Source organism: Curtobacterium sp. SGAir0471 (assembly GCF_005490985.1).
Lineage (GTDB): Bacteria > Actinomycetota > Actinomycetes > Actinomycetales > Microbacteriaceae > Curtobacterium.
Genome location: NZ_CP027869.1, coordinates 2852552 through 2910222 on the forward strand (window position 1 = coordinate 2852552; position 57671 = coordinate 2910222).

Sequence of the window (57671 nt, forward strand, 5' to 3'; positions counted from 1 at the left end):
GCGCGGCGTGGTGCTCCGGCTGAACACCGGCGTCGCCGAGGTCAAGGAGGACGGTGTCGTCACCGCCTCGGGCGAGTTCATCCCCGCGTCCCAGGTCATCTGGGCCACCGGGGTCGCGGCGCACAAGGAGGTCTCGGGCTGGGGCATGCCGCAGACCCACGGCGGCCGCATCCAGGTGAACGACGACCTGAGCGTGAAGGGCGTCGAGCGGATCTTCTCGGCCGGCGACATCGCGGCGCAGGACGACGCCCTCGCGCAGCTCGCCCAGCCCGCGCTGCAGGGCGGCAAACACGTCGCCCGCCAGGTGAAGCGCCTGCTCGACGGGAAGCCGACCGAGCACTTCAAGTACTTCGACAAGGGCACGATGGCGACCATCGGGACGAACGCCGCGGTGGCGCAGCTGCGCGGCGGCATCACGATGGTCGGCCCCGTGGCGTGGCTGGCGTGGGTCGCGGTGCACATCGCCTCGCTGCTCGGCAACGGCAACCGGCTGTCGACGCTGTCGCACTTCTTCGTCCGCTACCTGTGGTTCATGAGGAAGCGCTCGATCCCGATCGTCGGGGACGTCCGGCCCGTGCGCCCGAACGGCGACCGCGAGCCGGAGCCCTGGCAGATGCAGAAGGCCGAGTAGCGCCGACACTGCTGCGGGCTCCGAGCCCGCAGCGGCTCAGCGCGCGGCGACGTGCGCGTACGCCCCCGCGGCGATGTCCTCGAGCAGGGTCGGGCCGGTCGGCTCCCACCCGAGCAGCTCCTGCGTCGCGGCCGACGACGCCGACATCTCCGCGCCGAAGAACCCGCCGATGAACCCGAAGTGCGCGGCGGCGTCCGCGGGGTCGACGCTCGTGACCGGCAGCCCGAGCGCGTCCCCGATCGCCGCCGCGACGTCCCGCGTGGGGATCCCCTGCTCGGCGACGGCGTGCAACCGGGAACCGGCCGGCGCCTGCTCGAGCCCGAGCCGCACCATCCGGGCGGCGTCCGTGACGTGCACGGCCGCCCATCGGTTGCTGCCGTCGCCGACGTAGCCGGACACCCCGCGCTCGAGTGCGACCCCCACCAGGTACGCGACGAAGCCGTGGTCCCCGACGCCGTGGGTGGTCGGGCTGAACCGCGCGGCGATCGAGCGGACCCCCTGGTCGACGAAGTCGAACGCCCGGTTCTCGCTGCCGCCGCGCGGGCTGTCCACGCCCGTGAACGGCGAGGGATCGTGCTCCTCCGCCGGACGACCCGGTGCCAGGGCGGCGACCCCGGAGGCCACGACGAACGGCCGGTCGGTGCCCACGAGCGCGGTCGCGAGGGCCTCGACGGCGGCACGCTCGGTGGCGTTCGTCGCCGCCTGGTCGGACCAGTCGTGCTTGTTCGCGAGGTGCAGGACGCCCTCGGCGTCCGCCGCACCCCGGGCGAGCACCGCGAGGTCGTCGAGGTCGCCGCGCACGACGGTGACGCCCTTGGCCGCGAGCGCCGTCGCCGATGCGTCGGAGCGGGCGAGACCGGTGACGTCGTGTCCGGCGGCGAGCAGGTCGTCGACGGTGTGGGAGCCGATCCAGCCGGATGCCCCGGTGACGAAGACGTGCATGTGCGTTCCTTCCGCAGGGCCCACGACCCGATGTCATGGACTGACATCACCGTAGCACTCGATGTCAGCGACTGTCATCAGTAGGATCGTCCCATGGCGCGATGGCGATCCGGCACCCGGGAACGACTGCAGGCGACCGCGCTGCAGCTCTTCGCCGAGCACGGGTACGACGAGACGACCGTCGCCGAGATCGCCGCGGCGGCCGAGGTCACCGAGCGCACCTTCTTCCGCCACTTCGCGGACAAGCGCGAGGTCCTGTTCGCCGGACAGGACGACTTCTCCGGCATGTTCACCGGCCCGATCGTCGACGCCCCGGAGGGCACGCCGGCGTTCTCGCTCGTCCGCCGGTCGCTCGACTCCGCGGCAGCGTTCTTCCCGAACGACCGGCGCGACTGGTCACGAGGACGGCAGCGGGTCATCGACGCCGTCCCGGCCCTGGGCGAGCGGGAGCTCGGCAAGCTCGCGACCCTGAAGGTCCACCTGGGTGACGCACTGCGGGCGCACGGGGTCGACGAGCCGGCGGCCACGATCGCCGCGGAGACGGCGGTCACGGTGTTCCACCTGTCCTTCACGCAGTGGATCGCGAACGGCGAGGACCGCGACTTCGCCGCGATCGTGCACGAGCGCCTCGACGCCCTGACGCGGGTCGTGCACCCCGGTTCTTGAGCGTCCTCTTACCCGCGCAGGGCAAGCTCGTCGTCAACCGTTCGACCGATCCTCGCAGGGAGGAACCGTGGCGACGCAGACCCTCGCGCCCGAGCACACCCGGACGACCGACCGCAGCACCTCGGTCGGCCGTCGGTCCGGCGCTGCCCCGACGGCGCCGCCGCCCCCGCTGACCCGCCGGGCCCCGGCCCTCGACGGGCTGCGCACGATCGCGATCGCCATGGTGATCCTGTACCACCTGCACGTGCCGCAGTTCGAGGGCGGCTTCGTCGGTGTGACCGTGTTCTTCGCCCTGTCCGGGTTCCTCATCACGACGCTGCTGCTCGGCGAGCACCGGAAGACCGGGCGCATCCGGCTCGGGAACTTCTGGCTGAAGCGCCTGCTCCGGCTCTACCCGGCACTCGTCGCACTCGTCGTGGTCGGCCTGCTCCTGTGGAACTGGGTTGGCGACTACAAGGGCGCCTCCTTCGGCCCCGGCGAAGCCGCGTTCATCGCGCTGACCTACACGGGCAACCTGTTCCGCTCCTTCTGGGACACCACGCAGGGCGTCTTCGCGCACACGTGGTCCCTGTCGATGGAGGAGCAGTTCTACCTGGTCTGGCCGCCCGTCCTGGTGCTGCTCTTCCTGGTCCGTGCCCGCCGCCGGTGGCTCATCGCCGGACTCGGGACGGTCGTCGTCGCATGCTCGGTCGTCGCCGGCCTCGTCTACGCGAAGCCGAACAGCGGCGCGACCCCCGACGTCTACTTCTCCCCCGTCCTCGGGGTCGTCCCGTTGGCGACGGGCTGCCTGCTCGCCCTGCTGCTCGACGACGAGCGCGTCCGCACCTGGGCCGCCGGTGTCGCCGGGCACGTCGCGACCTGGGCCGGCATCGTCCTGCTCGCCGGCATCATGCTCTGGATCGGCGACGACTGGGCCCAGCACGCGTGGACGTTCAGCGTGGTGCTGCCGCTCACGGGCGTCGTCTCCGCGGTGCTCATCGGCGGGCTCGTGTCCGTGCGGTCGCCGCTGTCGGTCGCGCTCGCCTGGTCGCCCGTGTCGTGGTTCGGTCGTCGCGTGTCGTACGCCGCGTACCTCTGGCACCCGCTCGTCATCGCGCTCCTCGACCCCTTCGCCGTCGGGCCGTGGGGCAAGGTGCTCATGATCGCCGTCGCCGTCATCGTGGCGATCGGCGCCGCCTACGCCGTCGAGGTCCCCGTCGAGAAGGCGCAGAAGCGCTTCCGCGAGGCACGTCGGGTCGCCGCGGAGGACCGCGCCGAGCGCGCTCGCGTCACCACCTGACGACCGCTGCCGTCGTCCCCTGACGCGACCCACCGTCGGACGGGAGGCGCACGGCGCGGCCGCCACGGGCCTCCCGTCCGACGTCGGCTGGGTGGAGGCGTCGGGACCGGTCCGTAGGCTCGCCTGCGTGACCACGGAACGCGTCGACGTGCTCGTCGTCGGCGGCGGACCCGTCGGCCTGTTCGCCGCCGCGCTCCTCGAGCGGGCGGGCGTCACGGTCGCGGTCTGGGAACGTCGCGACAGCGACCCGACCGGCTCGCGGGCGATCGGGATCCACCCGCCGTCGCTCAACGCCTTCGCCGCGATCGGCCTGGACACCGCGGTCCTCGCCGAGGCGACGCTCGTCCGCACGGGCGTGGCCAGGAGCCGCGGTCGGGTGCTGGGCACGCTGTCGTTCGCGCGGGCGTCGCCGACGCACCCCTACGTCGCCACCCTCGACCAGCACCGGACCGAGACCCTGCTGCGCGGCCGGCTCGCGCCCGGGGTCCTGCGGACGGGCACGACGGTGACCGGCCTCTCCCGCCGCGACGAGCACGTCGTGGCGCACGGCGTCGAGACCGACGGTCGCCCGGTGGTCGTCGAGGCGGCCTTCGTCGTCGGGGCGGACGGGGCGCGGAGCGCGGTGCGCGACCTGCTCGGCATCGCGACCTCGGGGCGGGACTACCGCGACCGGTACCTGATGGGTGACTTCGCTGACCCGGAGCCCTCATCGGCCCGGTCGTCGGCCTTGGTCGACGTCGGCCCGGACGGCGTCGTCGAGTCGTTCCCGCTCCCCGGTGGTCGACGGCGGTACGTCGCACTGGTGCCGGAGGACGTCGCGCCCGCGGCCGCCGGCAGCGCCCCGGATCCGGGGACCGCCGCGCGGCTGGCCGCGATCGTGGCGGGGCGGACGGGTGCGACCCCCGACCCAGCGACCTGCACGATGACGAGCGGGTTCCGGGTCCGCCGCCGTGCGGCCGCGCGGGTCGGCGTCGGCCGCGTGGTGCTCGTCGGCGACGCCGCCCACGAGATCAGCCCCATCGGTGGTCAGGGCATGAACCTCGGGTGGCTCGACGCCGCTGCGCTCGCACCGCTGCTCGCCGAGGCGGTCCGGTCGGGGACGTCGGGTCGGTGGCAGGAGTCGGCGATCGCCTACGCCGTCGGTCGGCAGGCTGCGGCGCGACGGGCCGCGCGACAGGCGGAGCTGAACATGGCCCTCGGGCGGCCGACCGTGTCGCTCGGGTCGCTGGGGTCGGTCGGGTCGGTCGGGCGCGAGGTGCTGCTCCGGACGGTGCTGGCGCTGCCCACGGCGCACGGTCTGGCGGGTGTCTACGCGATGCGGTGGGCCTGAGCGGACCCGACGCTCGTGCGGCGACTGGTGGCGGAGCCGCGGCCGGTGCCGGAGCCGGAGCTCGTGCTCGTGCTCGTGCTCGTGCTCGTGCTCGTCAGGCGACGAGGCGCGCGCCGGCGAGGCCGAGTTCGACGACGAGCACGAGCGACGAGGCGATGACGAGGCGGAACAGCGCCCGCGTCGGACGGCCGGCGAGGACGAGTCGGATGCCGATCCCCGCGAGCACCACCACCACGGCGGCACCGACGACCGCGAGCGCGATGCCGGTGCCTCCGGTGCCTCCGCCGTCGCCGTTGCCACCGCCGGCGAGCTGTCCGCCGAGCACCAGCGCCGCCGCGACGACGAGCGATCCGAACGCCAACGTCCCCGCACCCCGGAGCCCCAGGCGGTGCGGGAAGCCGCGGACCCCGGTGGCCGCGTCGTCGAGCAGGTCGGGCAGCACGTTGGCGCAGTGGATCGCGACGCCGAAGACGGCGCCGGTCGCGATCGCCCACCACGCCGGCCACGCACCGGCACCGCCGGCGGCGACCGACACGACGGGGAGCAGGCCGAACGCCACGACGAACGGCACGACGGACCAGACCGTGCGCTTCAGACCGGCGTCGTAGGCCCAGCCAGCCGTGACGAGGACGACGTGCGCGACCGCGGCGACGGGCCCGAGGGCGATCGACAGCAGCACGGCGACCACGGCCGTCGCGAACGCCGCGGTCCGGACCGTGCCGACGGCGATGAGTCCGCGTGCGACGGGCTTGTCGCTGCGGCCGACGGCGCGGTCGCGGTCGGCGTCGATCCAGTCGTTGGCCAGGCCGATCGACAGCTGCCCGGCCACGACGGCGAGCGCCACGAGCACGACGAGCCACCAGGGGTGCCCGACGGCGGCGGCGATCACCGCGGCGAGGATCGTCACCGTGACGGTCGGACCGGGGTGCGAGGACGCGAACAGCAGGCGGACGGTCGAGGGCCTGCGGGTGTCGCTCACACCGGCGAGCGTACGGATCGACGGCTGCACGGGTGCGAGGACGGCCGGGGCCCGCGGCGCCTCGGAGGCCGAGGCACCGCGGGCCGTGGCTCGCTGTGGTCAGGCCGCGGGGATGAGGCCGTTGGGGTTCAGGACGTACTTCGTCGCAGCGCCCTTGTCGAACTCCTCGTAGCCGCGCGGGGCCTCGTCGAGCCCGATCGGCTTCGCATTGACGTTCTTCGCGATGCTCGTGCGGTCGTGCAGGATCGCCATCATCAGCTGCCGGTTGTACTTCATCACCGGGCACTGGCCCGTGGTGAACGACAGCGACTTCGCCCAGCCGGTGCCGAGGCTGAGCGACAGGGCACCCTTCTTCGCGGCCTCGTCGACACCGCCCGGGTCACCCGTGACGTAGAGCCCGGGGATGCCCAGGGCTCCACCCGCGGCGGTGACGTCCATCAGCGAGTTGAGCACGGTCGCGGGCGCCTCGTGCCCGGACCCGGAGCCGTGGCCCTTCGCTTCGAAGCCCACGGCGTCGATGCCGCAGTCGACGAGGGGTTCGCCGAGGATCTGGTCGATCTGGTCGGCCGGGTCGCCCTTCGTCAGGTCGACGGTCTCGCACCCGAAGCTGCGCGCCTGCGCCAGACGGTCGGCGTTCATGTCGCCGACGATCACCACGCTCGCGCCGAGCAGGAACGCGCCGGTGGCGGCGGCGAGACCCACGGGCCCGGCGCCGGCGACGTACACGGTCGACCCGACCTCGACCCCGGCGGTCACGGCGCCGTGGAAGCCGGTGGGGAAGATGTCGGAGAGCATCGCGAGGTCGAGGATCTTCTCGAGGGCCTGGTCGCGGTCCGGGAACTTCAGCAGGTTCCAGTCGGCGTACGGGACGAGCACGTACTCGGCCTGCCCGCCGACCCAGCCGCCCATGTCGACGTAGCCGTACGCGCTGCCCGGGCGGTCCGGGTTCACGTTGAGGCAGATGCCGGTCTTCCGCTCCTTGCAGTTCCGGCAGCGCCCGCAGGCGATGTTGAACGGCACCGAGACGATGTCCCCCACCTTGATGAACTCGACGTCCGGGCCGACCTCGACGACCTCGCCGGTGATCTCGTGCCCGAGCACCAGGTCGGTGGGAGCCGTGGTGCGACCGCGGACCATGTGCTGGTCGCTGCCGCAGATGTTCGTCGCCACGGTGCGCAGGATCGCGCCGTGGTTCACCTTGCGCCCGACGTTCGCCGGGTTCACGCCGGGTCCGTCCTTGAGCTCGAACGTCGGGTAGTCGGTCTCGATGACCTCGACCTTCCCCGGTCCCTGGTACGCGACTGCGTGGTTGCTCGCCATGTGATCCTCCTCGATCGTCGGCGGCTGGACGCCCGCGGTCGCGGGCGCCAGGTGTGGGTGGCGGGTCGGCCGGTCGGCGGGCGGGATGGTGCCCGCCGAGCGGCCGCCGCTCAGAACGCCGCGGCTCCGGCCTCGGCGACTTCCTGATCCTGCTCGATGGTTCCGGTCGAGACGCCGATCGCGCCGACGACGCGGCCGTCGCGGACGAGGGGGATGCCCCCGGCGAAGACGACGAGCCGACCTCCGTGGGCGTCGCTCAAGCCGAACAGGTCACCGGTGGGACGGGTGACGTCGTTCAGGTCCTTCGTCTGCGTCTGGAACGCGATCGACGTGTACGCCTTGTTGATCGCGATGTGGATGCTGCCGATGTTCGCGGTGTCCATGCGCACGTGTGCCTTCAGGTTGCCGCCGGCGTCCACGACGGCGACGTCCTGCGGCTGACCGATCTCCTCGGCCTTCGCGACGGCGGCGTCGATGACGCGCCGGGCGTCGTCGAGGGTGAGGCTGTCCTGGATCTTCTCGTTCGCCACGGTGTCGTCTCCGGCTTCAGAAGGTGCGGATCGGGATCTCGGCGGGAGCGGCGAGGAGTTCCTCGACCTCGTCGTCGAGCTTGACGAGGGTGATGGAGGCTCCGGCCATGTCGAGCGAGGTGCAGTACTCGCCGACGTAGCTGCGGACGGGGGTGATCCCCTGGGCCACGAGCTTCTCGTGGGCGATGCCGTAGAGCAGGTAGAGCTCGCTGATCGGGGTACCGCCGAGGCCGTTCACCATGAGCGCGACCCGGTCGCCGTCCGCGAACGGCAGGTCCGAGACGATCGGGTCGAGGAGGATGTCGACGATCTCGTCGGCGGAGACGATCTTCTGCCGCGCTCGCCCGGGTTCGCCGTGGATGCCGACGCCGACCTCGATCTCGTCGTCGCCGAGCTCGAACAGCGGGGAGCCCTTCGCCGGCGGGGTGCAGGCGGTGAGCGCGACACCCATCGTCCGGGTGACGGAGTTCACCTTCTGGCCGATGCGGACGACCTCGTCCAGGTCGGCGCCCGCCTCGGACGCGGCTCCGACGGCCTTGATGACGAAGAAGTTGCCCGCGACCCCTCGGCGACCGATCGTGTACGTGGAGTCCTTCACGGCGACGTCGTCGTCGATGAACAGGGTCTTCACCTTGATGCCCTCGGCGTCGGCGAACTCCTCGGCCATCTCGAACGCCATCTTGTCGCCCGTGTAGTTGTTCACCAGGAGCAGCACGCCCTTCGGGCTGTTCACCCGGCGAGCGGCGGCGACGACGTAGTCGGTGGGCGGTGCGGCGAAGACGTCGCCGGGACAGGCGGCGTCGAGCATGCCCTTCCCGACCACCATGACGTGCGCGGGCTCGTGCCCCGAGCCGGAGCCCTGCACGATCGAGACCTTGTCGTCGCGCGGAGCGTCGGCGCGGGCGATGAGATTGGCTTCCGGGTCGTAGCTCAGGGTGTCCGGGTTGGCGAGGGCGAGGCCCTTGAGCATCTCCGGGACGAACTGCTTCGGGTCGTTGACGAACTTCTTCACTGCGGTTGCCTCACTTCATCGTGGTGGTCGGGTACTGCGGAAGGTCGTGCGGTGGTGGTTGTCGGGTCCTGCGGGAGGTCGTGCGGTGGTGTTGCGCGTCACCAGTCGTCAGCGACGCGCTCGGCGAGCACGGCCACGGCGACCGCGCCGGGATCGGGCCAGCCGATGCTGCGTTCGCCGGTGTACGAGGCCCGGCCGCGGCGTGCCTCCAGCGCCGAGGTCGCGTCGGCGGCCTGTCGTGCGACCTCGGCCGCGTGCCGTGCGATCGCCGTCGCGTCCGCACCGGCGGCGGCGTCGGCTTCGATGGCGTCGGTCATCGGCACGATCGCGTCGAGGAGGGTCTTGTCGCCGAGGTCTGCACCGCCGCGCTTCTTGATCCCCTCGACCGCGGCTCGGAGCATCGCGACGACGTCGTCGGCCCCCAGGTCCTCACGGCCCTTCACGACCCCGGCCGCCCGGAGGAACGCGGTCCCCCAGATCGGCCCCGACGTGCCGCCGATCCTGCTGCTCATCGTCATCGCGACCTGCTGGAGGAAGGTGCCGGGATCGGAACGGTCGTAGCCGTCGAACCCCTCGAGCACGTTCTCGAACCCGCGGGCGAGCGAGTACCCGAAGTCGCCGTCGCCGGCCACCGCGTCGAGGTCGCTGAAGTACGTCTCGTTCTCGACGCAGGTGGTGGCGATGAGCCGGACGGTCTGTTCGAGGTGCGTGGTGGCGGCGGTGGTCATCGTGGTCCTCCGGTCGGGTTCGGGAGCTGGGTGAGGGTGTCGAGCGTGACCTGGCCGTCCGGTTCGACGTGGGCCGGATCGGCGATGACGTGGGCGGGGGTCTCGGGCAGGTCGCCGAGTCGGTCGACGACGAGCGCGGCACCGGTGAAGTCCTCGCCGGCGGTGTAGCTGCTGACGGTGACGACGGTGGTCAGGCCGGCGCCCAGCGCTGCACGGAGCCCGTTGGCGCTGTCCTCGACGACGACCACGTCGGCCGGGTCGACGCCGAGCTCGCGGACGGTCAGCTCGTAGACGTCCGGCGCCGGCTTCTTGCGCGGTACGACGTCGCCGGCGAACACGCGGAACCAGGTCGCGGCGTCGTCGCCGACCGCGTGCTCGAGGACGGCGCGGACGGATGCCTCGGCCGAGGTGGACGCCACCGCGAGCAGCCACCCGGCGTCGTGGGCCTCGTGCACGATCCGGGCGATGCCCGGTCGAGCGGGCATCACGCCGTCGCGCACCATCGCCGTGTACCGCCGGGTCTTCTCGGCGTGCCACTCGGCGACGAGCGCGCGCTGTCCGTCGGGATCGGCGGGGAGCCCGGCACGGTCGACGAACTCCGGCGTCAGCAGGGACGCCAGCCGCTCCTTCCCGCCGCCGATGCGCAGCACCTCGGCGTAGTCCTCCTCGCTCCACCGGACGGGCAGGTCGAAGTGTGCGAAGGTCGCGTTGAACGCCGGCAGGTGCCCGTCGCGCTCCGTGTCGGCCAGGACCCCGTCGCAATCGAAGACCAGCGCGCGGGTCACGGCCGACCCGCCGTGCTGTCGTCGGCCTTGCCGTCCGCGCCGAACCACGCGACGTGCTCGGCGATGACATCGGTCACGGCGGACTCGATCGCGGCGACGAGCTTTGGCGGGTCCCAGGAGTCGGTATCACGGGCGTGCTCCAGGTGGGCGAGCGATGCCCGCATGTAGGCGTGCTTCACCGCCGTCGAGATGTTCACCTTCGAGACGCCGGCGTCGATGAACGCCCGGAAGTCCTGCTCGCCGAGACCCGTGCCGCCGTGCAGGACGATCGGGCGGTCGGTCAGTCGCGCGAGCTCGGCCGCGCGCTCGGGGAGCAGGACCGGATCCGCCTTGTACAGTCCGTGGCTCGTCCCCAACTGGGGCGCCAGGAGGTCGGCACCGGTCTGCTCGGCGACCTCGGCGAGCAGCTCGACCGAGTACGCGTGCCGCGACTCGTCGCTGCCGACCCCGTCCTCGACACCGAGGATGTTCTCGATCTCCGACTCCACGTCGACACCGGCGGCATGAGCGGCCGCCGTGACCTCGCCGGTCTCGCGCACCGCGTCGTCGAGGCCCCGGTCGGAGGCGTCGAACAGGACGCTCGACCACCCGGCGGCGATCACGTCGTCGAGCACCGCCCGGTCGGGACAGTGGTCGAGGTGCAGGGCGACCGGCACAGCGACGTCGCGGGTGAGCGCTCGGAAGAGGTCGGTCGTGAAGGCGGTCCCCGAGCTGCGGACGGTCTTCACGGAGATCTGCACGATCAGCGGAGCGCTCGTGCGGACCGCCGCGGCGACCACCGCCCGCATGCTCAGTTCGTCGAACACGTTCACGGCCGGTACCGCGTACCCGCCGTCCCGTGCGGTCCTGGTCAACGTCCTGGTGGACACGTCCATGCCTGGGTCCTCACTTGCGTCGTTGCGTCGTGGGATGTCGTCTCCGTCGACGACTGCTCGGACTGTACCTGTCTATACCGGACTCGACAAGTATCATGAGCGGCTACCGGATGTGCATCCGCGCAGGGAACGAGGTGGACCGTGCTCGACGAGGTGGACCGCGATTCCGCCGTGCCCATCTACCAGCAGCTCGAGGACATCTTCACCGCGAAGATCACCGGCGGCGAGTGGGCACCGAGCCAGCGGATCCCGTCCGAGAACGAGTTGAACCGGTACTACGGCACCAGCCGGATGACGGTGCGGGGTGTGCTCACCAAGCTCACCACCGACGGCCTGCTCACACGGGTCCCGGGCAAGGGGACGTTCGTCGCGCCGGAGAAGATCAACGCGGTGTCCCCCGCGTACCGCGGCATCCGCGAGCAACTCGAGGTCCTCGGGTACGACATCAGCACCGACCTCGTGTCGATCGACCGGGGCCCGGCGCCGGCCCGCGTGCGGGACCGTCTGGGACTCGGCCGCGACGACGACGTGTTCGCGATCGTCCGCCTGCGCTCGGTCGACGGCAAGCCGCTGAGCGTGCACAGGTCGTTCGTGCCGGCCGCCCTGGCGCCGACGCTCGACACGCTCGACGTGGTCGGCGAGCAGCTCTGCGTGGTCCTCGAGGACGCCTTCGACCTGGCGATGCACGAAGTCGCGGAGGGGCTCGAGGCCGTGGCGGTCGCGGATGCGGACGCATCGCTGCTCGGACTCCGACACGGCGATCCCGCACTGCAGCTCACCGACGTGATCTCGGACCGCGCCGGCACGACGTTCGAGTACTCGACGATCGTCTTCCGCGGCGACCGGATGCGCCTGCAGTTCGACTACACACGACCCTGACCCGACCACTCCGCAGCGCCCGCGAGCGCTACCGGTCCACCTGCTTCGCGTACCAGCGGTCGGAGTACGGCTCGGCGTTGAAGGGTCCGACCCCCCGGTAGCCGAGCCGCTCGTACAGGGCGCACGACTAGGCGAGCTCCCCGCGGGTGTCGAGACGGACCACGTCGATGCCCAGTTCCACGCACGCCCGCTCGACGGCCGAGACCAGCTGCCTGCCGACGCCCCGTCCTCGGGCCTCTCCGCGGGTGAACACCTTGGTCGGTTCTGCGACGTCCCCGAGGAAGCGTGCACCGGCGCACCCGACCGGCTCGCCGTCGTCGAGTGCGACCAGGAGCACGCTGGTCGTGCCCGTCAGGTCGTCGGACGGCTCATCGCGGAGGGCCTGGTCGACCTCGTCCTCGGACAGCGCCACCCTCGCCCGACGGCTCACCGCGGCCGGGCTCCCGCTCTCCACGGAGCCCGAGACGACCTGGTACGACGTCGGCGACGAGCAGGCGGGTCCACCAGCTCCTCGTGCAGGACCCGGACGGCTACCTGCTGCGCTTCCAGCCCTCGATCGGCCGGCGCTAGCCGACGATACGAGCGGACGACACGACCCGCCGCCGCCCGCGCAGCAGCCCCGACGCCAACGCGATCCCGAGCAGCACCACCACCCCGCCCACAGGCTCGTTCCACCGCAGCGGCTCCCCCAGCACGAGGACCCCGAGTGCGACCCCGACGACCGGCGTCAGGTAGGTCACCGTGGAGGCCCGGCCGGCGCCCCACGCCCCCACCAACCGTGTGTTCCACGCGTAGGCCAGCCCCGTGCCCACCGCACCGAGCGCGACCATCGCGGCCACGATCCTCCAGTCCAACTGCACCGGACCCGTGGCGATGACGGGCGCGACGAGCAGCATGAGCAGCGCGGCCAGGCTCAGCTGCACGGTCGCGACGGTGGTCGGGTCCTGCCCGCTCCCGACGCCGAAGCGGCGGAGCCACGCCAGGCCGATGCCGTACGAGGCGGTCATGCCGAGCAGCGCGAGCTGCCCGGGCACGGTGGCGAGCACGGCGGGGTCGCCGACCAGGTCCCAGGGTCCGACGAGCACGAGCACCCCGACGATCCCGAGGGCGATCCCGCCGAGCTGTCGGCGACTCAGCCGCTCGGACGGCACGAGCACGGCGAGTGCCAGCAGCGTCATGATCGGCGTCGTCGCGTTGTAGATGCTCGCCAGCCCCGACGGCACGGTCTGCTCCGCCCACGCCATGAGCGACGACGGCACCGCGTTCAGGAAGACCGCGACGACGAGCAGGTGCCCCCACACGCGCGGCTCCCGCGGCCACCGGCGACGGGTGACGAGCAGCACGATGACGAGCGTCACCGCGCCGAGCACGGTGCGCACGGTGGCGACCTGCTGCGGTGCGAGTCCCTCGAGGCCGATCTTCGCGAAGAAGAAGCTCGAGCCCCAGGTGAGGGCGACCAGGACGTAGAGGAGGGCGTTCACGAGCGCTAGCATCGACCACCACGCGGGCATGTGTCGAACGACTGCACCGCATGACGGCATGAAGGGAACGCATGAGCCTCTCGATCCAGCAGCTCCGCGCGTTCGTCGCGACCGTGGACGCCGGCTCCTTCACCGGCGGCGCCTCCGCACTTGGCGTCGGCCAGTCCGCCGTGTCGCACGCCGTCGCCGGGCTCGAGCGCGAGGTCGGCGGCCCCGTCGTCCGCCGGGGCGGCGCAGCGGTCGTGACCCCGCTCGGCGACCGCATGCTGGCCCACGCCCGCAGCGTGCTCGCCTCGGTCGACGCCCTGGAGGCCGTGGTGCGGCCCGCCACGGCCCGCGGCACCGTGCGCCTCGCCGCCGTGCCGACCGTCTGCCAGGGCCTGCTGCCGCGGCTCCGCGAGCTGTGGGCGGTGACGCTGCCCGACGTCGACGTGCAGGTCTACGAGGGCGACGACGACGAGATGCCCGAGTGGCTCGAGGGCGGCACCGTCGACGCGGCCGTGCTCGTCGACCCGGTGCCGGTGCCCGACGGCGGCGTGGTCGTCGCGCGCGACGAGATGGGTGCCGTCGTGCGGCGGGACCACCCGCTCGCGTCGAGTGCGGCGCTGACGCTCGACGACCTGCACGAGGACGGCCTCGTCGCCGGCGGCGGCGGGTGCGAGCACCAGATCCAGCGGATGCACGAGCTCGCCGGGCAGCCGTTCCGCTGGGCGCACCGCGTGCGGGAGATGAGCACGATGTTCGGCATGATCCAGCGCGGCGAGGGGGTGTCGATCGTGCCGACGCTCGGTCGCGTGATGCTGCCCGACGACCTGGTGATGCTGCCCGTGGAACCGCGGTACGTGCGGACGCTGGTGCTCAGCGGCCCGGCCTCGCGGCCGTGGCACCCGCTCGCGCATGCCCTCGTCGCTGCGGTGTGACGCGTCCCGCCGGCTGCTCCTCCGGCCCCCGGCCGACCCGCCGCGGAGTCTGAACGCCTGCACCGTGCCCTCGGCAGGATGGAACGCGTGCCCGACATCCACGTGAAGACCTTCCGCGACCCCGACGAGGCCACCGCCGAGGCAGCCGGCCTGGCCTGGCTCGCCGAGGCCGAGGACACCGGCGGCACCCGGATCGCCCGCGTGCTCGACCACCCGCAGCCGACCGTCCTGCACCTGGAGCGGATCGCCGACGGCTCCCCGACGCGGGCGCAGGCCGAGCGCTTCGGCCGGTCGCTCGCGCACACCCACGCTGCCGGTGCGTCGCACTGGGGCGCGCCCTCCCCCGGGTTCCCGACGAGCGGAGGGCTCCGGATGGGCCGTTCGCGCACACCGTTCACCACCGCGACCGACGCTCCGGCGAGCTGGGGCGTGTTCTTCGCCGAGTACCGCATCCGCGACTTCGTCCGCCGCATCGTCGACCGGGGCGGGTTCGACGCTGCCGAGGCCGCGGTGTTCGACCGCGTGGCCGACCGGCTCGAAGACGGCACGCTCGGCTCCCCGCAGCCCCGGCTCGTCGGCGACGCGCCCGCGCGGATCCACGGCGACCTCTGGGCCGGGAACGTGCTCTGGCCGACGGACGCCGCGGAGCCGACCGGGGCGGTGCTCATCGATGCCACACCGCACGGCGGGCACGCGGAGACGGACCTGGCGCTCCTGGCACTGTTCGGCCTCCCGCGGCTCGAGACCGTGCTCGCCGCGTACGACGCCGAGTCCCGCCTCGCCGACGGGTGGCAGGAGCGCGTCGAGCTGCACCAGCTCGCGCCCCTGCTGCTGCACGTGTTCCTGTTCGGCGGGTCGTACGCCGACCACGCGCTGCGCGCCGCCCGCCGCTACGCCTGATCCGACCGGCGGCGCTGCGGTCTTAGGAAGCGCCAAGGCCGGACATCGGATCGGACCAACCGGCACGGCGATGCTCGCTGCCATGACCACGTACCCGATCCCCGTGACCGACCGTCACGACCGAGCGCAGCCGGGAGCGCCGACGCGCCGCCCGGCCGTCGCCCGTCTGTTCCTCGGCGAGCGCGAGGACGCCCGCTGGCTCCGCCCGACCTTCTGGGCGCTCCTCGTCGTCACCGCCGTCGTGTACCTGTGGGACCTCAGCATCTCCGGGTACGCCAACAGCTTCTACGCCGCCGCCGTGCAGGCCGGCACGAAGTCGTGGGAAGCGTTCTTCTTCGGCTCCCTCGACTCGTCGAACTTCATCACCGTCGACAAGCCCCCGGCCTCGCTGTGGGTGATGGTGCTCTCGGCGCGGGTGTTCGGCTTCTCGTCGTTCAGCCTGCTGCTCCCCCAGGCACTGATGGCCGTCGGCTCCGTCGCCCTGGTGTGGGGGACGGTCCGGCGCACGCTCGCCCGCCTCGGCACGACGACCGCGAACGTCGGCGCGCTGCTCGCCGGGTTCGTCGTCGCCGCGACGCCGGCCGCCGCGCTGATGTTCCGCTTCGACAACCCGGACGCGCTCCTCGTCCTGCTCATGACCGCGGGTGCGTACGGCACCGTCCGGGCGCTCCCGAAGGGCAGCTGGCGGTGGATCGCCCTCGCCGGCGTCGCCCTCGGCTTCGCGTTCCTGACGAAGATGCTGCAGGGGCTGCTCGTCCTGCCGGCGTTCGGCCTCGTGTACCTGTTCGCCGCGCGCACGACCTGGGGTCGGCGCGCGATCGGCCTCGGCATCGCCGCAGTGTCCCTGGTCGTCTCCGCCGGGTGGTGGGTCGTCGCCGTGGCGCTCTGGCCCGCGGAGTCCCGCCCCTACATCGGCGGGTCGACCGACAACACGGTCCTCGACCTCGTGTTCGGCTACAACGGGCTCGGCCGGATCTTCGGCGGCTCGGGCAACGGCGGAGGCGGTGGCGGCGGTGGCGGCATGGGCGGCACTGCGGGCGGCTCCTTCGGTGGCGCCACGGGCCTGGACCGGCTGTTCTCCTCCGAGATGGGCCTCGAGATCTCCTGGCTCCTGCCCGCCGCGCTCATCGCCCTCGTGCTCGGCCTGATGGTCGTCGGCCGTCGGCACCTCGCCGACCCGGCACGCGCCGGCCTGGTGCTCTGGGGCGGTTGGCTGATCGTCACCGGACTCGTGTTCTCGTTCATGTCCGGCACGATCCACCCGTACTACACGGTCGCCCTCGCCCCGGCGATCGCCGGCCTGGTCGGCACCGGCGGCGCCCTGCTGTGGCACGCCCGCGAGCGCATCACCGGTCGCCTCGGCCTCGCTGCGATGGTGGGCGGCACCGCGTACTGGAGCTGGTGCCTGCTGAACGAGAACCCGACGTGGCTGCCGTGGCTCCGCTGGGTGGTCCTGGTCGGCGGCCTCCTGTCCGCTGCGGCGATCGTCGTCGGCAGCGTCCCCGGCCTCCGCAAGGCCGTCACCGTCGGCGTCCTCGCCGGCACCCTGTTCGGCCTGACCGGCACGACCGCCTACGCGCTCGCCACGACGACCGTCGCGCACTCCGGGTCCATCCCGAGCGTCGGTCCGGCGGGCAGCGGCTCCGGCGGCGCAGCAGGCTTCCCCGGCGGTGGCGGCGGGCAGCCGGGAGGCACGGGAGGCCCCGGCGGATCGGCCGACGGTTCCCAGGACGGCGGGTTCCCGGGCGGCGGTCAGCCGCCGACGAGCGCGGCGCCGGAGGGCACGACCGGCGAGCAGCCGACGATTCCCGACGGCTCCGGCGAGGCGACCTCCGGGGGCGCGACCTCGGGTGACGCGACCTCAGGCGACGCGACCTCGGGCGACGGCACCCGGACCGGCGGCGGTACGACAGGCCCCGGCGGCACGACGACCTCGTCCGCGCTGACGAAGCTGCTCGCCGCCTCGGACGCGAAGTGGTCGGCCGCGGTGAACGGCTCCCAGTCCGCCGCGCAGCTCGAGCTCGACACCGACACGGCTGTGATGGCCATCGGCGGCTGGTCAAGCGACCCGGCGCCGACGCTCGCCGAGTTCCAGGCCTGGGTCGCGGCCGGTGACATCGGGTACTACGTGTCGTCGGGTTCCGGCGGCGGGACGGGTGGCGGCCCGGGCGGCGGATCGTCGACCGCGAGCGCCATCCAGGAGTGGGTCGCCGCGAACTACGAGGCGACCACCGTCGGCGGCCAGACGGTCTACGACCTGAGCGCGTCGCAGTGACGCACGACGAGGACACGGCGGTGGCTAGGCTCCGTGCCATGACGGAGCGTCCCCTGCAGCGCACCGACGGCACGCCCGTCCGTGTCCTCGTCGTCGACGACGAGCACGCGCTCGCCGACGCCGTCGCCCTCGCGTTCGAGGGCGACGGCTGGGCCGTGCGCGCGGTGCACCGCGGACGGGACGTCCTCTTCGCGGCGCGGGAGTTCCTCCCCGACGTGGTCGTGCTCGACGTGATGCTGCCGGACATCGACGGCTTCGAGGTCCTCGAGCGGCTCCGCGACGCCCGCGATCCGGTGCGCGTGCTGTTCCTCACGGCGCGGGACGCCCCCGAGGACCGGCTCGCCGGGCTCACCGGCGGCGGAGACGACTACCTGACGAAGCCCTTCGGCATCGACGAGCTGCTCGTCCGCGCCCGGATCCTGGCGCGGACCGCACCGCAGGTCGTGGCAGCACCCGGGTCCTCCGCGATCGTCGTCGGGGACCTGCGACTCGACGAGGAGGACCGCTCTGTCCTGCGCGACGGCGAGCCGATCGACCTGACGCCGACGGAGTACGAGCTCCTCCGCCACCTCGCCCGGAACGCGAACCGGGTGCTGTCCCGCGAGCAGATCCTGGCGAGCGTGTGGGGCATGGACTTCGGCACCTCGTCGAACCTGGTCGACATGTACGTGTCGTACCTGCGGCGGAAGCTCGACGCCGGACGCGAGCCGATGCTGCAGACGGTCCGGGGAGCCGGCTACGTGCTGCGGCCGACGACGTGAGCCGGCCGGACCGGGCGGGTCGCGCCTCTCCCCACCGGCACGGCCGGCCCGCCACTGGCGCGTCGGTCCGGAACCGGCGACGTGGGCCCCGACCGGAGCGCGCCCCGTCGCTGCGGTGGCGGATCGTCGGGGCCGTGGCGTTGCTGCTCGTCGCGACGAACGTCGTCGTCGGGGCGGTGACCGTGATCGCGTACCGCGAGTACCTGGTCGGACGGCTCGACGCGGAGCTGGCGACCGCGGCCGGACGGACCCCGGGCGGGCAGCCGCCGTCCGGACCGCCCCCGGACTCGTCCGGCGCACAGCAGGACCCGGAGAACCGGTTCATCGGGGCACCCGGCCAGGCCGCCGACACCGTCGTGGCGATCCTGCGCGACGGCGACGCCGTGCTCGCCGGGTACACCGACAGCCAGGGCGAGCAGCACCGCCTCAGCCGGGCAGAGCAGTCCGTGCTCGCGGACGTCGCACCCGGTGCGGAGCCCACGACGGTGCAGCTCGGGTCGCTCGGCGCCTACCGCGCACAGGCGGTGACCCGCGGCGGCGACGTGTTCGTGACGGCGCTGCCCCTCGGCGACCTGCGTGCGTCGGTCGTCCGGCTGGTGGTCGTCATCGGGAGCACGACGCTGCTCGCGCTCCTCGTCGCCGCCTGGGCGCTGACCCTGGCGGTCCGACGGTCGCTGCGTCCGCTCGAGCGCGTCGCGTCGGTGGCGTCGAGCGTCACCGCGCTCGACCTCGAGCGCGGGGACGCCGACATCGCCGTCCGGGTGCCGTCGACGGACCTCGTCGTCAGCCGCGAGGTCGGACAGGTCGGCACCGCGCTCAACCGGCTGCTCGGGCACGTCGGCCGGGCGCTGACCGTCCGGCGCGACGCCGAGCGGGGCATGCGGACCTTCGTCGCCGACGCCTCGCACGAGCTGCGCACACCGATCGCGACCGTCCGCGCCTACGCCGAGCTGTCCGCCGGTGCCGACGACGTCGCGGCGCTGCACCGGAACGCCGAGCGGATCGGTCGCGAGGCCGTGCGGATGGGCGACCTGGTCGAGGAGCTCCTGCTGCTCGCCCGGCTCGATGCGGTCGCCCTGGCCGCCGGACCGGCTCCGGTGCACGACGCCGTGGACCTCACCGCCACCGTGGTCGAGGCCGTGATGAACGCCCGGACCACCGCGCCCGACCACCGGTGGACGATGCAGCTCGCCGACGACAGTCCCCTGACGGTGTCCGGCGACGCGGGGCAACTGCGGCGTGCCGTCACGAACCTGCTCGCGAACGCGCGGACGCACACACCGTCGGGCACGACCGTCGTGGTGTCGTTGCAACGGGTCCAGCACCCCGGGCCCGGCGAGGCCGACACCGGCGGGCTCGCGCGGCTCGTCGTCGCGAACGACGGGCCGCCGATCGAGGCCGAGGTCCTGCCGGTCCTGTTCGACCGCTTCACCCGGGGCTCGTCGTCCCGCTCACGTGAGCAGGGGACGAGCGGACTCGGGCTCGCGATCGTCCACGCGGTCGTGGCAGCACACGGCGGGACGGTCCGGGTCGCGTCGGAGCCCGGGCGCACCGCGTTCACGGTGGACCTGCCGGAGACCGCGGATCGATCCGACACCTGACGATCCCGGTGCACGATCCCCGCGGTCGGCGGACCGGGATCGGCACGCGTCCACCGCACGGTCGTCGCACGCTGCCGAGATGAAGGCGCTTCCGTGCACCCCGACGAGTACGCTGCGGGCACCGGCGGAAGGGGACCGTGATGGACCAGCGACACGACGACGTGCGGAGCGGCGGTCCTCGAACGACGGGCCAGCGGTTCGCCCGGCTGCCCGAGCGGGCCCGCACCGAGGACCTGGTCGTCGAGGTCCCGGCGTTCGAGGACGACCGCCCCCAACCCGAACCCGAGCCCCCAGCCGCCGCCCCCGAGCTCGTCGCGGCGACCCGGTTCGCGCAGACCTCGCACGCGACGCCGACGATCCGGCGGACGCAGACGCGCGCCGGGCTCTGGATCGCGGGCGTGCCCATCGCGGCGCTTGCCGTCGTCGCCGTCGTGCAGATCGTCCTCGGCGCCACCGGCTGAGCCGCCCCACCGCTTCGCTGAGCCGTCCCACCGCTTCTTACGGGCACCACAGGGTGCTGCTGCGGTCCGCATCGGCACGCTGCCGAGCCTGGGCGGCATGACGGAAGCAGCCACCCCCCACGACAGCAGCACCCCGCTCGACAGCAGTACCGCGCTCGACATCGACATCGTCGTCCCCTGCTACAACGAGCAGGGCACGCTCGCCGCCCACGTCCGGCGACTGCACCACTTCTGCCGGACGTCGTTGCAGCACACCTGGCGCATCACGATCGCCGACAACGCCTCGACCGACGACACCGCTCGGATCGCCGACGACCTCGCCGCCATGCTGCCGGAGGTGCACGCCGTCCACCTGCCGCTCAAGGGCCGCGGGCGGGCGCTCAAGGCGGTCTGGGCAGCGTCCCCCGCGGCGGTGCTCGTCTACGTGGACGAGGACCTGTCGACCGACCTCGCGGCACTCGAGCCCCTCGTCGCACCGCTGTTGTCCGGGCACTCGGACGTGGCGATCGGCACGCGGCTCGCCGGGTCCTCGCGGGTCGTCCGGGGCGGCAAGCGCGAGTTCATCTCCCGCTCGTACAACCTGCTCCTCCGCAGCACGATGGGCGTCTCGTTCTCGGACGCCCAGTGCGGGTTCAAGGCGATCACCCGCCAGGCGGCGGACCACCTGCTGCCCCTGTGCGAGGACGACGCGTGGTTCTTCGACACCGAGCTCCTGGTGCTGGCCGAGCACGCGGGACTGCGCATCCACGAGGTGCCCGTCGACTGGGTGGACGACGTCGACTCGTCGGTGCACATCGCCTCGACCGCGGCGGAGGACCTCAAGGGCATGTGGCGCGTCTCCCGCGGTCTGGCGACCGGGCGCATCCCGATCGCCCCGGTGTACGACGCGATCGGACGGCAGCCCTTCACGACGCCGCACGTGGGGATCGTCGGGCAGCTCCTGCGGTTCGGCACCATCGGCGTGCTGTCCACCGTCGCCTTCGCGGTGCTCTACGCCCTGTTCCGCCCGGCGATCGGGGCGCAGACGGCGGACTTCCTCGCGCTCCTCGTCACCGCGATCGGGAACACCGCACTGAACCGACGCTTCACCTTCGGGGTGCGCGGCCGTGCCGGAGCCGGGGTCCACCACGTGCAGGGGCTCGTCGTGTTCGGCATCGCGTGGGCGATCACCGCCGGGTCGCTCGTCCTGCTGCACGCCACCACGCCCGGGGCATCGCACGGCGCCGAGGTCCTCGTGCTCACCGGTGCGAACCTCGTCGCGACCCTGGTGCGCTTCGTCCTCTTCAAGGCCTGGGTGTTCCGCACCCGGCGCCGTCCGGTCCTCGTCCACCCCACGGCATCCCCCGCAGCCCCGTCCGCGCCGGCACCCGCCGACGAGCGTCCGGTCCTCGAGGAACGCGCCGGCTGACCGCCCCGCGCCCGATCACCCCCGCGAAACGCAACGTGGGCGACTGCTCGCAACGGAGTACCGCTGCGAGCAGCCGCCCACGTTGCGTTGTGCGGAACCGGCACCAGCGTCGGAACCGGCACCAGCGTCGGGACCGGCACCAGGACGGACGGGAGGCGCGTGGCGAGCCCGCCCCGCGCCTCCCGTCCGGCCGGTCTGTTGCACCCGCGGTATACCAACCCGTAGCATCGGCTCACCGTACCACCCCCACACAGGGCCGCGACCGCCACCACCGGTCCGCCCGCGGCGAGCGCTCCACCGATGCAGCCCTGGCCGTCCGCTGCCGGCTGAGCCCCACTGGACCCGCACGTGAACCCCTCCCCCTTCGGTCTGTACGACCCTGCCCGCGAGTCGAGCGACTGCGGCGTCGGCTTCATCACCCGCCTCGACGGCACCCCGAGCCACGACGTCATCCGCAAGGGCGACGAAGCGCTCTGCTCGATCCCGCACCGCGGTGGCAAGTCCGCCGAGGGCGTCGGCGACGGCGCCGGCGTGAGCATCGACCTGTCGGTGGAGTTCTTCAGCGCGATCACCGGCGAAGCCCTGCGCGCCGGGCACTTCGGCGTCGCGAACTGCTTCGTGCCGTCCGACCCGGCCGAGCGTGCCGCCGCCGTGCAGACCGTGACCGGTGCGATCGAGCACGAGGGCTTCGAGCTCCTGCTCGTCCGCGACGTCCCCGTCGACCACTCGGTGGCCCGCCCCGAGGCCGAGCAGTACCAGCTGCCGATCGTGCAGTGGGTGTTCCGTTCCCCGGAGTCGTGGGAGCGCCCGGAGGTCGACGCCGCCGCGAACCGTGCGCTGCTCGCCGTCGAGCGCGTCTCCTACACGCAGGCCGCCGAGGCGCACGCCCCGCACGCCGCCCTGTACCCGCTGTCGCTCAGCGCCCGGACGCAGATCCTCAAGGGCCGTCTGAACTCGGGCGAGGTCATCTCGTACTTCCGCGACCTGACGGACCCGCGGCACTCGGTGCGGACGCTCTACTTCCACACCCGGTTCTCGACGAACACCGAGCCGCACCCGACCATGGCGCAGCCGTTCCGGCTCATGGCGCACAACGGCGAGCTGAACACCGACCGGAAGAACCGCCTGTCGGACGAGGCCCTGGCCGCCGCCCGCACGCGCAGCATCGTCCGGCCGCCCGGGCAGTCCGACTCGAGCCGCCTCGACCAGACCCTGCAGAGCCGCGTGTTCGACGACGGGCTCGAGATCGTCGAGGCCGTCGTCACGCTGATGCCGCCGGCGTGGGAGAACGACCGCACCCTGACGCCCGACGTCCGGGACATGCTCGAGTACTTCTCGCTGTACGAGGAGAAGAACGACGGGCCCGCCGCGGTGATCTTCAGCGACGGCGACGTCGTCGGCGCGCGGCTCGACCGCCTCGGGCTCCGTCCCCTGCGCACGGTGCGGACGGACGAGTACCTGATGGTGGCGTCCGAGGCCGGTCAGGTGGCCTTCCCGGCCGACGAGGTCGTGCACCGCGGTCGGATCGAGGCCGGCGGCATGCTCGTCGTCGACCACCGCACCGGATCGGTGATGCGCACCGACGAGGTCCTCCGGATGCTCGCCGCCCGGCGCGACTACGGCACGCTCCTCGACGCTGCCCGGGTGCACCTCGACGACCTGCCCGCGCCGGCGTACGACCGGACCACCAGCACGCTCGGCTACGACGGCGACCTGTCGCTCGCGGGCCGGTACGTGGCGTACTCGCTGAACCAGGAGAGCTTCCGGTTCATGCTCGACCCGATGCTCGCGAACGGCTCGGAGCGCATCTCGGCGATGGGCTACGGCACCGCCATCAACGCGCTCAGCGACACCGAGGGCGGTATGGCGAAGTACTTCTCGCAGCGCTTCGCGCAGGTGACGAACCCACCGCTCGACTCGATCCGTGAAGCCGACGGCATGTCGATGCGCGTCGCCCTCGGCACCAAGCCCGACGGCACGGGCAGCGGGACCGGCAGCGGCACCGGCGCGCCCAGCCGGCAGATCGTGGTGGACTCCCCCGTCCTCGGGCACCTCGACATGGTGCGCCTGCGCGACCAGACGATCGTGCCGCTCGAGCGCTTCGACATGCTCTACGTGCCGGTCCTCGGTGACGAGCGGGCGAACGCGGACGCCGTCCGCGCCGCGACCGAGCACCTCGCCGAGGCCGTCGTGGCCTTCGCCGAGCGCTCCGGCGGCATCGCGGTCCTCACCGACCGCAGCGTGTCCTCGACGCACGCCCCGCTCCCCGTGATCCTCGCCGTCGCCGCAGTGAACCAGCGGCTCATCGAGACCGGACTGCGGCTGCGGGTGTCCATCGTCGCCGAGTCCGGGCAGCTGCCGTCGTCGCACCACGTCGCGACCGCCCTGGGCTTCGGGGCGTCGGCCGTGTACAGCCTGTCCGCACGGCTCCGTGCGGAGGAGCAGTACCCCGCCGAGGCCGCCCCGGCCGGCGAGTACACCGCCACCGACCTGGCCCTGAAGCGCTTCCGCAAGGCCGCCGAGAAGGCCCTCGCGAAGACGATGGGCCGCGTCGGCCTGTGCACGGCCGAGAGCTACATCGGCGGCGAGTTCTTCGAGCCGAACTACCTCGACACCGGCGACGACCTGTTCGCCCGGGTCTTCCCGCACATGGCTGCCCCGGTCGGTGGGGTCGGCTTCGCCCGCATCGCGCAGGCCGCCACCGACTGGCACGAGCGCGCCCGGACCGTCGCGTCCGAGGGCCAGGTGCCGCTGCTCGGACTCTTCAAGGAGCGCTCGGACGGTGCGGGGCACTCGTTCGGCGTCGCGAGCGTCCGCGGCTTCGGCGGCATGACCGAGGAGCGCCCGGCCTTCGAGCGCTCCGGCGACGCCGACGCGCTGCGGCTGCTCACGCTCCGGCAGCTCGACGACTCCTTCGGCATCTCCGACGCCGCGTACCGGAACACCGGCTACGACCGGCTCAGCGACGCCGAGATCGACGCGCACCGGATCACCCCCGGGTACGTCACGTTCCTGCAGACCACGCACGACGAGCGCTCCCGCCGCCCGGCGGCACTGCGCGACGTGCTCGCGCTGCCCGCCGACGTCACCGGCATCGACGAGGCGGAGGACTTCGCCCGCGAGCTCGGCCGCTTCGCGACCACCGGCAACGCCAGCATCACGGTGCGCGGGCTGTCCGGCTCGCGTCCGTCGTCCCAGGACGGTCTGCCGGGAGGCACGACGCGCTTCACCCTGCAGCTCACGTCGACGGGACCCACGGGTGCACAGCGTCACCGTGCCCTCGCGGACGGGCTCGCCCTGCTGCACCCCGGCACGGTCGACGTCGACGAGGTCGCCGACGACCACGTGACGCTGCGCGCCACCGGTGCGGCCGCAGACCTGCTCGGTCTGCTCCAGCAGGCACCGGCGAGCGTCGACGTGACCGAGGTCCAGCCCGCGCACGAGATCACCCGGACCCTGGCATCGGGAGCGATGAGCCACGGCGCCCTGGTCGCGACCGCGCACGAGGCCGTCGCGCACGGTACGAACATGGTCGGCGGCATGTCGAACTCCGGTGAGGGCGGCGAGCACCACTCCCGCTACGGCACGATCCGCGGCTCGCGCATCAAGCAGTTCGCCTCGGGTCGGTTCGGCATCTGGGCGGGCTACCTGGCCGACCCGATGCTCGAGGAGCTCGAGATCAAGATCGGCCAGGGCGCGAAGCCCGGCGAGGGCGGCCAGCTCCCCGCGCCGAAGGTCACGGTGGACATCGCCGCGGCCCGTGGTGGCACGCCCGGCGTCGAACTCATCTCGCCGCCGCCGCACCACGACACGTACTCGATCGAGGACCTCGCGCAGCTCATCCACGACTGCAAGGCCGCGCGGGTCCGGGTCGTCGTCAAGCTCGTGTCCTCCGAGGGCATCGGCACCATCGCGGTCGGTGTCGCCAAGGCCGGCGCGGACGTCATCAACGTCGCGGGCAACACCGGCGGGACCGGCGCCGCCGCGGTCACGAGCCTGAAGTACGCCGGCCGCTCCGCGGAGATCGGCGTGGCCGAGGTGCACCAGGCCCTCGTCGCGAACGGCCTGCGCCAGAAGGTCACGCTCCGCTGCTCCGGCGCGCACCAGACCGGTTCGGACGTCGTCACGAGCGCGCTGCTCGGCGGGGACTCGTTCGAGTTCGGCACGACCGCGCTGATGATGCTCGGCTGCGTCATGGCGAAGAACTGCAACGTGAAGTGCCCGGCCGGTCTGACGACGAACGCCGAGGCCTTCGAGGGCGACCCCCGTGCGCTCGCGCAGTACCTGCTCAACATCGCGCACGACGTCCGGCAGATCCTCGCGCGCCTCGGCCTCCACTCGCTCCACGAGGCCCGCGGCCGCACCGACCTGCTGCAGCTCCTCGACCACCCGGCGTCCGTCGGTCGGCTCGACGTCCGGAACCTGCTCGCGCGGGTCCCCGAGAAGGTCGTCACCGACCCGGAGTACCTCGAGAAGGACTTCCGCACCGACGACGCCCTCATCGAGCAGGTGCGCGCGGCGCTCATCGACGGGCACGACCACGCGCTGGTCGTGGAGGGCATCATCCTCGGCAACGCCGACAAGTCGGTCGGCGGGCAGCTCGGCATCGACATCGAGCGCATCCTCGACCACGAGCTGCGGGGCATCGACCTGTCCGCGCACCCGGCGATCTCGACGGACGACCGCGGCCGCCGACGGCTCGTCGACGGTGCACTGACGATCCGCACGAGCGGCTCGGCCGGGCAGTCCTACGGTGTCTTCACGAACGACGGCACCACGCTCGACCACACCGGCACCGCGAACGACGGCGTCGGCAAGAGCCAGTCCGGCGGGCGGATCATCGTCCGCGCCCCGGGCGGCGGGAGCACCGAGCGGGGCGGCAACGTCCTCGTCGGCAACTTCGCCCTGTTCGGCGCGACCGGCGGCCGCACGTTCGTCGAGGGCGAGGCCGGCGACCGGTTCGCCGTCCGCAACTCCGGCGCGACCGCGGTGGTCGAGGGCTTCGGCGACTTCGGGTGCGAGTACATGACCGGCGGCGCCGTGCTCAACCTCGGCGGCTTCGGCAAGGGGCTCGGCAACGGCATGTCCGGCGGCTTCCTCTACCAGTACGACCCGTCGGGCACGGTGACCGAGCGCGCGAGCACCGACTCGCTCCTCGTCTTCCCCGTGACCGAGACCGAGCGCGGCGCGTTCCACGAGGCCGCGGCGAAACTCCTGCTCGAGTGGCACCTCGAAGCCACCGGTTCACGCCTGGCCGAGCGGCTGCTGGCGGACTGGTCGACCACCCGCGAACACGTGTTCGTCGGGATGCCGCGCGCGCTCCTGCTCAGCCAGGACGCCGACGAGATCCTCGGCGCCGCGACCCGGAACGAGCTGCTCGACGAGCTCGCGGGCTCCGTCGCGACGGACCGGGTCCGGTCGTTCAAGGTCGACTACCGCGACCGCCGGACGGTGCTCGACGGCCGTGCCCCGGCGCTCGGTGACCAGGGCGACGACACGTTCTCGCTGCTGTCGTCGTACACCGTGCTCGGGGTCGCCCAGGACGTGGCGCAGGAGCGGGTGCCGGGGGCCGCGCCGAACGACCCCCGCGTGACCGAGGCCGTGCGGAACCTCGTCCTGACCGAGGACTTCCAGGTGAAGCAGCGCGTGGTGAAGTACCTCCGCAGCACGTTCGACCGGTTCGCCGACGACGAGCTCGCGACCCTCATCGCCGTCAAGCGACTCGACGACTCGAAGCGTGCCCTCGCGCAGCGGAACAACCGCAGCGCGGACATGCCGGGCACCACGGGGTGGATCATGCACCAGAACGCCAAGAACGCCGGCCGGGTCCGCGCGGCCCGCTTCGACGAGCTGCTCGCGACCGCGGCGCTCGAGGACATCGCCGCCCGCGCACCGCAGGCCCCCGTCGAGGTGGTGTCGGCATGAGCACGCTCCCTCCCACCGGGCAGCTGATCCCGGTCGACGCACCGTTCTCGGCGGCGCAGGAGTCCTGGCTGGCCGGGTTCATCGCCGGCATCGCAGCGGCGGGCAAGCGCGCCGCCGGCGGTGCCCCGACCACGACGGTCGACGTGCTCTTCGGCACCCAGACGGGCAACGCCGAGTTCCTGGCCGACGAGCTCGTCGCCGGTGCGAAGGCCCGCGGGCTCGGCGGCCGGGCGACCCCGCTCGACGCCGTGACGCCCGAGCAGCTCGCCGGCATGTCGCACGTGCTCGTCGTCACCTCGACGTACGGCGAGGGCGAGATGCCCGACAACGCCGGCCTGTTCTGGGACGCGATCCAGGCATCCACGGTCCCCCGGCTCGAGGGACTGCAGTACGCCGTCCTCGGCCTCGGCGACACGAGCTACGACGACTTCTGCCAGGCGGGCAAGCTCCTCGACACCCGGTTCGAGCAGCTCGGCGCGACGCGGATCCACGACCGGGTGGACTGCGACGTCGACTTCGAGGACCCCGCCGCGCTCTGGAGCGCCGCGGTCCTCGACCGGCTCGCCGCAGCGGCCGGTGCCCAGCCGGGCGCGTCCGGCCCCGCCGCCGGGGCGACCCCCTCGTCCGCCGCAGCCGGCGGTGCGGGGGCGGGTCGTGCCTCCCGGCCGGGGTCGCAGTGGACCAAGCGCACCCCGTACCGTGCGCCGCTCGTCGTCAACCGGCTGCTCTCCGCACCGCGCAGCGCGAAGGAGATCCGGCACTTCGAGTTCGACCTCGGCGACTCAGGCATCGAGTACGCCGCCGGCGACGCGCTCGCCGTCGTGCCGCACAACGACCCTGCGCTGGTCGACGAGCTGCTCGCGCACCTCGGCGCCGACGGGTCGACGGACGTCGACGGGCGCCCGCTCGCCGAGGTCCTCCGCACCGAGCGGGAGATCCGGACGCCGTCGAAGGACCTGGTGGCCGACCTGGTGCAGCGGGCGCCGGCGTCGGAGCTCGCGGCCGTCGTGTCGCACGGCGACAAGCACGAGCTCGACCGGTGGCTCTGGGGCCGTGACGTCCTCGACCTGCTCCGTGACGCCGGCAGTGCCGCGCCGACGACGGAGGAACTGCTCCCGACCCTGCGCGGCCTGCAGGCACGGCAGTACTCGATCTCGTCGAGTCCGCTCGCGCACCCGGGCCGCGTGCACCTCACCGTCGCGTCCGTCCGCTACGGCGACGCGCACCGGACGCACGCCGGCGTCGCCTCGACGTACCTGGCCGACCGGGTGCAGGCCGACGGCGAGGTCGGCGTGTACCTGCAGCCGAACGCCGCGTTCGGGGTGCCCGCCGACGGCGACGCCCCGATGGTCATGATCGGCCCGGGCACCGGGATCGCCCCGTTCCGCGGCTTCCTGCACGAGCGTGCCGCCGCGGGGGCCACCGGGCGCAACTGGCTGTTCTTCGGCGACCAACACCGCGACACCGACTTCGTGTACGAGGACGAGCTGACGGAGCTGCAGGAGCGGGGCGTGCTCGACCGGCTGGACCTGGCGTTCTCGCGCGACCAGGCCGAGAAGGTCTACGTGCAGACGCGGATGCGGGAGCAGGCCGCGGAGCTGTACCGGTGGCTCGAGGACGGTGCGCACGTGTACGTCTGCGGCGACGCGTCGCGGATGGCGAAGGACGTCGAGCAGGCGCTGCTCGAGGTCATCCGGGCCGGGCGGGGCCGCGACGAGGACGACGCGCACGCGTACCTGGCGGACCTGCGGCGCGCGAAGCGCTACGTGCGCGACGTGTACTGAGCCGCGCGTCGCCTGGCGGGCCCGGGCGTACCTGGCGGAACCGGGCGTACCTGGTCGATCGGATCGACCAGGTACGCCCGTTCTCGCATCGCATCGCAAGCGCTCTGGGAAGGAACGGGCACGCGTGAGGGACCGCGGGGCGCAGGAGCGCGCAACGACGGACGGGAGGCGCGGTGCCAGCTGGCACCGCGCCTCCCGTCCGTCGTGGGGTCGCGTCAGTCCTGAGCGGTCGCCTCGTAGTGCCGCGCGCCACCGCGCACGCCCGCGAAGCGGTACGGCGCAGCCGTGACGCGGGGACGCTCGACGTCCTCGCTCGTGGCGGCGCCGGCGGCGTGCAGCTCCCGGTACGCGTCGACGGTCAGCGGCACGCGCGCCTCGAGCAGGTCGCGGACGCGGCCCTCGCGGCGGTGGGACCGGTAGTCCGGGCGCACGATGCCGGTGATGAGCTCGCCGACGCTGCCCGAGCCGTAGCTGAACAGGGCGATCCGCTCGCCGGCCAGGTCGTCGTCGAGGTCGAGCAGCGCTGCGAGCCCGATCCAGAGCGACGCCGTGTACGTGTTGCCGGTCTGCTTGTTGTAGGTGAAGCCGGTCGCCAGCTCGGACTCGTCGAAGGGCTCCCCGACGTGCTGCGTGAGCTTCCGGTGCGCCTTGAGGGCCATCTTCGTGAAGGGCTGGTGGTGCACGAAGCGCGCGATGTCCCCGTACGCCGGGCCGCCCTGCGACGCCAGGTCGTCCCACGCCCCGACGAAGGCGTCGACGTAGGCGCTCACCGACAGTCGGCCGTCGACGAGCGCGGTCGAGCGGTCGTTCGGGCGCCAGAAGTCGTCCACGTCAGCGGTGAAGACCCCGGCGGCGGGCTCGATCTCGATCAGGTCGGGGTCCGCGGAGACCAGGATCGCGGCGGCGCCGGCGCCCTGGGTGGGCTCGGCGGCGGTGTCGACGTCGTAGCGGGCGACGTCGGCGGCGATGACGAGGACGCGTTCGTGAGGTGCCCGCGCGATGATGCCGAGGGCGAGCTGCACCGCGGCGGTCCCCCCGTAGCAGGCCTGCTTCAGCTCGACCACGCGGACGTTCTGCGGCAGGCCGAGCAGCCCGTGCACGAAGACACCGGCGGCCTTGGACTGGTCGACGCCGGACTCGGTCGCGAACAGCACCGTGCGGATGCCGTCGACGCCGTGGCGGTCGATGAGCTCCTTCGCGGCGGCCGCGCCCATCGTGACGATGTCCTCGTCGGGGGCGGGCACGCTGAAGGCGTCCTGGCCGATGCCGACGTGGTACTTCGCCGGGTCGACGCCGAGCCGCTCGGCCAGGTCGTCGAGCTCGAGCACGTGGTGCCCGGTCGCGATCGCGATGTCGTGGATGCCGACACGCAGGGTCTGCTGCGGTACGGGCTGCTGCTGGACGGTCATGCGGCACCTCCGGCGGGCTTCGACCCGCGACGTTCCATGGCGACGTGCGCCGCCATCAGCTCCCCCGGGTTGGTCTGCGCGGCGAGCAGCGACAGCTCACCGCAGAGCACCGTCGCGGCGCACAGGGCGGCCAGGCGGCGGGCGTTCGCGCCGGGCTCTCGGTCCTCGCGGCAGCCGAGGCGCACCAGGGCGTCCTCGACGACGGGCAGGTCCCCGCCCTTCCCGTTGCCGACCGTGCCGACGATCAGGTGCGGCAGCGCGGTGGAGAAGTACAGGTCGTCGCCGCGGGCCTCGGCGTAGGTGATGCCCTGGGAGCCCTCGACGATGTTCGCGGCGTCCTGCCCGGTGGCCAGGTAGAAGCCGAGGAGCATGTTCGCGTAGTGCGCGTTCGCGGAGCGCAGGGCCCCGGCGATCGTCGACCCGACCAGGTTCTTCGCGACGTTGAGCTCGGCGATGCGCTCGGCGCTCGACCGCAGCCGCTTCTCGACGATCTCGCCCGGGATCACGATCTCGGCGATGGTGTTCCGGCCGCGTCCGCGGATGCCGTTCACCGCGGTGGCCTTCTTGTCGGTGCAGAAGTTGCCGGAGACGCTGACGTACCGCAGGCCCGGCTCCCAGCCGAGGATCGCGGGCAGCAGCCTGTCCGCCGCCTGCGTGACCATGTTGTGGCCGGAGGCGTCGCCCGTGGTGAACGCGAAGCGCAGGAACAGCAGGTCGCCGACGATCTCGGGGTGCACCTCGATGAGCTTCGCGAACCGGCTCTGCCCGGCGACGATCTGCTCGAGCTCGTCCTGGCGCGCCAGGATCCGCCCGGCGGCGATGTGCGCGGCGGCGGCGCTGTCGGCCTTCACGACGACCGAGCGGGTCATCCGCTCGTCGACGACGGTCGCGACGATGCCGCCCTCGACCATGCGCGAGATGCGGGCACCGCGGCCGACGGACGGCCACAGCGGCGACTCGTACGTGGCGAGGGGCACCTCGTGCTCGCCCTCGACGGCGTTGCCGCTCACGCGGATCGGCCCGACCCACTTCGTCGGGATCGGGGTCAGCAGGTCGGTCATTCGACGCTCCCTTCGGGCGCTTGCACCGCGACGCTGAGGTGTCTGATGTCGTGCGCCTCCCAGGCGCGGTGGATGCCGGCGAGGTCGGTGTCCGCCGGGACGAGCGCGATGCCGCAGTCGCCGCCGCCGGCGCCGGACGGCTTCGCCGCTCCACCGGCCGCCTCGACCACGTCGCACAGGGTCGCGAGGCGCTCGGTCTCGATCTGCGAGCCGACCGACGCACCGAGGCGCTGCATGAGGACGCGGGCGCGCCGCAGGGCGTCGAGCGTGGTCGCGGCGTCGCCGGTCTGGAGGCCCGCGGTCAGGTCGTCGACGCAGGCGCGGCTGTCGTCGAGGAACGCCTGGTACCCGCCGTCGCGGTGCTTCCGGACCACGCTGACGAGCTTCGTCGTCGACGCCGGCGAGCCCGTCCAGCCGACCAGCAGCTCCAGGTCCTTCGGCGCCGGGAGCCGCTGCACGTCGAAGCCGGTCCAGGCCTCGGTGTCGTCGAGGATCGCGGTCACGGCGTGGCTGTCGAGCATCGCCACGAGGCGCTCGCGGTCCGGCGCGCTGTAGCGGAGCCACCCGCCGAAGGTGCTCGCGGCGAGGTCCCCGCCGGACGCGCGCGGGTTGACCCGGACGGTGGCGAGCAGGGCGACGCGGAAGCGGTCGCGCTGCGAGAGTCCGATGCCGTAGAAGCGGTCCAGCGCACCGACGGTCGCGACGGTCACCGCGGCCGAGGACCCGAGCCCGAACTTCCGCCCGCTGGCGTCGTCGAGCTGGCTCTCGATGCGCAGGTCGTGGAACCGTGGGGCGATCCCGCGCTCGGCGCGGAGCTTCTCGACCAGGTCGATCGTCGCCATCACGTAGTCGTAGGGGTGGTGCTCCCGGTCGAGCGCCAGACCGTCCTCGTCACGGGTCCAGGTCAGCGGCAGGTGCCCGTACTCCTCGGAGTGCACGCTGCCGGAGCCGTGGCCCTCGCTCACCCGGGCGGTGATGGCGCGGTCGAGGGCGATGAGCACGGACGGCTGCCCGGGCTCGACGACGGCGTACTCACCCGCGACGAACAGCTTGCCGTGGGCGCGGAACTCGATCACTCGGCGGACTCCTCCGGTCGGACGACACCCACTCCGGGTGCACCCGTTCCTTCGGAGCGGACGACCTGCGCGCCTGGTCCGGTGCCCGACTCGATGACGTCTCCCAGGCCGGCGAGGGCGGTCGCGACGGCACTCCGGTCCTCGGGCTTCGTGAGCACGACGACGTTCGGCCCGGCGTCGGCCGTGGCGTACGCCTCGGTGCCCGCGGCACGCAGCTCCGCGACGGCGTCGAACACGGCGACGCTGCGGGCGTTGAGGTACCGGATGGGCGGGAAGGCGCCCTCGATCGTGGCGTGCATGCGGAGCGCGTTGCTCTCGGTGAGCTCGCCGATGCGCGTGAAGTCCCCCGCGGCGCAGGCGTCGAGCATCTCGTCGACGGTCTCGGTCGTCGAGGTCACCCAGGCCGGGTAGAACGGCGAGGTCGCGATCGTGCGGCGCATCGCCTCGCGGGAGCCGATCGCCTTCTCGCCGGCCGAGATCGTCACCACGACCATGGCCATCGGCGGGGCGGGGACGCGCTCGGCGTAGGAGCCCTGGTCGTCACCCGCGTGCCACACCGCGACGCCGCCGGGGATCGACCGGGTGGCCGACCCGGACCCGCGACGGGCGAGCCGGGACAGGTCGCGCTCGGACAGGTCGAGTCCGTAGGCCGCCGCGGCCGCGGTCGCGAGCGCGGCGAAGCCGGACGCGCTCGATGCGAGCCCCGCGCCGGTCGGCACGGTGTTCTCCGAGACGACGGCGGCACGGTCGGCGGAACCGGCGAGGTCGCGCACGAGGTCGAGGAACTGCTGCACGCGGAGCAGGGCACCCTCGGGCGCTGCTCCGCCGTTGAGCACCAGCGAGTCGGTCTCCGCCGACCCGTCGAGCGTGACGGTCGTCGTGGTCGGGAACACGTCGAGGCCCATCGACACGCTGCCGGTCGCGGGGAGGGCGAGCTGCGCGTCGGCCTTGCCCCAGTACTTCACGAGCGCGATGTTGGGGTGCGCGACGGCGGTGGCGGTCATCAAGCGCGGGCTCCGATCGTGGTGGTCCAGGTCTCCGTCGCGCCCGCGGCACGGAGTGCGGCGGACACGCGGTCGGCGTGCTCCCCGTCCGCGACGAGCGCGAGGACGCATCCGCCGCGCCCACCGCCGGTGAGCTTCGCGCCGAGGGCGTCCGCACGGCGTGCGGCGTCGACGAGCCGGTCGAGGTCCGCGCTCGACACGTCGAGTTCGGTGAGCAGTTCGTGCGCGGCGTCCATCGTGGCACCGAGGGCCTGGGCATCGCCATCCTCGAGCGTCCCCCGTGCGCGTCGCGCGAGGGCGCCGATCGCTGCGACGACCGTGTCGACCGAGGCGGGGTCGGCGTCGTGGCGTTCCCGGACGGCCGCGACGGCCGCGCGCGTGTGCCCGGGGACGCCGGTGTCCGCGACGACGAAGGTGAACGCCGCGCCGAGCGGGACGGGCTCGACCACGCCGCCCTCGAACCACACGGGGACCTCGGCGACGACCCCTCGGGCGTCGAGGCCGGACGGACGACCGTGGGCGACGCGCTCGCACTCCTGCACGAGCTCGTGGTGCTCCTCGGGGTCGAGGGTCCGGCCGAAGACGTCGGCCACGGCCGCGGTGACGGCGGCGGCGACCGCGGCGCTCGATCCCATGCCGCGGGCGGTCGGTACAGCGCTGTCGACCCGCACGTGCACGTGCTGTTCCTCCGCGCCGAGGTGGCGGAGCGTCGCGGTGACGGCCGTCACGGTCGGCAGGACCGCGGCGGGGGCGGTGTCGAGTGGCCCCGTGTGCACGGTGGACTCGAGTCGGCTGCCGTCCTCAGGGGTCACCGGGGTCACGGTCGCGGTGACGCGGACGTCGAGCACGGGGAGCACGAGTGCGGGTACGCCGTACACCACGGCGTGCTCGCCGATCAGGATCGTCTTGCCGTGGGACGACGCGGTGCCGGTGCGGAGGGGGCTCCCTGCGCTCGGGGTCGCGGTGCTGTCGGTGTCGTGGTGGGTCATCGTGGGCTCAGGTCAGCCTAACCGGCCGGACAGGTCGCCGTCCGGGGATCGACTGCGAACAACCTGGTTGTGCACAACCGAGTTGCGTGCCACACTTACAGCATGCCGGTGACCGACGAGATGGTGTGCTTCTCGCTGTACGCGGCGTCCCGGGCCACGACCCAGGCGTACCGCGCACTGCTCGAGCCCTGGGGACTGACCTACCCCCAGTACCTCGTCCTCGTGACCCTGTGGATCGAGGGCGACCAGACCGTCTCGACGCTCGGCGACCACCTGCAGCTCGACTCCGGGACCCTGTCGCCGCTCCTGCGCCGCATGGAGCAGGCCGACCTCGTCCGCCGCGAGCGCCGCAGCACCGACGAGCGCGTCGTCACCGTGACCCTCGGCGAGCGCGGCAGCTCGATCCGCCCCGAGCTCGCGCACGTCCCCGCCCGGATCGCGGCCGGGATGGGCCTGTCCGACGAGCAGGCCGCACTCGAGCTCATCGCGACGCTCCAGCGCCTGACCGCGACGATGCACGCCGCCGGCACCACGACCCCCGACACCCCCACAGCGTCGGACGACTGACCCCACGAAGGAAGGAAGGACCCCCATGGACGTCCTCTACACCGCCGAGGCCCTCGCCACGGGCGAGGGCCGCAACGGCCACGTCGCCACCAGCGACGGTCGCGTCGAGCACGACCTCGCCATCCCGAAGGAGATGGGTGGCTCCGGCAACGGCGCGAACCCCGAGCAGCTCTTCGCGGCCGGCTACGCCGCGTGCTTCCACTCCGCGCTGCAGGGCGTCGCCCGCGCGCAGAAGGTGAAGATCACCGACTCGACCGTCGGCGGCCGCGTCTCGATCGGCCCGAACGGCCAGGGCGGGTACCAGCTCGCCGTCATGCTCGAGGTCGTCATCCCGGACGTCGAGCACGACGTCGCCCAGGCCCTCGCGGACGCTGCACATCAGGTCTGCCCGTACTCGAACGCCACCCGCGGCAACATCGACGTCACCATCGTCGTCTCGGAGGACTGACCCATGACCGACACCACCCCCACCACCATGCGCGCCGTCGTCCACGAGACCTTCGGTGAGCCTGCCGACGTCCTGACCGTCGCCGAGCGGCCCGTCCTGCAGCCCGGCCCCGGCCAGGTGCTCGTCCGGACCGTCCTCTCCCCGATCCACAACCACGACCTGTGGACGATCCGCGGCACCTACGGCTTCAAGCCCGAGCTCCCCGCAGCGAGCGGCACCGAGGCGCTCGGCGTCGTCGAGGCCCTGGGCGAGGGCGTCGACCGTCTGCAGGTCGGCCAGCGCGTCGCCGGTGGCACCTTCGGCGTCTGGGCCGAGTACTACGTCGCCGACGCCGCCGGCCTCGTCCCCGTGCCGGACGCCATGCCGGACGAGTCCGCCGCGCAGCTCGTGTCGATGCCGTTCAGCGCGATCAGCCTGCTGCACTCACTCGACCTGCACGAGGGCGACTGGATCATCCAGAACGCCGCGAACGGTGCCGTCGGCCGCATGGTCGCGCAGCTCGGCAAGGCGCGCGGCATCAACGTGATCGGCCTCGTCCGTCGCGCCGAGGGCGTCGAGGAACTGCGCGAGCAGGGCATCGACCGCATCGTCGCCACCGACGCCGAGGGCTGGCAGGACCGGGTCCGCGAGCTCACCGGCGGCGCCCCGATCGTCGCGGGCGTCGAGTCCGTCGGCGGGAAGGCCGCCGGGGACATCGCCTCGGTGCTGGGCGAGAACGGCACCCTGGTCGTCTTCGGCGCGATGGCGTCGCCGACGCTCGAGATCCCGTCGGGCAAGGTCATCTTCGGCCAGCTCACGGTCAAGGGCTTCTGGGGCGCGGTCGTCAGCAGGACCATGCCGGCCGAGACCAAGGGCCAGCTCTTCGGCGAGCTGATCACCCGCGTGCTCGACGGCTCGCTGACGCTCCCCGTCTCCGAGACCTTCGTGTTCGAGGACGCCCGCGACGCGGCGCGTGCCAGCGACACCGCCGGCCGCGTCGGCAAGGTGCTCCTGCGCCCGTAGCGCGTCGCGACCACGTGACGGACGGGAGGCACGGTGCCAGCTGGCACCGTGCCTCCCGTCCGTCACGTGGCGGGGACCAGTGCCCGCAGCACCTCCGTCTGTCCCAGCCACCCGACCGGTCGGCCGTCCCGGTCGACCACCGGCAGCCCACCGGTGTCCGCCGCGTCCACGACGTCCTGCACGACGGACGCCAGACCGGACGCTGCCGGGACCGCCCGCACCTCGGACGCGACGTCGAGCACCGGTCGGTCCGCGACGTCCACGTCCGTCAGGACGGCCTCACCGGCAGACCGTGCCGACACGACGCCGGCGAAGCGCCCCTCGGCGTCCACGACGACCACGGCAGTTCCCCCGGACGACGCGAGGGCGTCGAGCGCCTGCGCGGCGGTGGCCGTCACCGGGACCACCGTCCCGAGGTCCCGCGCCGCCGCCCCTGCCGTCCCGCCCGGGAGTCGACGGGCGGGGACCGCGGAGTCGGTGAGGTCCACGCCGCGCCGACTGAGCTTGAGCGTGTAGACCGTGTCGCGGGACAGCACCTTCGACACGGCCGTCGCGACGACGACCGCGACGACGACCGGCAGGACGAGGGCGTAGTCGCCGGTGAGCTCGAACAGCATGATCCCGGCGGTGATCGGAGCACGGGTCGACCCCGCGAACACCGCCCCCATCCCGACGACCGCGAAGGCCGCGACCTGCCCGCGCAGGGCCGGGTCGACCGCGGCGGCGACCTCGCCGAACGCGGCGCCGGTCATCGCGCCGATGAACAACGACGGGGCGAAGACACCGCCCGAGCCACCGATGCCGAGCGTCAGCGACGTCGCGAGGACCTTGCCGACCACGAGCACGGCGAGGAAACCCAGGGCGTACTGACCGGCCACCCCGCGTTCGAGCACGGGGTACCCGACGCCGTACATCTGCGGCAGGGCGAGCAGCAGCAGCCCGAGGAGCACCCCGCCGACGACCGGCCGAGCCCACTCCGGACCGCGCGTCGCCCTCCAGAGCAGGTCGCAGGCATCCTCGACGAGGTAGAGCACCCGCGTGAAGCCGATCCCGACCGCACCCGCGAGCAGCCCGAGGAGCGCGAAGAGCAGGTACTCCGGCGGGGTGATGCCCCCGATGGCCGGCAGGTGCAGGAACGCGGTGTCGCCGAAGACCGCACGCCCGACGAGCGCGGCCGTCACGCTCGCGATCGCGACGGCACCGAACGACGTCGGGGTGAAGTCGCGGAGGAGCAGTTCGAGGGCGAAGAAGACACCGGCGACCGGGGCGTTGAAGGTCGCCGAGATGCCTCCGGCAGCACCGCACGCGACGAGGGTCTTCAGCCGGACCTCGGGCATCCGCGCCCAGCGACCGATCGTGGAGCCGAGCGCGGAGCCGATCTGGATGATCGGCCCCTCCCTGCCGACGGAGCCACCGGCGCCGATGCAGATCGCACTGGCGAGCGCCTTCACGACCGCGACACTGCCCCGGATCCGTCCGCCGTTCCGGTCGACCGCGAACATCACCTCGGGGACGCCGTGGCCGCGCGCCTCACGCGCGAAGCGGTGGATGAGCGGGCCGTAGAGGAGTCCGCCGACGACGGGCGCCAGGACGACGAACCCGCTCCCGAGCCAGGGCACCCACGGGTTCGCCGGGTGGCCGGTGGTCGCGGAGTAGTCCGTGTGCCCGCTGAACACGAGGGTCGCGTGCTGGATGAGCCAGCGGAAGACGACGGCGGCCACCCCGGCTCCGGCACCGACGACCAGGGCGGGGATCGCCAGCCGCACGGCGGCGCCGCCGAAACGGGTCCCGGCGGTGTGCAGGTGGGCGCGGGCTGGAGCAGTTGCGGACACGGTCCTCCATCAGTTGTACGAGCACAATAATTGTACGTGTACAACTGTGGGACGTCGAGGGCTACCCGCCGAAGCCCGAGACCTCCTCCGGGAGCGGCTCGTCCATCGCCGTCCGGAGCGCCCGCATGCCGGCGACCACGGTGGCTCGGTCCGACTCCGGCACCCGGTCCAGCACCTCGGCGAGCTCGCGGCTCCGACGGGCACTCACCTCGTCGACGAGCGCGCGACCACGGTCGGTGGCGGCGACGAGCACCTCGCGTCGGTTCAGCGATCCGGGTCGACGCTCCACCCATCCGCCGGCCACCAGCCGGTCGACGTTCCGCGTGAGCGTCGACGGCCCGACCGCGAGACGCTCGGCGAGGTCACCGGCGCGGGTCGGCCCCAGCGTGGTGACGAGCACGATGAGCCGGAACTGCGGGACGGTGACATGCTCGAGCGCGGTCGTCATGGACCGCGCGACGACGCCGAGCAGGCCCCGGGACGCCGCGAGCACCTCGTCGATGTCGGACATGCCCACCATCCTCGCAGTCCGTCACATGGCCTCCTTGATGCCGCGGCGCACGAGCCAGGCGTTGACCGGGTAGGCGCAGACGAAGCCGGCGACCATGGCGAGCTGCATCGCGACCCAGAACTCGGGCGAGAAGACGCTGGCCCGGCCGCCGAAGACCGCCGGGAAGACCGCGAGCTGCCACACCGCCATGAGTCCGTACATCCCGACCTGCCACGCGATGATGCTCAGCGTGTCCGCCTTGAGCGCGGCGACCAGCCCCGCACGGACCCCGAGCCCGCGCATCGGGGCGATCGCGAAGTACTGGAACCCGATGCCCAGCAGGTAGGCGAGCACGAAGTCCACGACCCACCCGGCGACCATGCGGTCCTGGTACAGCGAGCCGAGCCCGACCAGCGCACCGAGCGCGGGGAACCACGCCAGTCCGAACTCCCCGACGAGGTCACCGAGCGCGCACCCGGCACCGCAGTGACTCGTGTCGATCGCGGTCCCCGCCCACCGCCCGTGGTCCGGCGCGGTGGCCCGACCCCGCCGGAGGTAGAAGACCAGCCAGGCGACACTGCCGAACAGCATCGTGAGCGGCCACACGAGCGCCATGACGCCCATGTGCGGAGGGTGCCGCACCACGTCGACGGCGACGAACACGGCACAGCCGACCGCGACCACGAGCAGCGCTGCACACGCGACGGTGAGTGCGACCGGGAAGGATCCGGCGCCGAGTTCGACCACACCCGACCTCCTGTACTTGTACGGCTACAACGACGGGCCGAGCCTACGGCTCGGGCGCACGCCCCTTCCCAGCAGGACGGGGGACGGACGGGAGGCCCGTGGCGGTGTCGCCACGAGCCTCCCGCCCGTCGTCCCGCCGGGTCTAGCGGCGGGACGCCTTCTGCGGCACCGTGAAGATGTTGCCGGTGGTGACGCCCTCCTCGACCTCCTCGAGGGTGCGGCCGCGGCTCTCCGGCACGAACTTCCAGATGAAGACCAGGGCGAGCACGCCGACCACGGCGAAGCCGAAGAAGGTCCCGGTGATGCCGGTCGCGGCCACGATCGTCGGGAAGTACAGCCCGAGGAACGCGTTCGCGATCCAGAGGCAGAAGACCGCGATGCCCATGCCGAGCGCCCGGATCTGCGTCGGGAAGATCTCGGACAGGATCACCCACGTCGCGATGTTCAGGAACGTCTGCATCGATCCGACGAACGCGACGACCAGGAACAGGATCACCCACGGCCGCGCGGGGTTGCCCTCGACCAGGGTCATCGACGCGATGCCGATCAGGAAGTGGCACACCGTCGTCAGCGAGTAGCCGATGATGAGCGTCGTGCGGCGGTTGATGCGCTCCATGTTGGCCAGGGCGATGACGCCTCCGACGACCGCGATGACACCGGGAGCGATGTTCGCGATCAGGGCCGCGGACTCCTGGAAGCCGGACTCGATCAGGACGGTCTGGCCGTAGTACATGATCGAGTTGATGCCGGTGAGCTGCTGCGCGACACCGATGCCCGCGCCGATGAGCACGATCCGGATGAGCCACTTGTTGCCGAGCAGGGTGCGCCAGCCGCTGACCCGTTGTACCCGCGCTTCGGCCTCGTTCGTGCGCTTGATGTCGTCGAGCTCGGCCTTCGCGCGCTCCTCCGACCGGATCTGTCCCAGCACCGACAGCGCTTCACCGTAGCGCCCCTTCGACGCGAGCCAGCGCGGCGACTCCGGGACCCGGAGCATGCCGACGAAGAGCGCGATGGCGGGCAGGGCACAGACGGCGAGCATCACGCGCCAGACGCCGTTGCCCTCGCCCCACAGGTTGCCGATGATCGCGTTGACCACGAACGCGGCGAGCTGACCGATCACGATCATGAGCTCGTTGCGACCGGAGAGCGATCCGCGGATCTCGTACGGCGCGAGCTCGGCGAGGAAGACGGGCACGACGGTCGACGCGCCGCCGACGGCCAGACCGAGGAGGACCCGGCCGACGACCATGACCCCGAAGGCCGGGGCGAAGACGCACGTGAGCGTGCCGACGAAGAAGGTGACCGCGAGCAGGATGATCGTCTTCCGGCGTCCCCAGCCGTCAGCGATCCGACCACCGAGCACCGCGCCGATCGCCGCGCCGAAGAGCAGCGAACTCGTGACGACGCCCTCGGTCAGGTTGGTCAGGCCGAGCTCCTCCTTCATGGGGAGCAGTGCACCGTTGATCACACCGGTGTCGTAGCCGAAGAGCAGGCCGCCGAAGGTGGCGACGAGCGCCAGGACGCCGAGACGGCGACGGTGGGGACCCTCCCCCACCGGTGGAAGTGCGACGTTCGGTGCTGTCGGCTTGATGTCGACCATTCGTTGACTCCTTCGTCGGGTGATCGCGCGGCGTTGCGTGCAGCGATCGTACCCCGATTCCATGTCCTGTCAATTGGACATTCTGTCGACCTGACGTTTGGACCGATCCAAGAAACGCCTGATGAGCGAGGGAGCGGTCCAACAGCCGACCCGACCGCGCGTGGCCAGCGCAGTGCTGCTCAGTCGGTGTCGGACGGGCCGTCGCCGAGGACGTCGCCGAGCGAGGCCATGCCGGCCCCGTGGTCCGTGTACCGGCGCACGGTCCGGCGGGCCGCGGCGCTCGCCGCTCCTCCGAGCGCCGGGTTCCGCCGGGCGGCGTCGGCGACACGACCCGCGTGTCCCGCGGTCGACAGCAGGACGTTCGCCAGCGCGCGGGCGGCGCCGGGCTCCGGGACACCGGTCACCGTCCAGGCGCTCCGCAGCTGCTCGTCCGGCGTGACCCCGCGGCGGGTGCCCATCCGGTGCCAGTCGGAGAGTGCCCCCTCGGTGCGCTCGGCGGCCCGTTCGACCTCGCCCGCGCGCCGCCGCTCGACCGCGCGGACGGCATCGGCCGAGGCGTCGTCCGTCCCGTGTCCCCGCCCCTCGACCGCCGCGGCACGCCGGCGGGCAGCGGTATCGTCACCGCCCGCCTCGGCGATGCGAGCGGCGTGTGCGGCGGCTGCGGCGGCGAGGATCTCGTGGCGGTCCATGCTCCGACGGTAGCCGCTCGCACCGACAGCAGTGTGCCCCCGGACACATCCCCGTCGGCGCGGCCCGAGGTGCCTCGGACCCCGCGGTAGCATCGGGAACCGAGGGGGAATCATGAACCGAACCGTCGCGACCGGCGCCACCGCTCTGGTCGTCGCCGTCGCGCTGTCCGGTTGCTCGCTGCTCGGCGGGTCCGACGGAGCGCTCCCGGCACCCTCGGTCCCGCCGACGGCGAGCCGGACGCCGGCACCGACCGCCACCGCGACCGAGGACCCGGACGCCGCGCACATCGAGGCCTCGGCGACCCCGCGCGCGCCCACACCGGTCGCGACCGAGGCCGCCGTCCCCGACCCCGTGCTCACGCCGATCCCGGCCGGCACGGTCCTCACCGAGGGCGACGTCGCGTCACCGAAGGGCAGCATCCACTTCCACTACCGGGTCGTGGCGGACGGCGACGACACCTTCACCGCGCAGTACACCGGCGTCACCTCGTCGCTCCCGGTACCGATCGGCGTGGGGTTCTTCGAGCGCGAGCGGCAGGTCGGCGACGGGCTGACCTACCCCGGCGTGGGCGACGCGGTGCTCGGAGGTCCGACCGCCGCGCCGGTGTCGAAGGACGTGCCGCTCGACGGATCGGGCGTCGACCCGTCCGGGCTCGTGACGCTCGTGGTGTCCTCGGCCGCCGATGCCGGGCAGGTGGACCTGCCGATCGAGATCGCGGGTGGCAAGGTGCTCGCGGTCGCCCCCGTGCGGTGGTCGGTGCCCCAGCGGCAGACGAACGTGCACCCGGTCGACGGCGGCGCTCGGGCGAACGCCGCCGGTCCGGTCACCGCGACGACCGCCTCCGGGGCACCGCGGTCGTACACGGTCGCCCGCGACGACCTGATCGGTGACGTCGCCGCGCGCTTCGGCATCAGCGTCAAGGCGCTCGTCTGGCTGAACGCCGACGTGCAGGTGTTCGGCGACGACCAGTACCTCTACGAGGGCACGACGCTCAACCTCGACCCGCTCGCGCGCTGACGCGGTGCCGCGCGGTCCGTCAGTTCCGCGGGGCGACAGACCACCGTCGACGGTTCGCGGCACCCTGTCGCTCTGGCGGAACCCCCCGGCGGACGGGAGGACCAGGGCGGGCCGACCGTGCGACGGACGGGAGGCGCGGTGCCAGCTGGCACCGCGCCTCCCGTCCGTCAGGGGCGTGCGTGGCTACTCGCCGCGCAGCTCCAGGTACTTGGCGATGAGCGCCTTGGTCGAGGAGTCCTGCGACGCGAGCGCGTCCTGGTCGCCGTCGACCGCCGGGGCGATCTGCAGCGCGAGCTGCTTGCCGAGCTCGACGCCCCACTGGTCGAACGAGTCGATGCCCCAGATGGTGCCCTCGGTGAACACGATGTGCTCGTAGAGGGCGATGAGCTGGCCGAGGACGCTCGGGGTGAGCTCCGGCGCGAGGATCGAGGTCGACGGCTTGTTGCCCGTGAAGGTGCGCGCCGCGACGATCCCCTCGTCGGTGGTGCCCTCGGCGCGGACCTCGTCGGCGGTCTTGCCGAACGCGAGCGCCTTCGTCTGCGCGAAGAAGTTCGCGAGGAACAGCGCGTGGACGTCCTGGCCCGGCTGCACGGCCTTCCCGTCGCCGGACTCGTCCTTGAGCGGACGGGCCGGCTTCGCGACGGTGATGAAGTCCGCCGGGATCAGGCGGGTGCCCTGGTGGATGAGCTGGTAGAACGCGTGCTGACCGTTCGTGCCGGGCTCACCCCAGAAGACCTCGCCGGTGTCCGTCGTGACGGGCGAGCCGTCCCAGCGGACGCGCTTGCCGTTCGACTCCATCGTGAGCTGCTGCAGGTACGCGGCGAAGCGGTGCAGGTACTGCGTGTAGGGCAGGACCGCGTGGCTCTGCGCACCGAGGAAGTTCGTGTACCAGACGTTGAGCAGGCCCATGAGGACCGGGACGTTCTGCTCGAGCGGCGTGGTGCGGACGTGCTCGTCGACGGCGTGGAAGCCGGCGAGGAACTGCTGCCAGTTCTCCTTGCCGATCGCGATGACGACCGAGGTGCCGATCGCGGAGTCGACCGAGTAGCGGCCGCCCACCCAGTCCCAGAAGCCGAAGGCGTTCTCGGGGTCGATGCCGAACGCGGCGACCTTGTCGAGCGCGGTCGAGACGGCGACGAAGTGCTTGGCGACGGCGTTCGACTTCTCGTCGTCGGACGCGTCGGTCAGGCCGAGGCGCTCCCAGAGCCACTGGCGGGCGAGGCGGGCGTTGGTCAGCGTCTCGAGCGTGCCGAAGGTCTTCGACGCGACGATGAAGAGCGTGGTCTCCGGGTCGAGGTCCGCGGTCTTCTCGTAGATGTCGGCGGGGTCGATGTTCGAGACGAAGCGCGCCTCGAGCCCCTCCTGCACGTAGGGCTTGAGGGCCTCGTAGACCATGACCGGGCCGAGGTCCGAGCCGCCGATGCCGATGTTCACGACGGTCTCGATGCGCTTGCCGGTGACACCGGTCCACGAGCCGTCGCGGACCTGCTCGGCGAAGGCGTAGACCTTGTCGAGCGTGGCGTGGACGTCGGCGTCGACGTCCTGTCCGTCGACCACGAGGGCGGGCTCGATGCCCTTCGGGCGTCGGAGCGCGGTGTGCAGGACCGCGCGGTCCTCGGTCACGTTGATGTGCTCGCCGGCGAGCATCGCCTCGAAGCGCTCGGCCACGCCGGTGTCCTTCGCGACCTGGAGCAGGGCGCCGAGGATCTCGTCGTCGACGAGGCCCTTCGACAGGTCGACGGTCAGGTCGGCGGCCTGGAACGTGTAGCGCTCGGCACGACCGGGGTCGCTGTCGAACCAGCCGCGCAGGTCCGGGGTGAAGCCGTCGGCGATGCCGGCGAGCTTCTTCCAGCCGTCGGTCGATGTGGGGTCGACGGGAGCGGATTCGGTCACTTCGGTCCTCCTGGGTACCTTCAAGACGTACTGGACCGCGGGTCACCGCAGCGCTGCGTCGCGGACCACGTCCGAGCGTAGTGCCGTCGGGGTGTCTCCGCGCACAGCCCGACGGCGGCCGCCCACGGGCCGAGCGCCGGCCGACCCGGCTCCGCACCCGTCCAAGCGCCGCGCGCCGCGTGACTAGGGCAGGAGTGCTGCGAGGGCGTCGGCCACCGGACCGTCGGTCGCCGCCCGCCAGCCCCGCCCCGCCCACAGGTGGAGCCGGTGCGGGTCCCCGGTGGCGGCTGCCTCGCTCCGGATCGGCCGCGTCAGGTGGTGCAGGGCCGGGTACCCGAGCGGGGCGTCCGGGTGCGCACGCGTGAACGCGTTGGCGAGGCTCCGCGCGGGGCGTCCGGTGAAGGCGCGGGTCACGACCGTCCGGTCGAAGGCCCGGTCGGTGAGCGCGGCACGGTGGGTGGCGGAGGTGCCGGCCTCGTCGGTCCGCAGCACGGCGGTGCCGACGGCGACGGCGGCCGCACCGGCGTCGAGCTGGGCGCGGACCGCCTCGGCCGTCTCGAGTCCGCCCGCCGCGACCACGGGCAGCCGCACGGCGGCGGTGACCCGGCGGACCAGGTCCTGCAGCGGCACGGGCGCGGGCGTCGCAGCCGCGTCGAGGACCGCCGAGTGCCCGCCCGCGGCCTCCCCCTGCACGAGCAGCACGTCGACACCGCGCTCGGCGGCCGCCCGTGCCTCGGGGACGCTCGTCACGGACTGCACCGTCAGGACTTTCCGGCGGTGGAACTCGCCGACCACCGACGCAGCCGGGAGTCCGAAGGTGAACGACACGACCGGCACCGGGTCGTCGAGCAGCAGTCCGACCTTGTCCGACCACGCGTCGTCGTCCTCGTGCTTCGGGGGCAGCGGGCGCCCGGCGTCCGCCTCGAGCTCGGCGCGGTAGGCCTCGTACACGCCGTCGTTGATCGGCACCGGCGATGGCACGAACAGGTTCACACCGAACGACGCCGTACCGCTCGACCGGACCTCGGCGACCTGGGCGGCGAGGGCGTCGGCGTCGAGGTACCCGCCGGCGAGCTGTGCCAGGTGCCCCGCGCGGCTCGCGGCCGACACGAGCGCGGGCGTGCTCGGCCCGCCCGCCATCGGCGCGACGTGGACGGGTGCCGCGGCACCGAGGACACCCGGGAGGGATCGCATGCGCCCATCCTGCCCGCCCCGCCCGGAGCCGGAGCCGGAGCCTCGTCCGTCAGTCCGACGGCGTGAAGCGCCGCAGCCGCAGGCTGTTCGTCACCACGAACACGGACGAGAACGCCATCGCCGCACCCGCCAGCACGGGGTTCAGCAGTCCCGCCATCGCGAGCGGGATGGCCGCGACGTTGTACGCGAAGGCCCAGAAGAGGTTGCCGCGGATCGTCCGGAGCGTCGCCCGCGACAGCCGGACCGCGTCCGCCACCACGGTGAGCCGACCGCTGACGACCGTGACGTCGCTCGCCGCGATCGCCGCGTCGGTCCCCGCTCCCATGGCGATGCCGAGGTCCGCGGCCGCGAGCGCCGCGGCGTCGTTCACCCCGTCGCCGACCATCGCGACGGTCCGCCCCTCGGCCTGCAGCCGCCGGACGGTCTCGAGCTTGGACGCGGGGGTCGCCCGGGCGTGCACCTCGTCGATGCCGACCCGGTCAGCGACGGCGCGGGCGGCGCCCTCGTTGTCACCGGTGAGCAGCACCGGACGCAGGCCGAGCGCGACGAAGCGCCGCACGGCCTCCGGCGCCTCGGGCTTCACGGTGTCGCCGACGACGACCGCGCCGAGCAGGGCTCCACCCCGGGCGACGAGGACCGCGGTCCCCCCGTCCGCCTCGGCGGCACGGACCCGAGCAGCCAGGGCGTCGTCCACGTGGACGGCCCAGGCCTCGGCGAGCCACCGGGCGGTACCGACGACGACCACCTCGCCGTCGACCACGCCCTGCACGCCGGCACCCGGGGTCGCGGTGAACTGCTCGGCGACCGGGACGTCGAGACCGCGCTCCCGGGCGGCCCGGACGACGGCCCGGGCCACGGGGTGCTCGGAACCGTCCTCGACCGCGGCGGCCAGCGCGAGCAGTGTGGCGTCGCCGTCGGGCACGGGACCGACCGGCAGGACCGCTGACAGGCGCATCTCCCCCGTCGTCACCGTGCCCGTCTTGTCGAGCACGATCGTGTCGACGGCGCGGGTCCGTTCGAGGGCCTGCGGGCCGCCGATCAGGATGCCGAGCTGCGAACCGCGGCCCGTCCCGACGAGCAGGGCCGTGGGCGTCGCGAGCCCGAGCGCACACGGGCAGGCGATGATGAGCGTCGCGACGGCGGCGGTGAAGGCGGCGGTCAGCGAACCGCCGGCCACGAGCCAACCGTCGAAGGCGACCACGGCGAGGCCGATGACGACGGGCACGAAGACCGCCGAGACCCGGTCGGCGAGCCGCTGCACGGCGGCCTTGCCGGTCTGCGCCTCCTCCACGAGACGCCCCATCCGGGCGAGCTCGGTGTCGGCACCGACGGCGGTGACCTCGACCACGAGCCGACCCCCGACGTCGATCGTGGCGCCCGTGACGCGGTCGCCCGGACGGACCTCGACCGGGACGGACTCACCGGTGAGCATGCTGAGGTCGACGGCCGACGAGCCCTCGCGCACGATGCCGTCGCTCGGGATCCGCTCGCCCGGCCGGACCACGACGACGTCACCGACGACGAGCGAGGCGGCCGGCACGCGGACCTCGGTCGGACCGGACGGCCCGTCGCGCAGGACCGACGCGTCCTTCGCGCCGAGCTCGAGCAGCGCGCGGAGCGCCGCTCCGGACTGCTGCTTCGCCCGGGCCTCCATGTACCGCCCGGCGAGGATGAAGACGGTGACGGCTGCGGCCACCTCGAGGTACAGGTCGCTCGCCTCGGGGTCGGACGCGAACCACGAGAACGTCATGTGCATCCCGGGGCGACCAGCGTCGCCGAGGAAGAGCGCGTACAGCGACCACCCGAACGCGGCGAGCACCCCGACGCTCACCAGCGTGTCCATGGTCGCGGCGCCGTGCCGGGCGTTCACCCACGCCGCACGGTGGAACGGCAGCGCGCCCCAGACCGCGACGGGCGCGGCCAGCGCCAGGGCCGCCCACTGCCAGTTCGGGAACTGCAGGACCGGCACCATCGAGAGCAGCACCACGGGCACGGCGAGCACCGTCGAGACGACGAGCCGCTGCCGCAGGGGCGCCGTGGTCTCGTCCCGGGCAGTGTCGTCGTCCGCGTCGACATCGGCCCCGGGCGCTGGCTGCCGCACGTGCACGGTCGCGCCGTACCCGGCGGCCTCGACGGCCGCCACCAGGGCAGCCGTGTCGACCGTTGCGGGATCGGTGACCGTGACCTGCGCCTGCTCCGTGGCGTAGTTCACCGTCGCGGAGACGCCCGGCAGCTTGCCGAGCTTCCGCTCGACGCGGTTCGCGCACGAGGCGCAGGTCATCCCCGTGATGTCGAGCTCGACGACGCCCTCGCTCACCGGGTCACGACCTCGTACCCCGCCTCCGCGATCGCGCCGCGCAGGGCCTGGTCGTCGATCGGGCGGTCCGACGTGATGGTCACGGACGACGATCCGCCCGGCACCAGGTCGACGGCGACGGCGGTCACACCGGCGAGCTCGGAGACCTCCTCGGTCACGCTCGCCACGCAGTGCTCGCAGGTCATCCCGGTCACGGCGACGGTCTCGGTGGTCATGGTTCCTCCTCGGGAGTGGTGGTGTGGCTCAGGAGCGGACGAGCCGGGCGATCGCGTCGCTCGCCTCGCGCACCTTCGCGTCGGCGGCGTCGCCGCCCTCGGACACGGCCTCGGCGACGCAGTGGCGCAGGTGGTCCTCGAGCAGCGAGAGCGCGACCCGCTCGAGCGCGCGGTTCGCCGCGGAGATCTGGGTGAGCACGTCGATGCAGTAGGTCTCGTCCTCGACCATGCGGGCGATCCCGCGGACCTGCCCCTCCGCGCGGCGCAGCCGCTTGAGCAGGTCGTCCTTGTCGTCGATGTACCCGACGTGGGCGTGCGGTGCGTTCGGCATCCTGACCTCCGTGCTCGACAACACGGTACCCCCATGGGGTATTCCGCGCCTCGAGCCCCGGGACGAGTCGCAGAATCTCCTGAGAATTGTTCACTGATCGACAGCATCGCTCGCATCCGCGGTGGGCGGACCGCGCGACCCGACGGATCGCCGCGCTGGTGCGGATCGAGCCGGGACGCGTCGGACGGGAGGCCCGTGGCGGTGCCGCCACGCGCCTCCCGTCCGGCGCCGCCCACCACGGTCACGGGAGCGCGCATCCCGGACAGTGCTGGCATGATGCGCGGGTGAGCACCTCGTCGACGAACGGATACCGCCGGCTGCGGTTCACCGAGAGCGACGGCACCGACTACGCGCGGATCTTCTCCGCCGAGTACAACGGCAGCGACCTCGGGACCGAGACCTACGTCACCGAGGGCACCCGCTACGAGTACACGATCGTCGGCGACGACGACGTCACCCTCCGCACGATGCGCGCCGAGGGCGGGCGTCGAGGCGGGGTGATCGGCCCGCGGAAGGACCACGTGGTGTTCTGGCTCACGAAGGGCCGGCTCGAGATGCACTTCGCGGACCGCACCAGGGTGATCGAGCCGGGGAGCCCCTACATCGCCTCGGCGTCCGAGGCCTACCGCTTCGAGTCGGCCGACACCGTCTACAACGGCCTGCACGTGTCGGACCCCTTCCTCCGGTCGGTCGGCGAGGAGCTCGGCTACCGCCTGCCCGAGGGACCGCTGCTGTTCGACCAGCAGGACGAGGCGATCGCGCGGCGCGAACCACTCCGTCGCCTGGTGCAGGACCTCGCACCCGCCCTGCTCGACGAGCGCGTGGTGGGGTCGATGCGCACCGCGCTGAACCGGCGGCTCGCCGTGGTCGTGCTGGACACCTTCCCGATCCGCAACCGCGGCCAGGACGTGCCGGTCGCGAACCGTCTGCGCGACGCGATCCGGTACATCGAGGCGCACGCGCAGGACCGTCCGTCCGTGCCGGACATCGCCGCGGCGTGCGGACTGAGCCAGCGCGGGCTGCAGGACGTCTTCGCGAGGACGCTCGGCACCACGCCGAACCGCTTCATGCGCGACCACCGGCTCGACTGCGTCCGCCGCGAACTGCTCCGCGCGGTCGGTGACGAGGGCGTGACCCCCGTCGCGCGGCGGTGGGGCTTCACCAACCCCGGGCGCTTCGCCGCCGCCTACCGGGAGCGCTTCGGGGAGGACCCGGCTGCGACCCTGCGGGGATCACGCGCCGCGCGTCCCGAGTCCGGCCGGACGTCCTGGCGGGTCCGTCGCGCCGTCGCGCACATCGTCGAGCACGCCGGCAGCGACCTGACCGTCGACGACATCGCCGACGCGGCGGGGGTCCGACCGCGCCGGTTGCAGCAGCTCTTCCAGCAGGAGTGCGGGCTGTCGCCGATGGCGTACGTGCGCTCCGTGCGGGACGCTGCGTCGCGCAACACCGGGGCCGGTATCGGCGGCTCCGACTGACCGCTCCCCCTCGGGGTACACGGAGAACCGCCGTTCTGGCGCTTTCCCTGGAAGAGCGCTGAAACGCGGGACACGCGCGTGACGAAGGTCGGTGTCAGCCCGTCTCATCCGTGAACAGCAACCGCTGGGAACGAGTCCCGGCGGGCACTCGAAGGGAGCAACCAATGGCTGACACCACCAACCTCACCTCTGCCGCCACCAGCTCGACCGGCAGCCACGCGTCCGGCTCGGCCTCGGGCAAGACCACGATCGACGACACCGTCGTCTCGAAGGTCGCCGGCATCGCCGCCCGCGAGGTCAACGGCGTGCACTCGCTCGGCAACGGCGCCGCCCGTGCCATCGGCGCGATCCGCGACGCGATCGGCCAGCGCGACTACGGCCAGGGCGTCAAGGTCGAGGTCGGCGAGAAGCAGGTCGCCGCGGACGTGACCATCGTCGCCGAGTACCCCGTGTCGCTGCAGCAGGTCGCCGACGGTGTCCGTTCGTCGGTCGCCCGCGCCCTGCAGCAGATCGTCGGCATGGAGGTCGCCGAGGTCAACGTCACCGTCCAGGACGTCTACATCCCGGGCGACGACGACGACAACGACGACAAGAAGGAGTCCCGCGTTGAGTAACACACTCGTCGGCGCACTCATCGGCGCCATCCTCGCCGTCGTGGCACTGCAGTTCGGGTTCTGGGGCTTCGTCCTGGTGATCGTGTTCGGGCTGATCGGTGCCCTCGTGGCCGCGATCGCGACCGGGAAGATCGACCGCGGCGCCCTGACCGACGTGCTGACCGGACGCCGGAGCTCCCGGTGAGCGCCGGCCCGGGGAGCCTCCCGGTGAGCGCGGTCCCGGGCCGGGTCGAGATCACCGCCCGGGCGCTGACGGCGCTGGCCCGGGCCGTCGCAGCGGAGCGTCTCGGCGCTCCGGCGAAGCGGCTCCGGGTCGGGTTGGAGGACCACGACGGCGCGCTCGCGCTCGAGGTCACCGGCCCGATCGCCGCCGGCGGGGACATCGTCTCCGCCGCCACGACGGCCGCTGACACGATCCGCTCCCGCGTCGGGGACCTCTCCGGCCGACGGGTGGGTCGGACCCACATCGAACTGACCGGGATCGTGCGTGAGCACGAGGGCCGGGTCCGGTAGGAGGGGCCATCATGAGCATCGAACAGCTCGAGAAGCGGCTGCGTCGTCGCAGCGTCCACCGGTCCCGGTCCACCGCCCTCGCCGTCACCCTGATCATCGTCGTGGTGGTCGCGGCGTGGATCGGCACCGAAGCGGTCCTGAAGGCCATCGGGCAGGGCCCGCTGCTGGCGGACCCGCAGACCGTCGCCGACACCGCCCTCAAGCCCGACGCGGCGTTCACGACCATCGCCGAGGTCATCGCCGCCGTCCTGGTGATCCTCGGCATCATCCTCATCGTGTTGGCGGTGAAGCCCGGCCGGCAGCCCCGGTCCGGGATCGACCGGGACCGCGGCGCGGTCGTGATCGACACTCGCATCCTGGCCTCCACCGCCGCGAACGCCGCCGCCCTGGCAGCAGGCGTCCCCGAGTCCAACACCACGGCGTCCGCACGCGGCCACCACACCGAGGTGCACGTGGTGCCCCTGTCCGGCATCCCCGTCGACCGCACTCAGGTCGAGCACGCCGTGCAGGAGCGGCTCGGCCGGCTCGGCGGCAAGCACGGCCGGTCCGTGAAGGTCACCGTGGAAGAGAAGGGAACCCTGGCATGACCACCACCAACCGCGGCTTCAACCGGGTCCTGCTGTTCCTGATCGGCCTGGTCAGCATCATCGTCGGCGTGATCATCGGCGCCGGCGTCCTGCAACCCGTCCGCGACGCCCTCCAGCAGTACGTGACCCTGCCGACGAAGGTCACCGTCCCCGACACCGCCCTGTGGATCATCGCCGCCGTCTGCGCGGTGGTCATCGTCCTGGCGGTGATCGTGGTGTTCACCCGCGGCGGCGGCGGCACCAGCGTCGCCGTCCGGGAACGCTCCGGCGACGACCAGGTCACCGTGAACGTCGCCCTCGTCCGGGACGTCATCGACCACGAACTCACCGGTGTCCACGACATCGTCGGATCGAAGGTCGACACGTACCTGGTCAAGAAGACCCGCGCGGCACGGATCAAGGTCCACGTCCGCCGCGGCGGGGACGCGGTCACCGTCCTCGACGCCGTCGAGAACGCCCTCACCACCCTCGACCGCACCCTCGGCCGGCAGATCCCGGTCCTGGTCCACCTCACCGGCGGCACCCGCACCGCACTGGCACGCACCACCCGCGTCCAGTAGGCCGGACCCGGCACACGACGCCGGACACGAACGCACCACCAGCACCACCGCAAGCGGGCCGGACGAGGCGACCAGTGCCTCCAGGCCGTCACCACCGGGCGACAGCCCACGAGCAAGAAGGGAACCCACCATGGGACTCGACGACAAGATCAAGAACGCTGCCCAGGACCTGACCGGCAAGGCCAAGGAGGCCTTCGGCAACGCGACGAACAACGACGAGAAGGTCGCGGAGGGCAAGAAGGACCAGGCCGCTGCGAGCGCCAAGCAGACCGGCGAGGACGTCAAGGACGTCTTCGGGAAGTAGCGGACCACGGCCGTCGCCCCCCGACGGGGGCGACGGCCGTCCTGTTCACGAGGAGGAAGCCATGCAGCACGATCCGAACGCCCGGACGCAGATCACCGAGGTCGACCTGCCGTCCGAGCTGACCACCCCGCTCCCCGAGGATGCCGGGCCACTGGTGGTCGCCGCCCGCACCGCGGCGGAGACGGCGCTCGGCGTGCCGGGCGTCCACCACCTGGGCGGGCTCGTCGCCCGAGCCGCCGACCGTGTGCGTTCGCAGCTCGGTCGCACCGCCGGCGCCCCCGGCGTCCAGGTCGACGACAGAGACGGCACGCTCGACGTGACCGTCTCCGTGGTCGTCAGCTACCCGCGCCCGGTGCTCGAGGTCGCCGACGAGGTCCGCCGTCAGGTGGCCGCGGCGGTGTCGCAGCTCGGCGCGGGACAGCCCACCACCGTCGACGTGCGCGTGCTCGACGTGCACGGTCCCTTCGACGACGAACCGACGCCGGTCGACAAGGCCCGCGAGGCCGTGGGTGACGCGGTCGACCGCACGAAGGAGGCCGTCTCCGGCGCCGCTGAGAACGTCCGCGACGGAGCCGCCGACGTCGCCGAGCGGGCGCGCGATGCCGCGCGCGACGCCGCCGACGCCACGCGGGAGGCCGCTGGCCGCGCACGGGACGCCGCCGGTGACGCCGTCGACCGCGCCCGGGAGACCGCCGCCGACCTCGGTGATCGGGCATCCGAGGCGGTCGACACCGCCCGCGAGGAGACCGCGGACGCCGTCGACGCGGCGCGGGAGAAGTCCGCCGACGCCGTCGACGCGGCGCGGGAGACCGCGTCCGACGCGGCTGAGCGTGCCGCGGAGAAGTCCTCGGACGCCGGCGACGCGGCGAGGGAAGCGGTGAGCGCAGCGAAGGACGCGGCGAAGGACGCCTCGCAGGAGATCCGTGACCGTGCATCCGGTGCCGCCGCGGCGGCGACGGACGCCGCAGCGGACGCCGGTGCCGCGGCCTCGGACGCGGCCGACGCTGCGGCGAGCGCGACGAAGGACGGCGCGACCTCCTCGGCGCACGGCGACACGTCCCACGCCGCTGGGACGTCCGACTCCGCCGACGCGTCCGACACCACCGACACGGACGAGCGCGTCGCCGAGGCGCTCGACGAGGCGGCCGACCGCATCGAGCACGCCGCCGACGTCGTCCGCGACGAGGCCGACGCCCGTCACGACGGCGCCGCCGAGCACCGCAGCGACGACGGCGAGGGTGACGGCGAGGCACGGCGATGACCACCGCGTGGGCGGGACGGCGGGGCTCGACCGCTCGTCGTCCCCGTCCGCGCGGCGTCTGGATCACGTCGGGCATCGGCATCGTGCTGGTGCTCGCCGTGGCCGTCGGCGCCTACCTGCCGCTGGTCGGGTTCCTCGGCGGGATGACCGCAACCACCGCCGGACTCGTGCCGTTCCCGTTCATCCGGATCACCCTCGTCACCCTGCTCGGCGTGGTGGTCGTCCTCGCCCTGCTGCTCTGGGCGCTGACCCGGCGCCACACGGTCACGTCGGTCTTCGCGGTCGTCCTCGCCGTCCTGGTCAGCCTCGCGGTCACCGCCTACCCCGTCGTGACGATCGCCATCGCCTCGGCGGACCGTGCCGGTGACGTCTGGCCGATCATCACCGAGCTCTGGCAGCGCTTCACCGGCTGACCGCGCCGCCCGGCACCACAGTCCCACGACGGACCCGCGACCCGAACGCGGGTCCGTCGTGTCGTCCCTGCGTCCTCGTGGTCCAGCGACGGTCGTCCGGCAGCACGCTCGACACGCCCGGTTGCACGAACGACGGGGTCGGTTCGTCAGGATCGGGCCTCGTCGGACATCCTCTTGGTGAAGGGGGTGACCGTGGACCGAGACGACGACCAGACGCTCGTGGAGCGGATGGCCCGGGGCGACCGCGCCGCACTCGCGACGGCGTTCGACCGCCACGCCGCCGTGCTCACGCGCGGCGCATGGGGACTCGCGGCGACACCGGACGCCGCGCGGTCGCTCGTGCAGGACGCCTTCCTGCAGCTCTGGGACCACGCGACCGACGTCCGACTCGCATCGGCGTCGCTCCTGCCGTGGCTGCTCGCCGCGTGCGCCGGGCGCGCGTCCGGTGCGCTGCCCGGCGATCCGCTCCGGTTCGTCCGCTCCGACCTGGCCGGCGCATCGAGCGACGACCGCGCGCTCTGCGAGCGGTGCGTCGTGGACGGCCGCTCCTACGCCCAGGCAGCCGACGAGCTCGGACTCCTCCCGTCGGCCCCCGGCCGTTCGAGCCGTCCGGGCCGCGGACCGCGGAAGGCGGTGACGCGTGATGGACACTGAGCCGCCCCGGGGGGACGACCTCCAGCGCCTGCTCGTCACGATGAAGCAGGACGTCCTGGCACGCACCGTGCCCCGGCGCACGCCGCGTCGTCGACGGGTCGGGATCGCGATCGGCGTCGTCGCCGCACTGCTGCTCGGCGCCGCCGGCGGCAGCGTCGCACTCGGGCTGATCCCCGGTCCGGACGCGCAGCCGACCGCACCGACGACCTCACCGACCGCCGTTCCGACGCCGAGCCAGACGCCGGACCGCGCACCGGTCGTCGACAGCCCCCGCCCCACCCCGACGCCGAGCCCGACCTCCACCCGCCGACCGTTCGCGCTCGACGACCCGGGGACGTGGACGATCTCCGGTACCGAGATCGGGCCGATCGCCGTCGAGGGTGACTACTCCGCCGAGACCGATGACCTCACCGCCGCGTTCGTCCACGACCCTTCGTGCTCCGCCGTGTGGAAGCTCCGTGGGTCGAGCGTCCCGGCGCGGGAGCAGCCGACGCTGTTCATCGTGCGGGACGACGCGGGCGGGATCTCCGGCGTGGACATCTCGGGATCGTCCTCCCGAGCCGCTCCGACGACCGTCGAGGGCCTCGGGCTCGGCAGCTCGCTCGACGAGCTCCGTGCGGCCTACCCGGACCTCCGGTACACCGTCTCCGGTGTGGACGACCCCGATCCCGCCGACGGGAACCCCTACGGTGTCTGGACCACGAGCATCAACGGTGTCCACGTCAGCTTCTCCGTGACGTCGACCGAGCCCGTCAGGGACATCTGGGTGAGCGCGGACTCGGCGATCCCGCCGTACGAGTTCTGCGGGTGACGCGGTCGCGCGCCGGTCAGTGGGCGGCGCTCGACCCGCTCCGGAGTCGCCGGAGCCCCTCGTCGATCGAGACCGTCGGCGCCCAGTGCAGGTGGGCCCGTGTCCGCCGCTGGTCGAACCAGTGCGCCGTCGACAGCTGCTCCGCGAGGAACCGCGTCATCGGCGGCTCGTCCGCCCCGGGACGCACCCGCCATGCCGCCTCGACGACCGAGCCCGCCGCGCGGGCCAGCGCCGCGGGCACGTGCAGCCGCGGTGCCGGGACCCCGGACGCCGTGCAGATCCCCGCCAGGAGCTCCCCCACCGGTCGGGGTTCGCCGTTCGTCACGACGTAGGCGTTGCCGTGCAGGGCGTCGTCGGCCGCGTGCTCGAGCGCGGCGACCATCGCCGACGCGGCGTTGTCGACGTAGAGGGTGTCGATGAGCGCTGCGCCCGAGTCGAGGAGCGGCAGCCGCCCGGCGCGTGCGCGGTCGACGATGCGGCCCACCAGCTGGGTGTCCCCCGGCCCCCACACCAGGTGCGGGCGGACGGCGACGACCGCGAAGCCCGGCGCGTCCGCCGCGAGCGCCAGCAGCTCGGCGGCTGCCTTCGTGCGCGCGTAGTGCCCGCGCGCAGCCGTCGGCTCGGCGGGGTCGGCGGCGGCGCCCGCCAGGGACGACCCGGTGTGCGCCACGGACGGCGACGACACGAAGACGAAGCGCCCGACACCGGTGGCGCGTGCGGCATCGAGCAGCGCGCTCGTCCCCGAGACGTTGACGCGGGCGAAGTCGGCCGGGTCACCGGCGAGCGACACCTTCGCGGCCAGGTGCACCACGGCCTCCACGCCGGCGACCGCGCGCGCGACCGCCGCGGTGTCGGTCATCGTGCCGAGGGCGTCCTCCACCCCGTCGACCCCGGACGGCCGGCGCTGGAAGGTCCTGACGTCGTGCCCGGCGTCGCGCACGGCGGCGGCGGTCGCCCGGCCGAGGAACCCGCTGGCCCCGGTGACGAGGACCCTCACGGGCGGACCATCCGGCCGCCGCCGAGCACCGTCGACGCCCATCGCGACAGCCGTGCGCGATCGACCTTCGAGTTGTGCCGGATGTCCGTCGGCAGGACCGGGACGACGAGCACCGCGGCGAGCGG

General features: G+C 73.0%; 56 protein-coding genes (2 of these 56 running past the window's edge). 29 read left to right on the plus strand and 27 right to left on the minus strand.

Features of this window, described 5'->3' with window-relative positions; translation table 11 throughout:
• Positions 1-631, plus strand: partial view of an NAD(P)/FAD-dependent oxidoreductase gene (locus C1N91_RS13230; protein ID WP_254678256.1) — the 3' end only. The gene continues 701 nt to the left of window position 1, outside the view; only the last 631 of its 1332 coding nucleotides appear in the window; its start codon lies beyond the left edge, outside the window; it ends in the stop codon at positions 629-631.
• 36 nt (positions 632-667) lie between these two features.
• On the opposite strand, the gene C1N91_RS13235 is transcribed toward C1N91_RS13230, so the two are convergent.
• Positions 668-1573, minus strand: coding sequence for an SDR family oxidoreductase (locus C1N91_RS13235; protein WP_137768096.1), 906 nt, complete (start codon positions 1571-1573; stop codon positions 668-670).
• Between the two features lie 93 nt (positions 1574-1666).
• Here C1N91_RS13235 and C1N91_RS13240 point away from each other — a divergent pair, with 93 nt between their 5' ends.
• From C1N91_RS13240 to C1N91_RS13250, 3 genes are all read left to right on the plus strand, one after another.
• Positions 1667-2239 carry a TetR/AcrR family transcriptional regulator gene (locus C1N91_RS13240; protein ID WP_137768097.1) on the plus strand — a complete coding sequence of 191 codons (573 nt, stop codon included), beginning with the start codon at positions 1667-1669 and terminating at the stop codon, positions 2237-2239.
• 67 nt (positions 2240-2306) lie between these two features.
• Positions 2307-3518, plus strand: coding sequence for an acyltransferase family protein (locus C1N91_RS13245; protein ID WP_137768098.1), 1212 nt, complete (start codon positions 2307-2309; stop codon positions 3516-3518).
• A gap of 127 nt (positions 3519-3645) precedes the next feature.
• On the plus strand, positions 3646-4848 hold the full coding sequence (locus tag C1N91_RS13250; RefSeq protein WP_137768099.1) for an FAD-dependent oxidoreductase: 1203 nt from the start codon (positions 3646-3648) through the stop codon (positions 4846-4848).
• Positions 4849-4942: 94 nt separating this feature from the next.
• Here the strand turns inward: C1N91_RS13250 and C1N91_RS13255 are convergent, their stop codons facing one another.
• The 7 genes from C1N91_RS13255 to C1N91_RS13285 all read right to left on the minus strand — a co-directional run bounded on the left by C1N91_RS13255 (position 4943) and on the right by C1N91_RS13285 (position 11077).
• Positions 4943-5827: a UbiA family prenyltransferase gene (locus tag C1N91_RS13255; RefSeq protein WP_137768100.1), complete on the minus strand. Its 885-nt coding sequence runs from the start codon at positions 5825-5827 to the stop codon at positions 4943-4945.
• A 99-nt stretch (positions 5828-5926) separates the two neighbouring features.
• Positions 5927-7147, minus strand: coding sequence for a formaldehyde dehydrogenase, glutathione-independent (gene fdhA, locus C1N91_RS13260; protein WP_137768101.1), 1221 nt, complete (start codon positions 7145-7147; stop codon positions 5927-5929).
• A gap of 110 nt (positions 7148-7257) precedes the next feature.
• Positions 7258-7677, minus strand: a complete 420-nt coding sequence (locus C1N91_RS13265) for a GlcG/HbpS family heme-binding protein (protein WP_254678257.1) — start codon at positions 7675-7677, stop codon at positions 7258-7260.
• A gap of 16 nt (positions 7678-7693) precedes the next feature.
• The gene (gene dhaK / locus C1N91_RS13270) at positions 7694-8689 is read right to left on the minus strand and encodes a dihydroxyacetone kinase subunit DhaK (RefSeq protein WP_137768102.1); all 996 of its coding nucleotides are present in this window, start codon (positions 8687-8689) and stop codon (positions 7694-7696) included.
• 98 nt (positions 8690-8787) lie between these two features.
• Positions 8788-9417, minus strand: a complete 630-nt coding sequence (gene dhaL / locus C1N91_RS13275) for a dihydroxyacetone kinase subunit DhaL (protein WP_137768103.1) — start codon at positions 9415-9417, stop codon at positions 8788-8790.
• Entirely contained in the window at positions 9414-10202 is a 789-nt protein-coding gene (locus C1N91_RS13280) for an HAD-IA family hydrolase (RefSeq protein WP_137768104.1), read from the minus strand. The genes dhaL and C1N91_RS13280 overlap by 4 nt, the downstream gene beginning before the upstream one ends.
• Positions 10199-11077, minus strand: a complete 879-nt coding sequence (locus C1N91_RS13285; RefSeq protein WP_137768105.1) for a class II fructose-bisphosphate aldolase — start codon at positions 11075-11077, stop codon at positions 10199-10201. Before C1N91_RS13285 ends, C1N91_RS13280 begins: the two co-directional genes overlap by 4 nt.
• Positions 11078-11218: 141 nt before the next feature.
• On the opposite strand from C1N91_RS13285, the gene C1N91_RS13290 reads away from it, so the two are divergent.
• Complete coding sequence (locus tag C1N91_RS13290) at positions 11219-11956, plus strand: GntR family transcriptional regulator (protein WP_137768106.1); 738 nt, start codon at positions 11219-11221, stop codon at positions 11954-11956.
• A gap of 127 nt (positions 11957-12083) precedes the next feature.
• Here the strand turns inward: C1N91_RS13290 and C1N91_RS13295 are convergent, their stop codons facing one another.
• Positions 12084-12368: a GNAT family N-acetyltransferase gene (locus C1N91_RS13295; RefSeq protein WP_175416025.1), complete on the minus strand. Its 285-nt coding sequence runs from the start codon at positions 12366-12368 to the stop codon at positions 12084-12086.
• A gap of 154 nt (positions 12369-12522) precedes the next feature.
• A complete protein-coding gene (locus C1N91_RS13300) occupies positions 12523-13437 on the minus strand; it encodes a DMT family transporter (RefSeq protein WP_137768108.1) in 915 nt (304 codons plus the stop codon).
• A gap of 71 nt (positions 13438-13508) precedes the next feature.
• On the opposite strand from C1N91_RS13300, the gene C1N91_RS13305 reads away from it, so the two are divergent.
• The 9 genes from C1N91_RS13305 (at position 13509) to C1N91_RS13345 (ending at position 29472) form a co-directional block, all read left to right on the plus strand.
• Positions 13509-14357 carry a LysR family transcriptional regulator gene (locus C1N91_RS13305; RefSeq protein WP_137768109.1) on the plus strand — a complete coding sequence of 283 codons (849 nt, stop codon included), beginning with the start codon at positions 13509-13511 and terminating at the stop codon, positions 14355-14357.
• An 87-nt stretch (positions 14358-14444) separates the two neighbouring features.
• Entirely contained in the window at positions 14445-15257 is an 813-nt protein-coding gene (locus C1N91_RS13310) for a fructosamine kinase family protein (protein WP_254678258.1), read from the plus strand.
• Between the two features lie 82 nt (positions 15258-15339).
• A complete protein-coding gene (locus C1N91_RS13315) occupies positions 15340-17532 on the plus strand; it encodes an ArnT family glycosyltransferase (RefSeq protein ID WP_254678259.1) in 2193 nt (730 codons plus the stop codon).
• 38 nt (positions 17533-17570) lie between these two features.
• Positions 17571-18293, plus strand: coding sequence for a response regulator transcription factor (locus tag C1N91_RS13320; protein ID WP_137768112.1), 723 nt, complete (start codon positions 17571-17573; stop codon positions 18291-18293).
• Between the two features lie 134 nt (positions 18294-18427).
• Complete coding sequence (locus C1N91_RS13325) at positions 18428-19894, plus strand: sensor histidine kinase (RefSeq protein WP_175416027.1); 1467 nt, start codon at positions 18428-18430, stop codon at positions 19892-19894.
• Positions 19895-20034: 140 nt separating this feature from the next.
• Positions 20035-20355 carry a hypothetical protein gene (locus C1N91_RS13330; protein ID WP_137768114.1) on the plus strand — a complete coding sequence of 107 codons (321 nt, stop codon included), beginning with the start codon at positions 20035-20037 and terminating at the stop codon, positions 20353-20355.
• 97 nt (positions 20356-20452) lie between these two features.
• Entirely contained in the window at positions 20453-21763 is a 1311-nt protein-coding gene (locus tag C1N91_RS13335; protein WP_137768115.1) for a glycosyltransferase, read from the plus strand.
• Between the two features lie 348 nt (positions 21764-22111).
• The gene (locus C1N91_RS13340) at positions 22112-27688 is read left to right on the plus strand and encodes a glutamate synthase-related protein (RefSeq protein ID WP_137768116.1); all 5577 of its coding nucleotides are present in this window, start codon (positions 22112-22114) and stop codon (positions 27686-27688) included.
• A complete protein-coding gene (locus C1N91_RS13345) occupies positions 27685-29472 on the plus strand; it encodes a sulfite reductase subunit alpha (protein WP_137768117.1) in 1788 nt (595 codons plus the stop codon). Before C1N91_RS13340 ends, C1N91_RS13345 begins: the two co-directional genes overlap by 4 nt.
• 215 nt (positions 29473-29687) lie before the next feature.
• Here C1N91_RS13345 and C1N91_RS13350 read toward each other — a convergent pair whose 3' ends face one another.
• From C1N91_RS13350 to mvk, 5 genes are read right to left on the minus strand one after another with little or no spacing between them, the layout of a single operon-like run.
• A complete protein-coding gene (locus C1N91_RS13350) occupies positions 29688-30881 on the minus strand; it encodes a hydroxymethylglutaryl-CoA synthase (protein WP_137768118.1) in 1194 nt (397 codons plus the stop codon).
• A complete protein-coding gene (locus tag C1N91_RS13355; protein WP_137768119.1) occupies positions 30878-31942 on the minus strand; it encodes a hydroxymethylglutaryl-CoA reductase in 1065 nt (354 codons plus the stop codon). Before C1N91_RS13355 ends, C1N91_RS13350 begins: the two co-directional genes overlap by 4 nt.
• Complete coding sequence (locus C1N91_RS13360; protein WP_137768120.1) at positions 31939-33018, minus strand: phosphomevalonate kinase; 1080 nt, start codon at positions 33016-33018, stop codon at positions 31939-31941. The genes C1N91_RS13355 and C1N91_RS13360 overlap by 4 nt, the downstream gene beginning before the upstream one ends.
• Positions 33015-34022, minus strand: a complete 1008-nt coding sequence (gene mvaD, locus C1N91_RS13365; protein WP_254678260.1) for a diphosphomevalonate decarboxylase — start codon at positions 34020-34022, stop codon at positions 33015-33017. The genes C1N91_RS13360 and mvaD overlap by 4 nt, the downstream gene beginning before the upstream one ends.
• Positions 34022-35011, minus strand: coding sequence for a mevalonate kinase (gene mvk / locus C1N91_RS13370; protein WP_137768122.1), 990 nt, complete (start codon positions 35009-35011; stop codon positions 34022-34024). Before mvk ends, mvaD begins: the two co-directional genes overlap by 1 nt.
• 102 nt (positions 35012-35113) lie before the next feature.
• Here mvk and C1N91_RS13375 point away from each other — a divergent pair, with 102 nt between their 5' ends.
• Genes C1N91_RS13375 through C1N91_RS13385 form a run of 3 tightly spaced genes read left to right on the plus strand, consistent with a single transcriptional unit; the run spans position 35114 to position 37028 of the window.
• Positions 35114-35578: a MarR family winged helix-turn-helix transcriptional regulator gene (locus tag C1N91_RS13375; RefSeq protein ID WP_175416028.1), complete on the plus strand. Its 465-nt coding sequence runs from the start codon at positions 35114-35116 to the stop codon at positions 35576-35578.
• A gap of 25 nt (positions 35579-35603) precedes the next feature.
• Positions 35604-36026: an organic hydroperoxide resistance protein gene (locus tag C1N91_RS13380; RefSeq protein ID WP_058729284.1), complete on the plus strand. Its 423-nt coding sequence runs from the start codon at positions 35604-35606 to the stop codon at positions 36024-36026.
• Between the two features lie 27 nt (positions 36027-36053).
• A complete protein-coding gene (locus tag C1N91_RS13385; RefSeq protein WP_175416106.1) occupies positions 36054-37028 on the plus strand; it encodes a zinc-binding dehydrogenase in 975 nt (324 codons plus the stop codon).
• Between the two features lie 62 nt (positions 37029-37090).
• Here C1N91_RS13385 and C1N91_RS13390 read toward each other — a convergent pair whose 3' ends face one another.
• The 5 genes from C1N91_RS13390 to C1N91_RS13410 all read right to left on the minus strand — a co-directional run bounded on the left by C1N91_RS13390 (position 37091) and on the right by C1N91_RS13410 (position 42386).
• Positions 37091-38860, minus strand: coding sequence for a chloride channel protein (locus tag C1N91_RS13390; protein WP_217496434.1), 1770 nt, complete (start codon positions 38858-38860; stop codon positions 37091-37093).
• 61 nt (positions 38861-38921) lie between these two features.
• Positions 38922-39371, minus strand: coding sequence for a MarR family winged helix-turn-helix transcriptional regulator (locus C1N91_RS13395; RefSeq protein ID WP_175416029.1), 450 nt, complete (start codon positions 39369-39371; stop codon positions 38922-38924).
• A gap of 21 nt (positions 39372-39392) precedes the next feature.
• Positions 39393-40097 (minus strand): DUF4396 domain-containing protein, encoded by a 705-nt coding sequence (locus tag C1N91_RS13400; RefSeq protein WP_217496435.1) that lies wholly within the window; start codon positions 40095-40097, stop codon positions 39393-39395.
• Between the two features lie 142 nt (positions 40098-40239).
• Complete coding sequence (locus tag C1N91_RS13405; protein WP_137768125.1) at positions 40240-41697, minus strand: sugar porter family MFS transporter; 1458 nt, start codon at positions 41695-41697, stop codon at positions 40240-40242.
• A 179-nt stretch (positions 41698-41876) separates the two neighbouring features.
• Positions 41877-42386, minus strand: a complete 510-nt coding sequence (locus tag C1N91_RS13410; RefSeq protein ID WP_137768126.1) for a hypothetical protein — start codon at positions 42384-42386, stop codon at positions 41877-41879.
• A 112-nt stretch (positions 42387-42498) separates the two neighbouring features.
• Here C1N91_RS13410 and C1N91_RS13415 point away from each other — a divergent pair, with 112 nt between their 5' ends.
• Entirely contained in the window at positions 42499-43404 is a 906-nt protein-coding gene (locus C1N91_RS13415) for a LysM domain-containing protein (RefSeq protein ID WP_137768127.1), read from the plus strand.
• A 183-nt stretch (positions 43405-43587) separates the two neighbouring features.
• On the opposite strand, the gene pgi is transcribed toward C1N91_RS13415, so the two are convergent.
• The 5 genes from pgi to C1N91_RS13440 form a co-directional block, all read right to left on the minus strand.
• Positions 43588-45297 (minus strand): glucose-6-phosphate isomerase, encoded by a 1710-nt coding sequence (gene pgi, locus C1N91_RS13420; RefSeq protein WP_058727286.1) that lies wholly within the window; start codon positions 45295-45297, stop codon positions 43588-43590.
• Between the two features lie 183 nt (positions 45298-45480).
• Complete coding sequence (locus C1N91_RS13425; RefSeq protein ID WP_137768128.1) at positions 45481-46491, minus strand: nitronate monooxygenase; 1011 nt, start codon at positions 46489-46491, stop codon at positions 45481-45483.
• Positions 46492-46540: 49 nt separating this feature from the next.
• Positions 46541-48808, minus strand: coding sequence for a heavy metal translocating P-type ATPase (locus C1N91_RS13430; protein ID WP_137768129.1), 2268 nt, complete (start codon positions 48806-48808; stop codon positions 46541-46543).
• Entirely contained in the window at positions 48805-49023 is a 219-nt protein-coding gene (locus C1N91_RS13435; protein WP_137768130.1) for a heavy-metal-associated domain-containing protein, read from the minus strand. Before C1N91_RS13435 ends, C1N91_RS13430 begins: the two co-directional genes overlap by 4 nt.
• Before the next feature lie 28 nt (positions 49024-49051).
• Entirely contained in the window at positions 49052-49354 is a 303-nt protein-coding gene (locus C1N91_RS13440; protein WP_137768131.1) for a metal-sensitive transcriptional regulator, read from the minus strand.
• Between the two features lie 284 nt (positions 49355-49638).
• Here C1N91_RS13440 and C1N91_RS13445 point away from each other — a divergent pair, with 284 nt between their 5' ends.
• From C1N91_RS13445 to C1N91_RS13495, 11 genes are all read left to right on the plus strand, one after another.
• Positions 49639-50832: a helix-turn-helix transcriptional regulator gene (locus C1N91_RS13445; protein ID WP_137768132.1), complete on the plus strand. Its 1194-nt coding sequence runs from the start codon at positions 49639-49641 to the stop codon at positions 50830-50832.
• Positions 50833-50996: 164 nt separating this feature from the next.
• Complete coding sequence (locus tag C1N91_RS13450) at positions 50997-51446, plus strand: Asp23/Gls24 family envelope stress response protein (RefSeq protein ID WP_137768133.1); 450 nt, start codon at positions 50997-50999, stop codon at positions 51444-51446.
• The gene (locus tag C1N91_RS13455; RefSeq protein WP_137768134.1) at positions 51439-51630 is read left to right on the plus strand and encodes a DUF2273 domain-containing protein; all 192 of its coding nucleotides are present in this window, start codon (positions 51439-51441) and stop codon (positions 51628-51630) included. Before C1N91_RS13450 ends, C1N91_RS13455 begins: the two co-directional genes overlap by 8 nt.
• A 23-nt stretch (positions 51631-51653) precedes the next feature.
• Positions 51654-51959, plus strand: a complete 306-nt coding sequence (locus tag C1N91_RS13460) for a hypothetical protein (RefSeq protein ID WP_137768135.1) — start codon at positions 51654-51656, stop codon at positions 51957-51959.
• An 11-nt stretch (positions 51960-51970) separates the two neighbouring features.
• A complete protein-coding gene (locus C1N91_RS13465) occupies positions 51971-52546 on the plus strand; it encodes a DUF6286 domain-containing protein (RefSeq protein WP_137768136.1) in 576 nt (191 codons plus the stop codon).
• Positions 52543-53106 carry a hypothetical protein gene (locus tag C1N91_RS13470; RefSeq protein WP_137768137.1) on the plus strand — a complete coding sequence of 188 codons (564 nt, stop codon included), beginning with the start codon at positions 52543-52545 and terminating at the stop codon, positions 53104-53106. Before C1N91_RS13465 ends, C1N91_RS13470 begins: the two co-directional genes overlap by 4 nt.
• A gap of 130 nt (positions 53107-53236) precedes the next feature.
• On the plus strand, positions 53237-53410 hold the full coding sequence (locus C1N91_RS13475; protein WP_058749186.1) for a CsbD family protein: 174 nt from the start codon (positions 53237-53239) through the stop codon (positions 53408-53410).
• Positions 53411-53471: 61 nt separating this feature from the next.
• A complete protein-coding gene (locus C1N91_RS13480; RefSeq protein WP_137768138.1) occupies positions 53472-54671 on the plus strand; it encodes an Asp23/Gls24 family envelope stress response protein in 1200 nt (399 codons plus the stop codon).
• Entirely contained in the window at positions 54668-55084 is a 417-nt protein-coding gene (locus tag C1N91_RS13485) for an MFS transporter permease (protein ID WP_137768139.1), read from the plus strand. Before C1N91_RS13480 ends, C1N91_RS13485 begins: the two co-directional genes overlap by 4 nt.
• A gap of 192 nt (positions 55085-55276) precedes the next feature.
• Positions 55277-55738, plus strand: a complete 462-nt coding sequence (locus C1N91_RS13490; protein WP_254678261.1) for an RNA polymerase sigma factor — start codon at positions 55277-55279, stop codon at positions 55736-55738.
• Positions 55725-56549, plus strand: coding sequence for a hypothetical protein (locus tag C1N91_RS13495; protein WP_137768140.1), 825 nt, complete (start codon positions 55725-55727; stop codon positions 56547-56549). The genes C1N91_RS13490 and C1N91_RS13495 overlap by 14 nt, the downstream gene beginning before the upstream one ends.
• Positions 56550-56565: 16 nt before the next feature.
• On the opposite strand, the gene C1N91_RS13500 is transcribed toward C1N91_RS13495, so the two are convergent.
• Positions 56566-57546, minus strand: a complete 981-nt coding sequence (locus C1N91_RS13500) for an NAD-dependent epimerase/dehydratase family protein (protein WP_137768141.1) — start codon at positions 57544-57546, stop codon at positions 56566-56568.
• Positions 57543-57671, minus strand: the 3' portion of a protein-coding gene (locus C1N91_RS13505) for an alpha/beta fold hydrolase (protein WP_137768142.1). 2658 nt of this gene lie beyond the right edge of the window; the window shows 129 of its 2787 coding nt (coding positions 2659-2787); its start codon lies off the right edge, out of view; it ends in the stop codon at positions 57543-57545. The genes C1N91_RS13500 and C1N91_RS13505 overlap by 4 nt, the downstream gene beginning before the upstream one ends.

Excerpts from the sequence above, each read along its gene's own strand:
- C1N91_RS13235 (WP_137768096.1), bottom strand. The coding sequence starts at position 1,573 with ATGCACGTCTTCGTCACCGGGGCATCCGGCTGGATCGGCTCCCACACC.
- C1N91_RS13240 (WP_137768097.1), top strand. The coding sequence starts at position 1,667 with ATGGCGCGATGGCGATCCGGCACCCGGGAACGACTGCAGGCGACCGCG.
- fdhA (WP_137768101.1), bottom strand. The coding sequence starts at position 7,147 with ATGGCGAGCAACCACGCAGTCGCGTACCAGGGACCGGGGAAGGTCGAG.
- dhaL (WP_137768103.1), bottom strand. The coding sequence starts at position 9,417 with ATGACCACCGCCGCCACCACGCACCTCGAACAGACCGTCCGGCTCATC.
- C1N91_RS13285 (WP_137768105.1), bottom strand. The coding sequence starts at position 11,077 with ATGGACGTGTCCACCAGGACGTTGACCAGGACCGCACGGGACGGCGGG.
- C1N91_RS13305 (WP_137768109.1), top strand. The coding sequence starts at position 13,509 with ATGAGCCTCTCGATCCAGCAGCTCCGCGCGTTCGTCGCGACCGTGGAC.
- C1N91_RS13315 (WP_254678259.1), top strand. The coding sequence starts at position 15,340 with ATGACCACGTACCCGATCCCCGTGACCGACCGTCACGACCGAGCGCAG.
- C1N91_RS13320 (WP_137768112.1), top strand. The coding sequence starts at position 17,571 with ATGACGGAGCGTCCCCTGCAGCGCACCGACGGCACGCCCGTCCGTGTC.
- C1N91_RS13330 (WP_137768114.1), top strand. The coding sequence starts at position 20,035 with ATGGACCAGCGACACGACGACGTGCGGAGCGGCGGTCCTCGAACGACG.
- C1N91_RS13335 (WP_137768115.1), top strand. The coding sequence starts at position 20,453 with ATGACGGAAGCAGCCACCCCCCACGACAGCAGCACCCCGCTCGACAGC.
- C1N91_RS13345 (WP_137768117.1), top strand. The coding sequence starts at position 27,685 with ATGAGCACGCTCCCTCCCACCGGGCAGCTGATCCCGGTCGACGCACCG.
- C1N91_RS13350 (WP_137768118.1), bottom strand. The coding sequence starts at position 30,881 with ATGACCGTCCAGCAGCAGCCCGTACCGCAGCAGACCCTGCGTGTCGGC.
- C1N91_RS13355 (WP_137768119.1), bottom strand. The coding sequence starts at position 31,942 with ATGACCGACCTGCTGACCCCGATCCCGACGAAGTGGGTCGGGCCGATC.
- mvaD (WP_254678260.1), bottom strand. The coding sequence starts at position 34,022 with ATGACCGCCACCGCCGTCGCGCACCCCAACATCGCGCTCGTGAAGTAC.
- mvk (WP_137768122.1), bottom strand. The coding sequence starts at position 35,011 with ATGACCCACCACGACACCGACAGCACCGCGACCCCGAGCGCAGGGAGC.
- C1N91_RS13375 (WP_175416028.1), top strand. The coding sequence starts at position 35,114 with ATGCCGGTGACCGACGAGATGGTGTGCTTCTCGCTGTACGCGGCGTCC.
- C1N91_RS13380 (WP_058729284.1), top strand. The coding sequence starts at position 35,604 with ATGGACGTCCTCTACACCGCCGAGGCCCTCGCCACGGGCGAGGGCCGC.
- C1N91_RS13385 (WP_175416106.1), top strand. The coding sequence starts at position 36,054 with ATGCGCGCCGTCGTCCACGAGACCTTCGGTGAGCCTGCCGACGTCCTG.
- C1N91_RS13395 (WP_175416029.1), bottom strand. The coding sequence starts at position 39,371 with ATGTCCGACATCGACGAGGTGCTCGCGGCGTCCCGGGGCCTGCTCGGC.
- C1N91_RS13405 (WP_137768125.1), bottom strand. The coding sequence starts at position 41,697 with ATGGTCGACATCAAGCCGACAGCACCGAACGTCGCACTTCCACCGGTG.
- C1N91_RS13410 (WP_137768126.1), bottom strand. The coding sequence starts at position 42,386 with ATGGACCGCCACGAGATCCTCGCCGCCGCAGCCGCCGCACACGCCGCT.
- C1N91_RS13415 (WP_137768127.1), top strand. The coding sequence starts at position 42,499 with ATGAACCGAACCGTCGCGACCGGCGCCACCGCTCTGGTCGTCGCCGTC.
- C1N91_RS13425 (WP_137768128.1), bottom strand. The coding sequence starts at position 46,491 with ATGCGATCCCTCCCGGGTGTCCTCGGTGCCGCGGCACCCGTCCACGTC.
- C1N91_RS13435 (WP_137768130.1), bottom strand. The coding sequence starts at position 49,023 with ATGACCACCGAGACCGTCGCCGTGACCGGGATGACCTGCGAGCACTGC.
- C1N91_RS13440 (WP_137768131.1), bottom strand. The coding sequence starts at position 49,354 with ATGCCGAACGCACCGCACGCCCACGTCGGGTACATCGACGACAAGGAC.
- C1N91_RS13450 (WP_137768133.1), top strand. The coding sequence starts at position 50,997 with ATGGCTGACACCACCAACCTCACCTCTGCCGCCACCAGCTCGACCGGC.
- C1N91_RS13465 (WP_137768136.1), top strand. The coding sequence starts at position 51,971 with ATGAGCATCGAACAGCTCGAGAAGCGGCTGCGTCGTCGCAGCGTCCAC.
- C1N91_RS13470 (WP_137768137.1), top strand. The coding sequence starts at position 52,543 with ATGACCACCACCAACCGCGGCTTCAACCGGGTCCTGCTGTTCCTGATC.
- C1N91_RS13475 (WP_058749186.1), top strand. The coding sequence starts at position 53,237 with ATGGGACTCGACGACAAGATCAAGAACGCTGCCCAGGACCTGACCGGC.
- C1N91_RS13480 (WP_137768138.1), top strand. The coding sequence starts at position 53,472 with ATGCAGCACGATCCGAACGCCCGGACGCAGATCACCGAGGTCGACCTG.
- C1N91_RS13485 (WP_137768139.1), top strand. The coding sequence starts at position 54,668 with ATGACCACCGCGTGGGCGGGACGGCGGGGCTCGACCGCTCGTCGTCCC.